At 71.7% G+C, this 56,594-nt stretch carries 47 protein-coding genes and 1 pseudogene (2 of these 48 running past the window's edge); 28 read left to right on the forward strand and 20 right to left on the reverse strand.

Translation table 11 applies throughout. The annotated features are described in order from the left end of the window. On the forward strand, positions 1 to 919 hold the 3' portion of the coding sequence (locus tag ACZ7LU_RS25490) for an NADH-quinone oxidoreductase subunit D (protein ID WP_398302495.1). Its footprint begins 245 nt before the window's first position; only the last 919 of its 1,164 coding nucleotides appear in the window; its start codon lies off the left edge, out of view; its stop codon occupies positions 917 to 919. Here the strand turns inward: ACZ7LU_RS25490 and ACZ7LU_RS25495 are convergent. Continuing rightward, complete coding sequence (locus ACZ7LU_RS25495) at positions 884 to 1,894, reverse strand: SAM-dependent methyltransferase (protein ID WP_471918147.1); 1,011 nt, start codon at positions 1,892 to 1,894, stop codon at positions 884 to 886. The two genes, ACZ7LU_RS25490 and ACZ7LU_RS25495, sit on opposite strands and share 36 nt — an antisense overlap. Positions 1,895 to 2,057: 163 nt before the next feature. On the opposite strand from ACZ7LU_RS25495, the gene ACZ7LU_RS25500 reads away from it, so the two are divergent. Both ACZ7LU_RS25500 and ACZ7LU_RS25505 read left to right on the forward strand, forming a co-directional pair. Then, complete coding sequence (locus ACZ7LU_RS25500) at positions 2,058 to 3,260, forward strand: sensor histidine kinase (protein ID WP_468090966.1); 1,203 nt, start codon at positions 2,058 to 2,060, stop codon at positions 3,258 to 3,260. Positions 3,261 to 3,352: 92 nt separating this feature from the next. Further along, a complete protein-coding gene (locus tag ACZ7LU_RS25505; RefSeq protein WP_398302499.1) occupies positions 3,353 to 4,024 on the forward strand; it encodes a response regulator transcription factor in 672 nt (223 codons plus the stop codon). 34 nt (positions 4,025 to 4,058) lie between these two features. Here ACZ7LU_RS25505 and ACZ7LU_RS25510 read toward each other — a convergent pair whose 3' ends face one another. Further along, a complete protein-coding gene (locus tag ACZ7LU_RS25510) occupies positions 4,059 to 5,165 on the reverse strand; it encodes a DUF5937 family protein (RefSeq protein ID WP_468090969.1) in 1,107 nt (368 codons plus the stop codon). Positions 5,166 to 5,382: 217 nt separating this feature from the next. On the opposite strand from ACZ7LU_RS25510, the gene ACZ7LU_RS25515 reads away from it, so the two are divergent. Beyond that, a complete protein-coding gene (locus ACZ7LU_RS25515; protein WP_468090971.1) occupies positions 5,383 to 5,628 on the forward strand; it encodes a hypothetical protein in 246 nt (81 codons plus the stop codon). Here ACZ7LU_RS25515 and ACZ7LU_RS25520 read toward each other — a convergent pair. Further along, positions 5,585 to 6,733 carry a threonine aldolase family protein gene (locus tag ACZ7LU_RS25520; RefSeq protein WP_471918105.1) on the reverse strand — a complete coding sequence of 383 codons (1,149 nt, stop codon included), beginning with the start codon at positions 6,731 to 6,733 and terminating at the stop codon, positions 5,585 to 5,587. The genes ACZ7LU_RS25515 and ACZ7LU_RS25520 overlap by 44 nt on opposite strands. Before the next feature lie 146 nt (positions 6,734 to 6,879). Here ACZ7LU_RS25520 and ACZ7LU_RS25525 point away from each other — a divergent pair, with 146 nt between their 5' ends. From ACZ7LU_RS25525 to ACZ7LU_RS25575, 11 genes are all read left to right on the forward strand, one after another. After that, entirely contained in the window at positions 6,880 to 7,818 is a 939-nt protein-coding gene (locus tag ACZ7LU_RS25525; protein ID WP_398302506.1) for a Rossmann-like and DUF2520 domain-containing protein, read from the forward strand. Beyond that, entirely contained in the window at positions 7,815 to 8,840 is a 1,026-nt protein-coding gene (gene panC, locus ACZ7LU_RS25530; RefSeq protein WP_471918106.1) for a pantoate--beta-alanine ligase, read from the forward strand. The genes ACZ7LU_RS25525 and panC overlap by 4 nt, the downstream gene beginning before the upstream one ends. Beyond that, positions 8,837 to 10,552 carry an L-aspartate oxidase gene (locus ACZ7LU_RS25535; protein WP_471918107.1) on the forward strand — a complete coding sequence of 572 codons (1,716 nt, stop codon included), beginning with the start codon at positions 8,837 to 8,839 and terminating at the stop codon, positions 10,550 to 10,552. The genes panC and ACZ7LU_RS25535 overlap by 4 nt, the downstream gene beginning before the upstream one ends. 2 nt (positions 10,553 to 10,554) lie before the next feature. Then, entirely contained in the window at positions 10,555 to 11,550 is a 996-nt protein-coding gene (gene nadC / locus ACZ7LU_RS25540; RefSeq protein WP_398302512.1) for a carboxylating nicotinate-nucleotide diphosphorylase, read from the forward strand. After that, on the forward strand, positions 11,550 to 12,356 hold the full coding sequence (locus ACZ7LU_RS25545; protein ID WP_471918108.1) for a type III pantothenate kinase: 807 nt from the start codon (positions 11,550 to 11,552) through the stop codon (positions 12,354 to 12,356). Before nadC ends, ACZ7LU_RS25545 begins: the two co-directional genes overlap by 1 nt. Before the next feature lie 94 nt (positions 12,357 to 12,450). Beyond that, the gene (locus tag ACZ7LU_RS25550; RefSeq protein ID WP_468301030.1) at positions 12,451 to 12,663 is read left to right on the forward strand and encodes a hypothetical protein; all 213 of its coding nucleotides are present in this window, start codon (positions 12,451 to 12,453) and stop codon (positions 12,661 to 12,663) included. 732 nt (positions 12,664 to 13,395) lie between these two features. Next, positions 13,396 to 14,049 (forward strand): hypothetical protein, encoded by a 654-nt coding sequence (locus ACZ7LU_RS25555; protein ID WP_471149201.1) that lies wholly within the window; start codon positions 13,396 to 13,398, stop codon positions 14,047 to 14,049. A gap of 14 nt (positions 14,050 to 14,063) precedes the next feature. Then, on the forward strand, positions 14,064 to 14,243 hold the full coding sequence (locus ACZ7LU_RS25560; RefSeq protein WP_471918109.1) for a hypothetical protein: 180 nt from the start codon (positions 14,064 to 14,066) through the stop codon (positions 14,241 to 14,243). A gap of 214 nt (positions 14,244 to 14,457) precedes the next feature. Next, positions 14,458 to 14,871 (forward strand): BlaI/MecI/CopY family transcriptional regulator, encoded by a 414-nt coding sequence (locus tag ACZ7LU_RS25565; RefSeq protein ID WP_468563322.1) that lies wholly within the window; start codon positions 14,458 to 14,460, stop codon positions 14,869 to 14,871. A gap of 9 nt (positions 14,872 to 14,880) precedes the next feature. Then, positions 14,881 to 15,477, forward strand: coding sequence for an amino-acid N-acetyltransferase (locus tag ACZ7LU_RS25570; RefSeq protein ID WP_468090984.1), 597 nt, complete (start codon positions 14,881 to 14,883; stop codon positions 15,475 to 15,477). 231 nt (positions 15,478 to 15,708) lie between these two features. Continuing rightward, positions 15,709 to 16,044 (forward strand): Lsr2 family protein, encoded by a 336-nt coding sequence (locus ACZ7LU_RS25575; protein WP_398302523.1) that lies wholly within the window; start codon positions 15,709 to 15,711, stop codon positions 16,042 to 16,044. On the opposite strand, the gene ACZ7LU_RS25580 is transcribed toward ACZ7LU_RS25575, so the two are convergent. After that, complete coding sequence (locus tag ACZ7LU_RS25580) at positions 16,023 to 16,652, reverse strand: SCO3374 family protein (protein WP_471918110.1); 630 nt, start codon at positions 16,650 to 16,652, stop codon at positions 16,023 to 16,025. The two genes, ACZ7LU_RS25575 and ACZ7LU_RS25580, sit on opposite strands and share 22 nt — an antisense overlap. 441 nt (positions 16,653 to 17,093) lie before the next feature. Here ACZ7LU_RS25580 and ACZ7LU_RS25585 point away from each other — a divergent pair, with 441 nt between their 5' ends. After that, entirely contained in the window at positions 17,094 to 19,622 is a 2,529-nt protein-coding gene (locus ACZ7LU_RS25585; protein ID WP_363248329.1) for an ATP-dependent Clp protease ATP-binding subunit, read from the forward strand. Positions 19,623 to 19,718: 96 nt separating this feature from the next. Here ACZ7LU_RS25585 and ACZ7LU_RS25590 read toward each other — a convergent pair whose 3' ends face one another. After that, on the reverse strand, positions 19,719 to 22,280 hold the full coding sequence (locus tag ACZ7LU_RS25590) for an NACHT domain-containing protein (RefSeq protein WP_471918111.1): 2,562 nt from the start codon (positions 22,278 to 22,280) through the stop codon (positions 19,719 to 19,721). A 49-nt stretch (positions 22,281 to 22,329) separates the two neighbouring features. Beyond that, on the reverse strand, positions 22,330 to 24,876 hold the full coding sequence (locus tag ACZ7LU_RS25595) for an NACHT domain-containing protein (RefSeq protein WP_471918112.1): 2,547 nt from the start codon (positions 24,874 to 24,876) through the stop codon (positions 22,330 to 22,332). Positions 24,877 to 24,967: 91 nt separating this feature from the next. Here ACZ7LU_RS25595 and ACZ7LU_RS25600 point away from each other — a divergent pair, with 91 nt between their 5' ends. Then, positions 24,968 to 25,843 (forward strand): alpha/beta fold hydrolase, encoded by an 876-nt coding sequence (locus tag ACZ7LU_RS25600; protein WP_471918113.1) that lies wholly within the window; start codon positions 24,968 to 24,970, stop codon positions 25,841 to 25,843. Positions 25,844 to 25,845: 2 nt separating this feature from the next. On the opposite strand, the gene ACZ7LU_RS25605 is transcribed toward ACZ7LU_RS25600, so the two are convergent. Together ACZ7LU_RS25605 and ACZ7LU_RS25610 are read right to left on the reverse strand one after the other, a co-directional pair. After that, positions 25,846 to 26,025 carry a DUF397 domain-containing protein gene (locus tag ACZ7LU_RS25605; protein WP_471918114.1) on the reverse strand — a complete coding sequence of 60 codons (180 nt, stop codon included), beginning with the start codon at positions 26,023 to 26,025 and terminating at the stop codon, positions 25,846 to 25,848. Further along, positions 26,022 to 26,924 carry a helix-turn-helix domain-containing protein gene (locus ACZ7LU_RS25610; protein ID WP_471918115.1) on the reverse strand — a complete coding sequence of 301 codons (903 nt, stop codon included), beginning with the start codon at positions 26,922 to 26,924 and terminating at the stop codon, positions 26,022 to 26,024. Before ACZ7LU_RS25610 ends, ACZ7LU_RS25605 begins: the two co-directional genes overlap by 4 nt. A gap of 315 nt (positions 26,925 to 27,239) precedes the next feature. On the opposite strand from ACZ7LU_RS25610, the gene ACZ7LU_RS25615 reads away from it, so the two are divergent. Continuing rightward, a complete protein-coding gene (locus tag ACZ7LU_RS25615) occupies positions 27,240 to 27,635 on the forward strand; it encodes an ATP-binding protein (protein ID WP_471918116.1) in 396 nt (131 codons plus the stop codon). Here ACZ7LU_RS25615 and ACZ7LU_RS25620 read toward each other — a convergent pair. Beyond that, entirely contained in the window at positions 27,625 to 30,717 is a 3,093-nt protein-coding gene (locus tag ACZ7LU_RS25620; RefSeq protein WP_471918117.1) for an NACHT domain-containing protein, read from the reverse strand. The genes ACZ7LU_RS25615 and ACZ7LU_RS25620 overlap by 11 nt on opposite strands. 17 nt (positions 30,718 to 30,734) lie before the next feature. Continuing rightward, the gene (locus tag ACZ7LU_RS25625) at positions 30,735 to 33,920 is read right to left on the reverse strand and encodes an NACHT domain-containing protein (protein WP_471918118.1); all 3,186 of its coding nucleotides are present in this window, start codon (positions 33,918 to 33,920) and stop codon (positions 30,735 to 30,737) included. Between the two features lie 486 nt (positions 33,921 to 34,406). On the opposite strand from ACZ7LU_RS25625, the gene ACZ7LU_RS25630 reads away from it, so the two are divergent. Beyond that, the gene (locus ACZ7LU_RS25630; RefSeq protein ID WP_398302541.1) at positions 34,407 to 35,096 is read left to right on the forward strand and encodes a M23 family metallopeptidase; all 690 of its coding nucleotides are present in this window, start codon (positions 34,407 to 34,409) and stop codon (positions 35,094 to 35,096) included. Positions 35,097 to 35,141: 45 nt separating this feature from the next. Here the strand turns inward: ACZ7LU_RS25630 and ACZ7LU_RS25635 are convergent, their stop codons facing one another. Next, positions 35,142 to 35,756 (reverse strand): TetR/AcrR family transcriptional regulator, encoded by a 615-nt coding sequence (locus ACZ7LU_RS25635; protein ID WP_398302542.1) that lies wholly within the window; start codon positions 35,754 to 35,756, stop codon positions 35,142 to 35,144. 145 nt (positions 35,757 to 35,901) lie between these two features. Here ACZ7LU_RS25635 and ACZ7LU_RS25640 point away from each other — a divergent pair, with 145 nt between their 5' ends. After that, positions 35,902 to 37,527 carry an MDR family MFS transporter gene (locus ACZ7LU_RS25640; protein WP_471918119.1) on the forward strand — a complete coding sequence of 542 codons (1,626 nt, stop codon included), beginning with the start codon at positions 35,902 to 35,904 and terminating at the stop codon, positions 37,525 to 37,527. A gap of 105 nt (positions 37,528 to 37,632) precedes the next feature. Here the strand turns inward: ACZ7LU_RS25640 and cseC are convergent, their stop codons facing one another. The 5 genes from cseC to ACZ7LU_RS25665 form a co-directional block, all read right to left on the reverse strand. Beyond that, positions 37,633 to 39,006 (reverse strand): two-component system sensor histidine kinase CseC, encoded by a 1,374-nt coding sequence (cseC, locus tag ACZ7LU_RS25645; RefSeq protein ID WP_398302550.1) that lies wholly within the window; start codon positions 39,004 to 39,006, stop codon positions 37,633 to 37,635. 121 nt (positions 39,007 to 39,127) lie between these two features. Continuing rightward, positions 39,128 to 39,841 carry a two-component system response regulator CseB gene (gene cseB / locus ACZ7LU_RS25650; RefSeq protein WP_362997150.1) on the reverse strand — a complete coding sequence of 238 codons (714 nt, stop codon included), beginning with the start codon at positions 39,839 to 39,841 and terminating at the stop codon, positions 39,128 to 39,130. 64 nt (positions 39,842 to 39,905) lie between these two features. Next, positions 39,906 to 40,511: a hypothetical protein gene (locus ACZ7LU_RS25655; protein WP_398302552.1), complete on the reverse strand. Its 606-nt coding sequence runs from the start codon at positions 40,509 to 40,511 to the stop codon at positions 39,906 to 39,908. 29 nt (positions 40,512 to 40,540) lie between these two features. Continuing rightward, a complete protein-coding gene (locus ACZ7LU_RS25660; RefSeq protein ID WP_362997146.1) occupies positions 40,541 to 41,089 on the reverse strand; it encodes a SigE family RNA polymerase sigma factor in 549 nt (182 codons plus the stop codon). Between the two features lie 194 nt (positions 41,090 to 41,283). Then, positions 41,284 to 42,261 (reverse strand): HhH-GPD family protein, encoded by a 978-nt coding sequence (locus ACZ7LU_RS25665; protein ID WP_468091005.1) that lies wholly within the window; start codon positions 42,259 to 42,261, stop codon positions 41,284 to 41,286. 229 nt (positions 42,262 to 42,490) lie between these two features. Here ACZ7LU_RS25665 and ACZ7LU_RS25670 point away from each other — a divergent pair, with 229 nt between their 5' ends. Both ACZ7LU_RS25670 and ACZ7LU_RS25675 read left to right on the forward strand, forming a co-directional pair. Further along, a complete protein-coding gene (locus tag ACZ7LU_RS25670; RefSeq protein ID WP_471918120.1) occupies positions 42,491 to 44,164 on the forward strand; it encodes a sensor histidine kinase in 1,674 nt (557 codons plus the stop codon). 77 nt (positions 44,165 to 44,241) lie between these two features. Beyond that, complete coding sequence (locus ACZ7LU_RS25675) at positions 44,242 to 44,874, forward strand: response regulator (protein ID WP_398302654.1); 633 nt, start codon at positions 44,242 to 44,244, stop codon at positions 44,872 to 44,874. A 237-nt stretch (positions 44,875 to 45,111) separates the two neighbouring features. Here ACZ7LU_RS25675 and ACZ7LU_RS25680 read toward each other — a convergent pair. Continuing rightward, a pseudogene (locus tag ACZ7LU_RS25680) lies at positions 45,112 to 45,729 on the reverse strand (phosphatase PAP2 family protein); the annotation flags it as partial. A 172-nt stretch (positions 45,730 to 45,901) separates the two neighbouring features. Here ACZ7LU_RS25680 and ACZ7LU_RS25685 point away from each other — a divergent pair. Continuing rightward, on the forward strand, positions 45,902 to 46,735 hold the full coding sequence (locus ACZ7LU_RS25685; RefSeq protein ID WP_398302558.1) for a hypothetical protein: 834 nt from the start codon (positions 45,902 to 45,904) through the stop codon (positions 46,733 to 46,735). A 35-nt stretch (positions 46,736 to 46,770) separates the two neighbouring features. Here ACZ7LU_RS25685 and disA read toward each other — a convergent pair whose 3' ends face one another. Further along, complete coding sequence (gene disA / locus ACZ7LU_RS25690) at positions 46,771 to 47,895, reverse strand: DNA integrity scanning diadenylate cyclase DisA (RefSeq protein ID WP_362997138.1); 1,125 nt, start codon at positions 47,893 to 47,895, stop codon at positions 46,771 to 46,773. Between the two features lie 124 nt (positions 47,896 to 48,019). After that, positions 48,020 to 49,429, reverse strand: a complete 1,410-nt coding sequence (radA, locus tag ACZ7LU_RS25695; RefSeq protein WP_398302560.1) for a DNA repair protein RadA — start codon at positions 49,427 to 49,429, stop codon at positions 48,020 to 48,022. 198 nt (positions 49,430 to 49,627) lie between these two features. Between radA and ACZ7LU_RS25700 the strand changes: the two genes are divergently transcribed. Continuing rightward, positions 49,628 to 51,406: a BACON domain-containing protein gene (locus ACZ7LU_RS25700; RefSeq protein WP_471918121.1), complete on the forward strand. Its 1,779-nt coding sequence runs from the start codon at positions 49,628 to 49,630 to the stop codon at positions 51,404 to 51,406. 2 nt (positions 51,407 to 51,408) lie between these two features. On the opposite strand, the gene ACZ7LU_RS25705 is transcribed toward ACZ7LU_RS25700, so the two are convergent. After that, positions 51,409 to 52,287: a DUF3109 family protein gene (locus tag ACZ7LU_RS25705; protein ID WP_398302564.1), complete on the reverse strand. Its 879-nt coding sequence runs from the start codon at positions 52,285 to 52,287 to the stop codon at positions 51,409 to 51,411. Between the two features lie 71 nt (positions 52,288 to 52,358). On the opposite strand from ACZ7LU_RS25705, the gene ACZ7LU_RS25710 reads away from it, so the two are divergent. The 4 genes from ACZ7LU_RS25710 to ilvD form a co-directional block, all read left to right on the forward strand. Continuing rightward, entirely contained in the window at positions 52,359 to 53,291 is a 933-nt protein-coding gene (locus ACZ7LU_RS25710; protein WP_398302566.1) for a Ppx/GppA family phosphatase, read from the forward strand. A 78-nt stretch (positions 53,292 to 53,369) separates the two neighbouring features. Continuing rightward, positions 53,370 to 54,194, forward strand: coding sequence for a sugar phosphate isomerase/epimerase family protein (locus tag ACZ7LU_RS25715; RefSeq protein ID WP_398302568.1), 825 nt, complete (start codon positions 53,370 to 53,372; stop codon positions 54,192 to 54,194). Next, complete coding sequence (locus ACZ7LU_RS25720) at positions 54,191 to 54,823, forward strand: TetR/AcrR family transcriptional regulator (protein WP_468300988.1); 633 nt, start codon at positions 54,191 to 54,193, stop codon at positions 54,821 to 54,823. Before ACZ7LU_RS25715 ends, ACZ7LU_RS25720 begins: the two co-directional genes overlap by 4 nt. 178 nt (positions 54,824 to 55,001) lie before the next feature. Next, positions 55,002 to 56,594, forward strand: partial view of a dihydroxy-acid dehydratase gene (gene ilvD, locus ACZ7LU_RS25725; protein WP_398302572.1) — the 5' portion only. It continues 261 nt past the right edge of the window; only the first 1,593 of its 1,854 coding nucleotides appear in the window; the start codon lies at positions 55,002 to 55,004; its stop codon lies off the right edge, out of view.

A 56,594-nucleotide genomic window follows, 5' to 3' on the forward strand; every position in this document is an offset into this window, starting at 1 on the left:
GCACGACTGGCTCTCGGCGTTCTCGAACGAGCTGGGCGTCGTCCTCGGCGTGGAGCGGATGCTCGGCATGGAGGTCCCGGAGCGCGCCGTGTGGATGCGCACGCTGCTCGCCGAGCTGAACCGCGTCCTCAACCACCTGATGTTCCTCGGGTCGTACCCCCTCGAACTGGGCGGCATCACCCCGGTGTTCTACGCGTTCCGTGAGCGCGAGGAGCTCCAGAACGTGATGGAGGAGATCTCCGGCGGCCGTATGCACTACATGTTCAACCGTGTCGGCGGCCTCAAGGAGGACCTGCCCGCCGGTTGGCCCACACGCGCGCGTGCGGCGGTCGCTTCGGTGCGTTCGCGGATGGACGTGTACGACAACCTGGTGCTCGGCAACGAAATCTTCCGGGGCCGTACGCGCGGCGTCGGCGTCCTCACGCCGGAGGCGGTGCATGCCTACGGAGTGAGCGGTCCCATCGCCCGCGCCTCCGGAGTCGACTTCGACCTGCGCAGGGACGAGCCGTACCTCGCGTACGCCGAACTGCAGGACACCCTGAAGGTCGTCACGCGCGAGGAGGGCGACTGCCTGGCCCGCTTCGAGTGCCTCCTGGAGCAGACCCACAACGCCCTCGACCTCGCGGACGCCTGCCTGGACCGGCTCGCCGACCTCCCGCAGGGGCCGATCAACCAGCGCCTCCCGAAGGTCCTCAAGGCCCCGGAAGGCCACACGTACGCCTGGACCGAGAACCCTCTCGGCATCAACGGCTACTACCTCGTCAGCAAGGGCGAGAAGACCCCGTACCGCCTGAAGCTGCGCTCGGCCTCGTACAACAACATCCAGGCGCTGACCGAGCTGCTTCCGGGGCAGCTGGTCGCGGACATGGTGGCGATCCTGGGATCACTGTTCTTCGTGGTGGGCGACATCGACAAGTAGGGCGTCCGGAGCGGCGAGCAGGGCGTCCAGAGCAGCGCCGGTGAGGCCGGCGCCGACGGGCTGCAGCAGCCATCCGAAGTCGCCGAGGCCGCCGGGCGCGGTGAGCTCGGCGGCCTCTCCCGCGCGCGTGAGGGCGCGTACGTACGCCGCCGGATCCTCCGAGGCGAGCGTGAGCGGCGGGCGGGCGCCGCTCACCCCGAGCCCGCCGAGGGCCACCCGCTGGGTGAGCAGGGCGGCTCCCTCCGACGCGCAGGCGTCGAGCGCCACGTGGGCCGTGATGTCGCAGCTGCCGTCGGGGACGGGAGCCGTCTCGCGGCCCTCTCTGAAGCCCGTCAGCGTCCCGAAGGGCGGGCGGGCGTCCCGGGTGTGGGCGTAGTCCACGGCGACCGCCAGGCCGCGCGTCAGCGTCGCCACGGCCGCCGCCCACGCCTCGTCCCGGGGGCGCCCGATCTCCGCCCGCAGGCCCGGCTCGGCGTCCAGCGGCCACCAGCGCGCCAGCCAGTCGGCGTCGGGGCCCTCGACGGGGCCGCCCAGGGACTCGGTGCCGTCGTCGCTCACGAGGACGCGGCGCGGGGTTCCCTCGGCGGCGACCTCGGCGAGGTCCAGGGGGACGTTGTCCAGCCACTCGTTGGCGAAGAGCAGGCCCGTGACGCCGGCCGGGGGAGCGGTCCGCCACTCGACGCGCCCGTCGAGGTCCGCGGGACGCTCCGCGAGCTCCACCGCGTACGCGCGCACGCGTGCCGCCACATCGGGGGGCAGCGCGGCCAGGACGGCGACGGTCAGTTCGCCGCGGCCCGCGCCCATGTCCACGAAGGCCACCTCGTCCGGGTGACCGAGCGCGGCGTCCAGGCGGGTCAGCAGGCGTGCCACGGCACCCGCGTAGAGGGGCGAGGCGTGCACGGAGGTGCGGAAGTGCCCGGCCGGTCCTTCAGGGCGGCGGTAGAAGCCGCCGGGGCCGTACAGGGCGGCCTCCATGGCCTGGCGCCAGGCGCGCGGGGCCGGTGCGCGCGCCGCGCCGTTGTCGTTCGTCACAGACCGCAGGCTAAGGGGGCCTCCACCTTGGGGAGTACATGTAGTCGGTACGGATCGGACCTCCGGTTGACCCGGGGGCACCGCCGGGCTGCCTACGCTGGGTTACGTGCAGCGTCTCTATGACTTCCTCCGCAGACACCCGACATGGGTCGACGGCTTCTGGGCCTTCGTCCTGCTCGGGATCTCCGGGATCGGTCTGATCTCGATGTCGGAGGCGGAGGGCCGCGACCCGGGAGCGGCGGCGATCCCCTGCGCCCTCGGTCTTTTCCTGGTGGTCATGCTGCGCCGACGGGCCACCGAGAAGATGCTGGTGCTCGCCGCGGTCGTCGGTTTCCTCCAGCTCGTCCTCGACGTGGAACCAATGCCCGCGAACTTCGCGATGCTGGTGATCGTCTACACCGCCGCGGCCGACGGGGAGAGGTGGGCCTCCCGCTTCGCGCTGGTCGCCGGTCTGTGCGCGGCGCCGCTTTCGATGATGCGCTGGCCCGAGGAGAACACCGGCGTCTTCGGACTCATCCTCTTCACGATGTTCCAGATCGTGCCCTTCGCGCTCGCCTGGGTCCTCGGCGACTCCATCCGCACCCGCCGGGCCTACCTCGCCCAGCTGGAGGAGCGCGCCGCCCGCCTGGAGCGGGAGCGCGAGGCGCAGTCGAAGGTCGCGGTGGCGGCCGAGCGGGCCCGCATCGCACGCGAACTGCACGACGTCGTCGCGCACAACGTGTCCGTGATGGTGGTCCAGGCCGACGGTGCCGCCTACGTCCTGGACGCCGCGCCCGACCAGGCCAGGAAGGCCCTGGAGACCATCTCCGGCACCGGCAGGCAGGCGCTGGCCGAGATGCGCAGGCTGCTCGGCGTGCTGCGCACCGGCGAGCCCGAGGAGAGCGGCGAGTACGTCCCGCAGCCCGACGTCGAACAGCTCGACGAGCTCATCGAGCAGGTGCGCACGGCCGGCCTGCCCGTCGACTACAAGGTGGAGGGCACGCCGCGCCCGCTGCCCAGCGGCGTGGAGCTCACCGCGTACCGCATCGTGCAGGAGGCGCTCACCAACACCCGCAAGCACGGCGGCGAGAACGCCGGGGCGAGTGTGCGGCTCGTCTACTTCGACGACGGCCTCGGGCTGCTGGTCGAGGACGACGGCAAGGGCGCCCCGCACGAGCTGTACGAGGACGGCGGGGCCGACGGTTGCGGGCACGGGCTGATCGGCATGCGGGAGCGCGTCGGCATGGTCGGCGGCACGCTGGACGCGGGACCGCGCCCCGGCGGCGGGTTCCGGATCAGCGCACTTCTGCCCCTCAAGCCCGCACACTGACGGCTGCGCCTCGAGCCCGCACACTGACGGCTGCCCCCCCCGAGCCCGCACACTGAGACCTGCCAACGAACCTTCCGAAGGGATCCCCCTTGATGTCCATCCGCGTGATGCTCGTCGACGACCAGGTGCTGCTGCGCACCGGGTTCCGGATGGTGCTCGCCGCCCAGCCGGACATGGAGGTCGTCGCGGAGGCGGGCGACGGCGTCGAGGCCTTGGAGGTGCTGCGCGCCACCAAGGTCGACGTGGTCCTGATGGACGTCCGCATGCCGAAGCTGGACGGCGTGGAGACGACCCGCCGCGTCTGCCAGGGGGCGAACCCTCCGAAGGTGCTGATCCTGACCACCTTCGACCTCGACGAGTACGCCTTCTCGGGGCTGAAGGCGGGCGCGTCCGGCTTCATGCTCAAGGACGTGCCCCCGGGGGAGCTGCTCGCCGCCATCCGCTCCGTGCACAGCGGCGACGCCGTCGTCGCGCCGTCCACCACGCGGCGGCTCCTCGACCGCTTCGCGCCGATGCTGCCGACCACCGGCGGCCAGCCGCAGCTCAAGCAGCTGGAGCGGCTCACGGACCGGGAGCGCGAGGTGATGATCCTGGTTGCGCAGGGCCTGTCGAACGGCGAGATCGCGGCGCGGCTCGTCCTCTCCGAGGCGACGGTGAAGACGCACGTCGGCCGCATCCTGACGAAGCTGGGCCTGCGGGACCGGGTGCAGGTGGTGGTCCTCGCGTACGAGACGGGGCTGGTGCGGGCCGGAGGCGCTTCGTAGCCCGGGGCGGGGGCGGAGGCGGCCGGGGCGTGCCCTAGCGCAGTACGCCCTCGATGAAGTCGCTGCCCAGGCGCGACACGACGCTGATGTCCAGCTGGTGCTGGACATAGCGGCCGCGGCGGCGCGTGGTGATCAGCTCCGCCTTCTTCAGGACGCTCAGGTGCCGGGATATCTCCGGTGCCGTCATGCCGTGCGCGTCGGCCAGCTCGCTCGTCGTGTACGCCCCGCGCGCGAGGTGGCGGCACAGGCGCATCCGCACCGGGTGGGCGAGCGCGGACATGCGGCGGGTCAGCTGCTCCACGGTGGGCGGGTGGGTCAGGCCGGGGGCGCTGATCGGATACGTGATCGACGCCTGCCAGCCCCTGCGGTGCAGCACCCACAGATGCGGCCAGCCGAGGCTGGTCGGGACGATCACCAGGCCTCCCGAGCCGGTGGTGGTGCGGCCCACGGTGATCTTGTCGACGGTGATGAGCTGCGCCTCCTCGTCCAGGGACACCGCTCTGGAGATGGCCTTCAAGGCCTCCGCCAGCCCCTTGTGGCGCAGCAGTTCGGTCTTGTGCCGGGCGTCCGCGGCCAGTTGATGGGACACCCGGGCCCAGGTGTCGGCGAAGAACGCCTCGTCGCAGTCCTCCAGGAGCGTGCGGAACCACGCGCGGACGACCGGCGGGTCGTCGAGCAGCCGCTTGGTGAAGCGGACCTGGTGCGGGCCGCGGGCGGCGGCGAGGTCGAGGGCGCGCCGCTGCACGGCGGGGTCGGAGAGGAGCTTGCGGTCCGGCTCCGCGTACGTCGACTGGCAGGTGAACTCCAGGGCCGCGTCCACGAACTGCTCATCGGTCAGCTTGTCCAGCTGGTCGAGCTCCTCGGCGAGCGTGGCCCCCGGGAGGGCGCTCTGCCCGGGGAGACCGGCGAACGGCGCGAAGACGTCGGAGAACGTCGTGCGCCACAGGAAGTCGGCCTCGCACATGCGGTCGGCGAGGCGCGGGTCCAGGCGCGTGGAGACGGCCGTCGCCCAGCCCTGGAGGCCCGGGTGGTGGCCCGGCTCGGACAGTGCGTGCAACGCCATGCCGAGCTCGGACAGGGGCGAGGGCGCGACATGGATCCGCTCCTGGGACAGCCCGCTGATGTCGATGCTCACGCTCATGGCCCCATGGTGCACCTCGCCACTGACAGCGCGGCCGTCGATTGACGAGCGCTGTCAATCGACGCGACGCGGGCGGGGTGGCGGGAGCAGGCTGTAGTCATCGCCGAAGCCGCTGAAGCCTTCGGCCCTTCCCTCACCCCTCGCTCCCACCCCCTGCTCCATTCCCGCGACCATGCGCTGTCCGATAAGTACTATTCATCCAGAAAGGTGAACCGTCATGAGCGTCACCCAGCAGTATCTCCTCGACGCCTACCGCGCCGCCCAGCACGGCCGTCCGACGCCGCCCGCGCCCGGCGCGCACGACTGGCAGGCCGTCCGTGAGGTCCGCGACTACGGCAGGTTCCGCGCCGTCGTGGCGGGACGCCCCGCACGCGGCAGGGTCCGCGCCGCCCTGGCCCGGCTCGCCCGCGGCGGCCGGCTCAGCGGGGGATCCGTCGCACGAACTCCGCGACCGCTGCCCTGACGTCGTCGGCCGTCCACTTCAGGCCCGCCTCGGTCACGGTGACCTCCGTGACCGAGAGGCCCGGAGGCCCGCCCGGGAACCAGCGCCCGAAGAGCAGGGTGCCGGTTTCCTCGGCCTGCTCGAGACCGGCCTGGCTCAGGACGTCCGGCGCGTACGGCAGCCACACCTGGAACTGATGGGTGTGCGGGCGCTCGGGGTGCACGCGCGACCAGGGCACCCCGGCGGCCGTGAGCCCGTCCCGCAGCGCCTCGGCGACCACGCGCGCGTGGGCGACGTATTCGGGCAGCCGGGGCAGCGTGTTCCGCAGGCCGAGAAGGGCCGACACCGCGGTCGGGAACTGCTGGAACAGCTGGCCTCCGTAGCGGTGGCGCCACACCCTCGCCTCCTCGACGAGCGTGCGCGGACCGGCCAGCGCGGCGCCGCTCAGCCCTTCGAGCGACTTGTAGAACGACACGTACACGGAGTCGGCGAGCCCGGCGATCTCCGCGAGACCGCGGCCGAAGTGCGGCGTGCACTCCCACAGGCGGGCGCCGTCGAAGTGCACGACGGCGTCCCTCTCGCGTGCCGCCGCCACGACCTCCGCCAGCTCCTCCCACTCCGGCAGGACGAAACCCGCGTCCCGGAGCGGCAGTTCGAGCATCAGCGTCCCGAAGGGCTCCTCGAAGTCCCGCACCTCGTCCGCGGTCGGCAGTCGCGGCTCGCCCGTCGGATGTACGGTGCGCAGCCCGCTGACCGCCGAGAAGGCGCCCCCTTCGTGAAGCTCGGGGTGCGCCTTCGGATGGAGCGCCACCGTCGCGTTGCCCGTACGGCCCGCCCAGCAGCGCAGTGCGACCTGTTGCGCCATGGTCCCGGTCGGGAAGAACGCGGCGTCCTCCTTGCCGAGCAGGCGCGCGACCTCGCTCTCCAGAGTGGCGACGACACCGTCGCCGTAGATATCGGTGGGATCGTCGGGGCCGACCACCTCGGGAGCGGCGGCCGCCAGGGCCGACAGCCGCTCGGTGAGCGGGATGTGCAGGACGGGACGGTGCAGGGTGCGGGTCGCGCCCCGCGACGCGGCACGGCGGCGGGCCGCCTGCTGCTCTTCGGCTGTGTTGTGGGAGGGCATTCTCCGAGCATGGCCCGTCCGCCGCCACCGGTCATATGAATAACCACAGCCTGTGGACAGCGGAAGACGCGGCGCCGACCAATCGCGTTAGCATGACGAGAAATCGTCCGGTACCCCGAGCGGACTGGAACGGAAGGCGCCGCCGCGTGAACGCATCGCATCAGCCAGACCCGCGGGACCGCCCCGCGAGGCTCACCGTGGGAGTCGTGGGAGCGGGCCGTGTCGGCCCCGCGCTCGCCGCGTCGCTGGAGCTCGCCGGGCACCGCCCGGTGGCCGCGTCCGGCGTCTCCGACTCGTCGGTGCGACGAGCCGCCGCGCTGCTGCCCGACGTCCCCCTCGTCCCGCCCGCCGAGGTCCTCGAGCGGGCCGACCTGGTGCTCCTGACCGTCCCCGACGACGCCCTGCCCGGCCTCGTCGAGGGCCTCGCGGAGACCGGGGCCGTGCGCCCGGGCCAGCTGCTCGTCCACACCTCCGGGCGGTACGGCACCAAGGTCCTCGAGCCCGCCCTGCGCGCCGGCGCCCTGCCGCTGGCACTGCACCCCGCCATGACGTTCACCGGCACCCCCGTCGACGTACAGCGCCTGGCCGGCTGCTCCTTCGGCGTGACCGCCCCCGAGGAGCTGCGGCTCGCCGCCGAGGCCCTGGTCATCGAGATGGGCGGCGAGCCCGAATGGATCGCCGAGGAGAACCGCCCGCTGTACCACGCGGCCCTCGCCCTGGGCGCGAACCACCTGGTCACCCTGGTCGCCGAGTCCATGGACCTGCTGCGGGACGCGGGCGTCGAGCAGCCCGACCGGATGCTAGGCCCGCTGCTCGGCGCCGCCCTGGACAACGCGCTGCGTTCGGGCGACGCGGCGCTCACCGGCCCCGTCGCGCGCGGGGACGCGGGCACCGTCGCCGCCCATGTCGCCGAGCTCCGCAAGCACGCCCCGCAGACCGTCGCCGGCTATCTCGCGATGGCCCGCGCCACCGCCGACCGCGCCCTCGCCCACGGTCTGCTCAAGCCGGAGCTCGCCGAAGACCTCCTCGGCGTCCTCGCCAACGGCGCGGACGGCGGCACCACGCCCGAAGGAGGGCCCCGATGACCGGCCCGGCCAGCACCAACCCCACCCTCCTGCACACCGCCGAGGCTCTGCGCGCGCGCACGCGTGCGGGCCGCCGCGCCGTCGTCATGACCATGGGCGCCCTGCACGACGGGCACGCCTCGCTGATCCGCGCCGCCCGCCGCGTCGCGGGCCCCGAGGGCGAGGTCGTCGTCACGGTCTTCGTGAACCCGCTGCAGTTCGGTGCGGGCGAGGACCTGGACCGCTATCCCCGCACCCTCGACGCCGACGTCAAGATCGCCGCACAGGCGGGCGCGGACATCGTGTTCGCCCCCGGCGTGGACGAGGTCTATCCCGGAGGCGAGCCGCAGGTCCGGGTCAGCGCGGGCCCCATGGGCACCGTCCTCGAAGGAGCCACGCGCCCCGGCCACTTCGACGGCATGCTCACCGTCGTCGCCAAGCTGCTGCACCTCACCGGGCCCGACGTGGCGCTGTTCGGGCAGAAGGACGCCCAGCAGCTCGCCCTGATCCGCCGCATGGTGCGCGACCTCAACTTCCCCGTGGAGATCGTCGGCGTCCCCACCGTCCGCGAGGACGACGGCCTGGCCCTCTCCAGCCGCAACCGCTACCTCGCACCGGCGGAGCGGCGCACCGCCCTCGCCCTCTCCCAGGCCCTCTTCGCGGGCCGCGACCGGCACGCCGCGCAGGAGGCCCTCCGCGCGCGGGCCGCCAGCGCACCGGCCTCACGCGCGCGTGCCGACGCGCTGAACGCCATGGGCGAGTCCCGCGCGGCCGCCGACGCCCACGCCGTGGCGGAGTCCACGGACCCCGCCGCGCCCGGGGGCGGCCCCGCCGCCGTCGTCGCGGCGGCCCGGCTCGTCCTCGACGACGCGGCGCGCCTGAACCCCCCGCTGGAGCTGGACTACGTCGCGCTGGTGGACCCGGCCGACTTCACCCCGGTCCGCCCCGGACACACCGGCGAGGCCGTCCTGGCCGTCGCCGCCAAGGTCGGCTCGACGCGGCTGATCGACAACATCCCGCTGACCTTCGGAGCCGACGTATGAGTGCCACCGGAATACGGCTGCATGCCCCCGCCCCCGGCTGGTCCCTCGACGCCGACGTCGTGGTCGTCGGCTCCGGAGTGGCCGGACTGACCGCCGCCCTGCGCTGCGCGGCCGCCGGAGTGAAGACCGTCGTGGTGACCAAGGCCCGTCTTGACGACGGCTCCACCCGCTGGGCCCAGGGCGGCGTCGCCGCGGCGCTCGGCGAGGGCGACACACCCGAACAGCACCTGGACGACACGCTCGTGGCCGGCGTCGGCCTGTGCGACGAGGAGGCCGTCCGCATCCTCGTCACCGAGGGCCCCGACGCCGTGCGCCGCCTCATCGAGACCGGCGCCCACTTCGACACCGGCCCCGAAGGCGCCATCGAGCTGACCCGAGAGGGCGGCCACCACCGCCGCCGCATCGTGCACGCGGGCGGCGACGCCACCGGCGCGGAGATCTCCCGCGCGCTCGTCGAGGCCGTCCGCGCCCGCGGCATACCGACGGTGGAGAACGCGCTGGTGCTCGACCTCCTGACGGACGCCGACGGCCGCACCGCCGGTGTCTCCCTGCACGTCATGGGAGAGGGCCAGCACGACGGCGTGGGAGCCGTCCACGCCCCCGCGGTGGTCCTCGCGACCGGCGGCATGGGCCAGGTCTTCTCCGCCACCACCAACCCGTCCGTCTCCACGGGCGACGGCGTCGCGCTCGCCCTGCGCGCGGGCACCGAGGTCTCCGACCTCGAATTCGTGCAGTTCCACCCCACGGTGCTCTTCCTCGGGGCGGACGCGGAGGGCCAGCAGCCGCTGGTCTCCGAAGCCGTCCGGGGCGAAGGCGCGCACCTCGTGGACGCCGACGGCGTGCGCTTCATGGCCGGACAGCACGAACTCGCCGAGCTGGCGCCCCGCGACGTCGTCGCCAAGGGCATCACGCGCCGCATGCAGGAACAGGGCGCCGAGCACATGTACCTCGACGCCAGGCACTTCGGCGCCGACATGTGGGAGAACCGCTTCCCGACGATCCTCGCCGCCTGCCGCGCCCACGGCATCGACCCGGTCACCGAGCCCATCCCGGTCGCCCCCGCCGCGCACTACGCCTCCGGAGGCGTCCGCACCGACCGGCACGGCCGCACCACCGTCCCGGGGCTTTACGCCTGCGGGGAGGTCGCCTGCACCGGCGTCCACGGCGCCAACCGCCTGGCCTCCAACTCCCTCCTCGAAGGCCTCGTCTACGCAGAGCGCATCGCCGCCGACATCACGGCCCGACACGCGGAGAACGCCCTCCACGCGCGCGTGCCCGTCCCCGTCACCCCGCCCGAGACGCCGACGCACCCCCTGCTGCCGGCCGAGGCCCGCTTCGCCATCCAGCGCGTCATGACCGAGGGCGCCGGAGTCCTGCGCTCCGCAGCGTCCCTCACCGAGGCCGCGGCGCGCCTCGCCCGCATCCACGCCGACGCCGCGGGGGCGCTCGCCGAGCACGGCAAGACGGCCGAGCCCGGCGTCGACACCTGGGAGACCACCAACCTCCTGTGCGTCGCCCGCGTCCTGGTGGCCGCCGCCCAGCGCCGCGAGGAGACCCGCGGCTGCCACTGGCGCGAGGACCACGCCGACCGCGACGACGCGGCCTGGCGCCGCCACATCGTCGTACGCCTGAATCCCGACAGGACCCTGGCGGCGCACACCACAGAGACCCCCGACTTCCCTCCGACCCGTCCCAGTCCCCAGGAGAAGTGACCGTGAGCACCCCCGACGACCTCCCCCTCGCCGCCCCCACAGCCGCCGGTGGCTGCGGCGATGCCTGCGGCTGCGGCGGGGACGACGCGTTCGACCCCCTGGAGTGCGGCCTCGACCCCGCTCTCGCACGGCTCCTCGCCGAGGCGGGCCTCGACCCCCTCCAGATCGAGGACATCGCGCACATGGCCATCGAGGAGGACCTGGCCGGCGGCGTGGACGTCACCACGGCCGCCACCATCCCCGAGGACGCCGTCGCCACCGCCGACTTCGCCGCGCGCGAGGCGGGCACCGTCGCGGGCCTGCGTGTCGCCGAAGCGGTCATGTCGGTGGTGTGCGAAGAGGAGTTCGAGGTCGAGCGGCACGTCGAGGACGGCGACCGCGTGGCGGCGGGCGACGTCCTGCTGAGCGTCACCACCCGCACCCGCGACCTGCTCACCGCCGAGCGCAGCGCGCTGAACATCTTGTGCCGCCTCTCCGGCATCGCGACCGCCACGCGCGCGTGGGCGGACGCGCTCGACGGCACCAAGGCGAAGGTCCGCGACACCCGCAAGACGACGCCCGGCTACCGCGCCCTGGAGAAGTACGCCGTGCGCATGGGCGGCGGCGTCAACCACCGCATGTCGCTCTCCGACGCGGCCCTGGTCAAGGACAACCACGTGGTCGCCGCGGGCGGCGTCGCACAGGCCTTCAAGGCCGTGCGCGAGCAGTTCCCCGACGTGCCCATCGAGGTCGAGGTCGACACGCTCCACCAGCTGCGCGAGGTCGTCGACGCGGGCGCCGACCTGATCCTCCTGGACAACTTCACGCCGGGCGAGACGGCGGAGGCCGTCGCGATCGTGGCCGGCCGCGCCTTCCTCGAGTCCTCGGGCCGCCTCACCCTGGAGAACGCCCGCGCGTACGCCGAGACGGGAGTCGACTACCTCGCGGTGGGCGCCCTCACGCACTCGTCGCCGATCCTCGACATCGGCCTCGACCTGCGGGAAGCGGTGCGGGACTGATGCTCCTCACGATCGACGTGGGCAACACCCACACCGTCCTCGGCCTCTTCGACGGCGAGGACATCGTCGAGCACTGGCGCATCTCCACCGACGCGCGGCGCACCGCCGACGAGCTGGCCGTCCTGCTCCACGGCCTGATGGGCATGCACCCCCTGCTCGGCGACGAGCTCGGCGACGGCATCGACGGCATCGCGATCTGCTCCACGGTCCCCTCGGTCCTGCACGAACTGCGCGAGGTCACCCGCCGCTACTACGGAGACGTCCCCGCCGTCCTCGTCGAACCCGGCATCAAGACCGGCGTCCCGATCCTCATGGACAACCCCAAGGAGGTCGGCGCCGACCGCATCATCAACGCGGTGGCGGCGGTGGAGCTCTACGGAGGCCCCGCCATCGTCGTCGACTTCGGCACCGCCACGACCTTCGACGCGGTCTCCGCGCGCGGGGAGTACGCCGGTGGCGTCATCGCCCCCGGCATCGAGATCTCCGTGGAAGCCCTCGGGGTACGCGGCGCACAGCTCCGCAAGATCGAGCTGGCCCGCCCGCGCAGCGTCATCGGCAAGAACACCGTGGAGGCCATGCAGGCGGGCATCCTGTACGGCTTCGCGGGTCAGGTCGACGGCGTGGTGAACCGCATGGCACGCGAGCTCGCGGGGGCGGGGGGCGACCCCGACGGCGTCACGGTGATCGCCACGGGTGGCCTGGCTCCGATGGTGCTCGGTGAGGCCTCGGTCATCGACGAGCACGAACCGTGGCTGACGCTGATCGGACTTCGGCTCGTCTACGAGCGGAACATCTCCCGGGCCTGACCGATAGCCGACGCTTCGTGTGCACAACCCGTCCCCTTCTGCGAGAGTCTGCGCTGGGACGGGGGCTTGGGCGGTGTGGGGCGGACTGGGGCGGATGAGGCGCAGGAGACGGCTGAGGGCTGCGGTGGTTGCGGCGGCGCTGGTGGTGGTGGCCGGTGGGCCGGCGACGGCGGCCCGGGCGGTTCCGCCTTCGCCGGCGATGGCCGGGGCGGGGGCGGGGGTTCTGCCCTGGCTCGCGGTGGCGGCGGTGGCAGGCCTTGGCATAGGCGCGGTCGCCTACGCCCTGGCCCGCCGCCGCCCGGACTGACCCCCGGGGCGGGTCTGTGCCTCTCCCGGGGTGGGTTCTGCCCTGCGCCGTCCCGCTGAGGTAGGGGGCTCTGCCTGCGCCGTCCCACCGGGGTAGGGACCCCAAGCCCGCCGCTCCGCGGCGGATACCTCCCACCCACCCACCCGTTTGCCCCGCGACGTCCAGCGGGGGTAGGGGCGGGTGGGTGGGTATTCCCCTGCGACGTCGTGTGGAGTAGGGGCGGGTGGGCGGGTGTTCCCTGCGACGCCCTGGGGGTGTGGAGGCGGGCGGGTGGGGGCTGCCCTGCACCGTCCAGCGGGAGTAAGGGCGGGTGGGGATTGCCCCACGACGGCCCGCAGGGGAAGGCGCAAGGCCCCCACCGGGCCGCTGCCGCACGCGCTCGCGAGGGGACGTGGGGGTATGTGCGAACGGAGCACCGAGCACACTCTGGCGCCTTTGGACTTGAGGCGCGGCGCAGGGATGGCGAGTACGCACATACCCCCGCGGCCCCGCCCCACAGACGAGCAGAAGGCGAACCCCGCACAAGGCGCCCCCGCCAGAACCCGCCCCGCCCCCAGACGAAGCAAAGGCGCCCCCCACAAGGCGAACGACGCCAGAACCCGCCCGGCCCACAGACGAAGCAAAGGCGCCCCCCGCCCAAGGCGCCCCCGCCAGCGAGTGGCGTTAAGCCGATTTTGTCCGGTTGGCGCGTATCGTCAGTCCATGCCCACGCCATACGGAACCCGGGGCGGCATGGCCTTCGGTGCGGAGGAGCTGCGTGTGCTCCGTCGCGCCCTGGCGCTCGCCCTGCACCCCAGCCCCGTCCGCGACCGCGACCCCGCCCGCGACGAGGACGTCCAGGACTGTCTCCGGCTCGCCGAATCGGTTGACGAAGCGATGCGCGAGGGCGCCAGGCTGCGCGCCTTCCTGGTGGCCGACCTCGCCCGCTACCGGGCCGCCCTGCCCGGCACCGCCTCCGGCTACCTCGCCCTGCTGGACGACGTCCTCGCCGCCGGCTACCAGCCGGGCGCCGACGACCTCGCCGCACTGCGCGCCCTGCGCGGCAACCCCACAGCGGCCGCCCTCCTCGACCGCTGCCGCGCCCTCGCCGAACGCGCCGTCCGCGCCCGTCTCGCGCGCCGCGCCGTCCCAGACCCCGTCGCCACCATCTCCATTCCCGCGCCCGCCTCCCGCGCCCGCCTCCACGCCCTCCCCGGAGGGCTGAGCGACAGGGACGGAGCGCAGTCGCCCTCCGAACGGCCCGCCACCCCGGAGCCGCCCCGCCCGGTGCCCACCCCGGCCGAGGTCTTCCCGCCGAAGCGCCGCCCCGAGGCCCCCGCGCAGACGCCCCCGCGGACTCCCGCGCCGACACCCGCGGACCCGCCGCACCAGCTCGTCGCGGGCTAGCTACTCTGGGAGGCATGGACTACGTTTCCGCGCTCGTGCCCCCCGTAGTGATGGCCGTGTTCTTCACCGGGCTCATCGTGACGATCGTGAAGACCCAGGGCGGCGCCAACAAGGCCAAGGAGGACGCGGCCGTGGACGCCGCGATCTCCCGCGCCGAGGCCGGCCAGACCCCGAAGGCCACCGGCAGCGCCTGAGCGGCGCCAAGCACCGCTACACCGCTTCGGCACCGCACGCCCCCGCCCGGCCCCGGGCCCCCGGCGTACGACTCGACGTGTCATTCGAGTCGTACGCCCTTTTTGTTGCGGAAATTAGTGGTACGCCACGTCCCTCACGCATCACGCCAATAGTGACGTCTCCCACTATTGTTCTGCTGTGCCTCGCCCATTGGGAGAACTCGAAGACTCAGTCATGACGCGGGTGTGGAAGTGGAACCGCCCCGTGACCGTTCGAGAAGTCCTGGAAGACCTTCAGCAGGAACGGTCCATCGCGTACACCACCGTGATGACCGTTTTGGACAATCTCCATCAGAAGGGCTGGGTGCGCCGCGAAGCGGAAGGCCGCGCCTATCGATATGAGGCGGTCTCCACTCGCGCCGCCTACGCAGCCGCACTGATGAACGAAGCCTGGTCGCAGAGCGACAACCCGGCCGCCGCACTGGTCGCCTTCTTCGGCATGATGTCGGAGGAACAGCGGGAAGCGCTGAGCGACGCGATGCGTATCGTCCAAGGCCCGGAGAACCCCGTGAACCCGGGGAACAACCCCGCGAACCCGGGGAACAACCCCGCGAACCCCGGCGGCGCCGAGCGCGAAGCAGAGCGATAGCGTCCGCTCATGCCAGCAGAGGTCCCCGAACGACCCGAACGAACCGAACGACCTGAACGATCCGAACGACCTGAGCGATCCGAACGCAGCGAACTCAGCACAAAAGCGGTCTCCGTCCGCAGGGCGCGAACCTCCGATGTGCCGGCCGTGCGCCGCCTCCTCGACTCCTACGTCCGCGAGCGCATCCTCCTGGACAAAGCGACGGTGACGCTTTACGAGGACATCCAGGAGTTCTGGGTCGCGGAACGCGACGACAACGCCGAGTTGGTCGGCTGCGGCGCTCTGCACGTGATGTGGGAAGACCTCGCGGAAGTGCGTACCCTCGCGGTGAACCCCGAGGTCAAGGGTGCCGGAGTGGGGCATCAGCTGTTGGGCAAGTTGCTGCAGACCGCCCGCTGGCTCGGCGTCCGCAAGGTTTTCTGTCTCACCTTCGAAGTCGACTTCTTCGCGAAGCACGGCTTCGTGGAGATCGGCGAGACTCCGGTCGACGGAGATGTCTACAGCGAGCTCCTGCGTTCCTATGACGAGGGCGTCGCGGAGTTCCTTGGCCTCGAACGAGTGAAACCGAACACCTTGGGCAACAGCCGGATGCTTCTGCATCTGTGATCGGGTGATCACCCCGGCGGTATTCCGGACCGCCCCTGCCCTGGTGGGCTATGTCCGAAACGCGCATGTTTCCAGGCTTCCAGGGGTCCCCTGTCTCTCCCAGGGGTTTGTGTTTTTCCGGCAAAAGCGGTTTGCTTTCCGACGTACTGCAGTACTGCATATAACAGGGGCCGGTGAATCGGCGGCGTGCGTCGCGGTCCGGCCTCACAGTTATCGATGAAAGGAAATCCGGTGGCACAGAAGGTTCAGGTCCTTCTTGTCGATGACCTCGACGGTGGCGAGGCGGACGAGACCGTGACGTTTGCGCTGGACGGCAAGTCCTACGAGATCGACCTCACCACGGCCAACGCGGACAAGCTCCGTGGCGCCCTTGAGGACTTCGTCAAGGCAGGTCGGCGCACCGGTGGCCGTTCGAGCGGCCGCGGCAAGACGCGCACCGCCGCGGCGAGCGGTGGCCAGGACACGGCCGCGATCCGCGCCTGGGCGAAGGAGAACGGTTTCGAGGTCAATGACCGCGGCCGCGTTCCCGCGTCCATTCGTGAGGCCTACGAGAAGGCCAACGGCTGACGGCTGCCACGCCGCAGCCGGACCCGGTGGCAGTGCGTCGCCGCCGTGTCCACCAGTCGTACGAGACCGGAGCCCACGGCGGGGTCGCTGTGGAGCGCTGTCCCGCCTCCCCCCACCTCGGACAGGGACCCCACCCCTGGCAGGGACGGCAGCGCAGGCAGTGTCGGCTCCACCTCACAGCCGGGCTCCGGGGGTCGCAGCCAGACGGCGGCCCCCCGTGAGCCGGACCAGCCCGGGGGAGTGGGCGCGTCGATACGCCCGCCCGCCCCGACCGCGGTGAGGCCGAGGGGGATGTGTCCCCACTCCAGCCAGTCGAGCAGCCCCGGCAGCTCCTCCGCGCTGCCCGCGCTCACCAGGAGGCGCATCGTTTCCCCGCGCAGCGCCACCGGGGCCTTCGGCCCGAGGTGGCGCAGCGCCGCGAAGCCCGCCTCCGCCGGCAGTTCCAGGACGTCGAAGCGCAGGCCGGTCAGGAGCCGCACCGGGCCGGGCCCGGGGGCGGTCGCCCAGCCGAGCTCGTTCTCGTACCACTGCCGCACCGGGCCGCTCTGCTCGAAGGGCGCTCGGCTCTGCTCGAAAGGCGCTCGGGGCTGAGGAACTGTGGGGGCCATGTCCGGGCAACAGCCGGAAGGGCGCCAGGGTTACGCGGTGTGGCGACGTAGATGCGCTGCGTATCCGGCAGGGGGGCGTGAGGGCGTGCTCGGCGGCGCAAGAGTGTTCGCCCGTAGCGGAGGGATCCGGGGCACGCCGCATGGACTGTCAGTCGTTACGGGTAAGACATCCCTAGTGGGAGGGGGCGACACGCGGTCCTGGACATGTCACGTTCGCCATCGGCGTAGTGATGGTGGGGGTAACTGCCTGGCCTGCGGGAACATCGTCTCGCACCATCGGGTTGGAGCAGTTGTCGGCGTTCGGGGTCAGGAGATCCTCCGAGTTGGGGTCCGGGTGTCGGCAGTTGGAATGAGCGGTCCCCGCTTGCGGGACTAAGCTGCGGAAGGACAGGGAGGGGACCGACCCCTTTACTGCCTGACCGCTCTGAGGAGCGATTAACGATGTTCGAGAGGTTCACCGACCGCGCGCGGCGGGTTGTCGTCCTGGCTCAGGAAGAAGCCCGGATGCTCAACCACAACTACATCGGCACCGAGCACATCCTCCTGGGCTTGATCCACGAGGGCGAGGGTGTCGCCGCTAAGGCCCTGGAGAGCCTCGGGATTTCGCTCGAGGCGGTCCGCCAGCAGGTGGAGGAGATCATCGGGCAGGGCCAGCAGGCTCCGTCCGGGCACATTCCCTTCACCCCCCGTGCCAAGAAGGTCCTGGAGCTTTCGCTCCGCGAGGCCCTTCAGCTGGGCCACAACTACATCGGCACGGAGCACATCCTGCTCGGCCTGATCCGTGAGGGCGAGGGCGTCGCCGCCCAGGTCCTGGTCAAGCTGGGCGCCGATCTCAACCGGGTGCGGCAGCAGGTCATCCAGCTGCTCTCCGGTTACCAGGGCAAGGAGACCGCCACCGCCGGCGGTCCTGCGGAGGGCACGCCCTCCACGTCCCTGGTGCTCGACCAGTTCGGCCGGAACCTCACCCAGGCCGCTCGTGAGTCCAAGCTCGACCCGGTCATCGGGCGCGAGAAGGAGATCGAGCGGGTCATGCAGGTGCTGTCCCGCCGCACGAAGAACAACCCGGTCCTGATCGGTGAGCCCGGTGTCGGCAAGACCGCCGTCGTCGAGGGCCTCGCCCAGGCCATCGTCAAGGGCGAGGTGCCCGAGACCCTCAAGGACAAGCACCTCTACACCCTGGACCTCGGCGCCCTGGTCGCAGGATCGCGCTACCGCGGTGACTTCGAGGAGCGCCTGAAGAAGGTCCTCAAGGAGATCCGCACCCGCGGCGACATCATCCTGTTCATCGACGAGCTCCACACCCTGGTGGGTGCGGGCGCCGCCGAGGGCGCGATCGACGCCGCGAGCATCCTCAAGCCGATGCTGGCCCGCGGTGAGCTGCAGACCATCGGTGCGACCACGCTCGACGAGTACCGCAAGCACCTGGAGAAGGACGCCGCGCTTGAGCGCCGCTTCCAGCCCATCCAGGTCGCGGAGCCGTCGCTGCCGCACACCATCGAGATCCTCAAGGGCCTCCGCGACCGTTACGAGGCGCACCACCGCGTCTCCATCACGGACGAGGCGCTGGTGCAGGCCGCCACCCTGGCCGACCGGTACATCTCGGACCGCTTCCTGCCCGACAAGGCGATCGACCTGATCGACGAGGCCGGCTCCCGGATGCGCATCCGCCGGATGACCGCGCCGCCGGACCTCCGCGAGTTCGACGAGAAGATCGCGGGCGTCCGCCGCGACAAGGAGTCGGCCATCGACTCCCAGGACTTCGAGAAGGCGGCCTCTCTCCGCGACAAGGAGAAGCAGCTGCTCGCCGCGAAGGCCAAGCGCGAGAAGGAGTGGAAGGCCGGCGACATGGACGTCGTCGCCGAGGTCGACGGCGAGCTGATCGCCGAGGTCCTGGCCACGGCGACCGGCATTCCGGTCTTCAAGCTCACGGAGGAGGAGTCCTCCCGCCTGCTGCGCATGGAGGACGAGCTCCACAAGCGCGTCATCGGCCAGAAGGACGCCGTCAAGGCGCTCTCGAAGGCGATCCGGCGTACGCGTGCGGGTCTGAAGGACCCGAAGCGTCCCGGTGGCTCGTTCATCTTCGCGGGCCCGTCCGGTGTCGGTAAGACCGAGCTGTCCAAGGCGCTCGCCGAATTCCTCTTCGGTGACGAGGACGCGCTGATCTCCCTCGACATGTCGGAGTTCAGCGAGAAGCACACGGTCTCGCGTCTCTTCGGTTCGCCCCCCGGTTACGTGGGTTACGAAGAGGGCGGCCAGCTGACGGAGAAGGTCCGCCGCAAGCCGTTCTCGGTCGTCCTTTTCGACGAGGTCGAGAAGGCCCACCCGGACATCTTCAACTCGCTCCTGCAGATCCTGGAGGACGGTCGCCTGACCGACTCCCAGGGCCGGGTCGTCGACTTCAAGAACACGGTCATCATCATGACGACCAACCTCGGCACCCGTGACATCTCGAAGGGCTTCAACCTCGGCTTCGCGGCCCAGGGCGACACGAAGTCCAACTACGAGCGGATGAAGAACAAGGTCAGCGACGAGCTGAAGCAGCACTTCCGCCCGGAGTTCCTGAACCGCGTGGACGACGTCGTCGTCTTCCCGCAGCTCAGCCAGGACGACATCCTCCAGATCGTCGACCTGATGATCACCAAGGTGGACGAGCGCCTCAAGGACCGGGACATGGGCATCGAGCTCTCCCAGTCCGCGAAGGAGCTGCTCGCGAAGAAGGGTTACGACCCGGTGCTCGGCGCGCGTCCGCTGCGGCGCACGATCCAGCGCGAGGTCGAGGACACCCTCTCCGAGAAGATCCTCTTCGGTGAGCTCCGTCCCGGCCACATCGTGGTCGTCGACACGGAGGGCGAGGGCGAGACCGCCACGTTCACCTTCCGTGGCGAGGAGAAGGCGGCACTGCCCGACGTGCCGCCGATCGAGTCGGCCGCCGGTGGCGGCGCCGGCCCGAACCTGAGCAAGGAGGCGTAGCCCGCACAGGGCGCGCCACAGGGGCTGCCCCGGAACCGTTTCGTACGGTTCCGGGGCAGCCCCTTTTTCGTACGCCTGTACGGGACTGGGTCGCCGTCAGGCGGTGATCGTGACGCCCTCCGGTACGTTCCGCACGCGTGGCAGGCGCGGGTTGACGCGCAGGACGCGCAGGGCAGGGAAGCGGGTCAGCCACGACATGTCCGGGTCGGGCAGCTCCGCGTTGAGCCACAGGTGGGTGAGCCGGTCGGGGACCAGGCCCGCGATGAGCTCGTCGGTGTGCATGACGCCGGCCACCTGGATGCGGGGCCGCCCGCCGAGGCCGCGCAGGGCCGTGAGCTCGGCGGCGTCGGAGACGGGGAAGTACAGGCCCTCGGGGGAGAGGTGCGCGATGATCTCGCGCGCGTACCGCTCGGTGTCGAAGTGCCGCCAGGGGCGGGCCAGCTCGGTGCGGATGGCGAGCGAGGTGCGGGTGCGCAGCCGGGCGAGGTAGTCGATGGCCGCGTCGTCCTGGACGCGGGTCGCGGTGATGGCGAGGAGCAGCGCCTGCTGGTCGCCGGGGACCTGCTCGGGGTCCGGCAGCTGCTCCAGGACGATGGGGCCGACCCAGCCGAGGCTGCGGGCGCCCTGTTCGGTGGTGGGGCGCAGGAGGTTCTTCGTGCGCCGGTGGACGAGCTCCTGGATGGCCGGGTCAAGCTCGCTGACGTGTTCGAGGCAGGCGGCGGCCATCAGGCGCCGGTGGTTGACGTGCGGCCTGCGCAGGCCGGGGGCGGCGGCGAGCAGGCGCTCCAGGAAGCGGGCGCACTCGTCAGGGCGGGCGTGGGCGGCGGCCATGCGGATGACCTCCTCCCACTCCGGCTGGTGGGCGTGTTCGACGAGGGTGTCGAGGTCGCCGCGGGCCACGATCTCCTTGGCCGCCAGGTAGTCCTGGAAGGTGCGGTGGATGAAGTCGACCGAGACGCCCGCCTGTTCGCGCAGCAGCCCGGTGCGGTGCAGCAGGTGGCGGAAGATCTTCTCGCCGTCGCCCGCGGCCCGGGCGGAGGGGATGGCGGGCAGCGCGTGGTTCAGGACGTCGACGACGCGGCGGCGCGGCAGCTCCGAGAGGCCCTCGTCGAGCATGGCGTGGGCGAGCTTGCGCAGGAGCAGTTCGCGGGCGCCCTGCTGGAGCCGCACGTCGTCGGCGTACAGCACGTCCCGTTCGGGGTCGCGGCGCTGCAGGAGCATCTCCAGGGCGGCGTCGTAGAGCTCCTTGCGCCCTTTGGGCAGGGAGCCCGAGCGGTCCCGGTTGAGGGCGCATATGAGGCCGCACATCAGCGGGTTGGTGGCGAGCTGGCGCAGCTCGCGGTAGATCCGTACGGAGTGGAGCAGGCGCTGCTCGTACTCCTTGAGGGATTCGGTGTCCTGGCCCGCGTCGCTCATCGCCGCGGTGTGCCAGTCGCGGATGAAGCGGGTGACTTGGTCGCGGGACATCGGGGCGAGGGACAGTTCGGTGAAGCCCTCTTCGGCGAGGCGTTCCTGGGCGAGCCAGCCGTCCTCCACGGCGGAGGGCCGTGAGGTGACCAGGCAGGCGGTGCCGGAGAAGATGCGCAGGAGGCGGCGGAGCTGGTCGCGCAGGGCGCCGCGGGTCTCCTCCGGGGCCTCGTCGATGCCGTCGACCAGGAGCAGGGCGCGGCCCGCGAGGAGGGTGCGGACGACCCAGCCCTCGGGAGCGCGGCCGGCGAGCGGGTGGCGTACGGCGCGCAGGAAGTCGTCCGGGGCGGGGAAGCCCTCGCGGGCGAAGCGGCGTACGGGAAGGACGAACGGCACGCGGGCGCCCTCGCGGGCGGCGGCGACGGCGAGCCACTGCACGAGCGTCGTCTTGCCGGAGCCCGCGACGCCGCGCAGCAGGACCCGCTCGTGGCCCTCCAGGGCCCGGTCGGCGAGGAGGACGGTGCGCTGCTGCCCACCCGCGCCCGCCACCGGGCCGCCGCTGTTCTCCTCCGCCTGGAGGCTCAGATAGGTGTCCTCCAGGGGCCAGCGGTCGGGCGCGTGCGCGAAGTCGACGCCGACGATGGTCAGCCAGCCGTGCTGGCGCACCACCTCCTGGGCGTACGCGGCCTCGAAGTCGGCGTCTTCCCGGGAGGGTTCGGGGCGGCGGGCGACGGCCGCCTCGGCGTCGTTGAGGTCGACGAGCTGGCGGATGCGGCTGGCGCGCTCGGGCATGTGCCGCTGGATGTACGGGGAGCGGCGCACGAGGTGGTGCAGGACGTGCAGGCAGACGGCGACGAGCAGTTCGTCGTGGAACCAGGCGGCGTCGGGGGTGAGGCGGCGGTCGGCGCCCTGGACGGCGCCGCGCAGCCGCCGGGCGTAGTCCTGCGGGCCGAGGCGCACGGCGTCGGCGTCGGTGAGGTCGAGTTCGCCGATGGCGAGCAGGGTGCGGGTCAGGACGTCGGCGACCGCGGGGAGCTCGGCGGTGGGCGTGGAGTGCGTCTCCGCGGCGAGCTGGATGAAGTCGGCGGCGGTGCGGTGGACGTCGTCGGGGTCGGCGGGGGCGTCGGGGCCGCGCCAGGTGGTGAGGGCGGCGATCAGGTCGGGGGTGGTGGGCGCCCGGGGCGGGATGCGGAAGAACCGTTGCACGAGGGGCATGGCGAGGGCCGAGGGGGTGCGTACTACGGGCTCCATGGGCATCGGGGTCCCTGGGGTCGGGTCTTGCCGTAAGGCCAAGGATAGGTCAAGTGGCCTGCGCCCCAGGGGTGTTGAGTCGTACGCCGGACGGAATCTGCTCGGCTGTGCCCGCGCCGACCGCCACGTCCAGATCCACGTCGGTGAGGCGCGGGAAGGCCGAGAGCCAGGCGAGGCCCTCGACCGGGTGGGGTGCGTCCAGGGAGAGCCGGGTGAGCTGCTCCGGCACGATGAGTTCCGTCAGGTCCTCGACGCGGTAGGCGCCGACGACCTTGATGGCCGGCCAGCCGCCGATGGCGCGGAGGGCTCGGAGATCGTCGGGGCCGTGCACGGGGATCATGGGCCGCTGGGACAGGTGCGTGAGGATTTCCCGTACGTAGAGTTCGCGGTCGAAGGCCCCCCACTGCTGTGCCAGGGTCAGCTGGACCAGACGGGAGGGGTGGTCGCGGAAGCGGGTCAGGAAGTGCAGCGCCTGGGGGCTGCCGACCCTGGCGGCAGTGACGACCACCAGCCGGGCGAGCTCGTGGTCGACCTCGTCGGGGCCGGGCAGCAGGCCGAGGACCAGATCGCGGCCCGCCTCCGCGAGGGTGGCGGCCTGGAGGTCCGTCAGCGGCGGAATGAGCGTCCGTACTCCCCGCTCCACCAGCTGCCGCACGGCCGGCGCCACCTCCGCCGCGTACGGCAGCGCGGCGGCCGCGAGCAGTTTGCCCCGCGCCGTACCGCCGGCCACCAGCCGCCGCAGCATCTGCTCCGCCTCCTTCGGCCGCGCGTGCGCGACGGCCAGCAGGATGACGTCCTCCCACTCGGACCGGTCCGCGTGGTTCACGAGCAGGTCGAAGTCCAGTTCCTGCACGGCGAGGCGGGCGCCGAGGTAGTCCTGGAAGGTGCGGTGCAGGAAGTGCACGCGTCCCTCGGCGGGCTCCCGCAGCAGCCCCGACCGCAGGAGCAGCCAGCGGTAGACGTCCTCGCCGCCACCGTCGAGGTTCATCGCGGGGGCGGCCTCCCCGAGGATGTGCACGGCGTCGGAACGGTCCATCTCCGAGCGGCTGTTGCGGATCAGCCACCAGGCGAGCTTCTGGAGCAGCTGGACCTGGATGGCGAACGGCAGCTGTACGGCCGTGACGTCCCGCTCGACGTCCCTGCGCTCGAGGAGCATCGTCAGCGCCGCCTCGTACAAGGACTTCCTGTCCTGCGGCAGGAAGCCGCGCCGCTCGCGGTGGAGCGCGCAGAGCATCCCGCACATCAGCGGGTTCGTGGCGAGCCGGTTCAGCTCGGACGCGGCCCGCACGGACTGCAGGAGGGCGGCCCCGACGGATTCGTCGGCGCCGGCCGCACGGTGCCACCGGCGTACGAACGTGTCGACGTCGTCGCGCGCCATCGGCGACAGCGTGAGCTCGTCGAAGCCCGTGGGGTCCAGCCACTTGTCGGGGACGGCGGAGGGGCGGGTCGTGACGAGCCACAGATTGCCCGGGAAGAAGCGGATCAGATCGCGCAGCCACCGCTTCGCCGACTCGCGCCGGTCCTCGGAGATCTCGTCCATCCCGTCGACCAGCAGCACGCCGCGCCGGCCCTCCAGGACGCGCTCCACCCAGCCCGGGGGCTGCTCCCCTGCGACGAGACACCCGACGGCGGTCAAGAACTGGTGCGGGGCGGGGAGTTCGGCTCCCGGCCGGACGATCCGCCGCATCGGCAGCACGAAGGGCACCCGCCCGATGAGGTGGGTGAGTCCGTGCTCGTACGTCCGGTCGGCCGCCGTCACCGCGAGCCACTGCACCAGGGTGGTCTTGCCGGACCCGGCGACGCCGCGCAGCAGCACGTGGTCGTGCTGGGCGAGCACCCGCTCGGCCGCCACCGGGGCCCCGCCTTCCCCGGGCCGCTCCCGAGTCGCCTCCAGGCTCAGATACGCCGTGTCGAGGGGCCACTCACTGGCCCCGGCGTAGACGTCCAGGCCGTAGATGGTGAGCGTGCCGTGCCGCGCGGTGATGTACGAGGCGTACCGCTCCTCGAACGCGGCGTCCTCGCTCGACTGCGACGGCAGTCGCTCCAGGAGTACGTCGACGGCGGCGACGAGCCGCGCGAGCTGCTGACTCTGCGAGGTCTGCTGCCGGGCGATGTAGGTGGAGCGCTGCGTGAAGAAGTTCAGGATGTGGAGGGAGGCGGTGTGGAGCAGCTGGTTGTAGAAGGCCTCGCCGTCGGCGCTGAGCCCGTAGACGGAGACCGTCGTACGTTCCCGTAGCTTGCGTGCGAACTGCTCGGGGCCGAGAGCCACCGCTTCGTAGTCCTCGATGGTGAGGACGCCCAGTGCCGTGAGCGACTGGGCGAGGGCGTGCTTCACGGCGACGGCCTCGGCGGCGTCCACCGGCCGCTCGCCGGGCCCCGCGGCCTTCAACGCCCTCCGGACGAGCTCGTCCGCGATCTTCTCGACGTCCTTCGGTGTGACGTTCCGCTTCTCGCCCCCGAAGGACACGAGCCCGGAGATCCGCACCGGCTTGGCGACGAGCGCCGCGCCCGGCTGATCCTTCACGAAGAGCTTCTTCACGAGGGGGGCGACTGCGCCGGACGCGAGGCGAGCACCTAGGGCTGCGGGGTCGACCATGACCTCAGATTAGGTCAACGGCCGTCGGCACAACTGCAGTTCGCCGGTCCCGAGTCCATGCCCGGGAGGCAGGCGCGGAACAATGAGGATCATGGACTACGGCGTACGGGAACCAGCGCGGCTCGGACAGTTCCGGCTGCCGGACGGACGACTCCTGGGCTGGGCGGAGTGGGGGCCGGCCGACGGCACCCCGGTGCTGTTGTGCCCTGGGGCGGCCACCAGCAGGCGGCTCGCTTTCGGCGGTGACGTCGTCGACGCGGCGGGGGTCCGGCTCATCAGCGTGGACCGGCCCGGCCTCGGCGTCTCCGGCCCGGCACCCGGCCGGACCCTGACCAGTTGGGCCACCGACATCCGGCACCTCTTCCGGGAACGGGCCCTACGAGCACCGGCGGCGGTGGGCTTCTCGCAGGGGGCACCGTTCGCCCTCGCCCTGGCGGCAGACGGTCTGGTGAACGCGGTGGCCGTGGTCTCCGGCAGCGACGACCTCGCACATCCTCGCTTCGCCCACTCGCTGATCCCGCAGGTGAGGGACATGGTGGACGCCGTCGCGGCCGACCCCGTCGCCGCCGAGGCGCGCTTCGCCGACTTCGGCAGCGCCGACGCACTGTGGGAGCTGACCGTCACGACGGCCTCCGGGGCCGACCGGGCGGTCTACACCGACCCGGTCTTCCAGGACGCCTTCCGGCACGCACTGGACGAGGCGTTCAGCCAGGGCCCGGCGGGCTACGCCCGCGACACTGTCCTGGCGATGGGCCGCTGGCCGTTCGACCCCACCGGCATCGCCGTCCCCGTCGACCTCTGGTACGGGCAGCAGGACACCAGCCCGGTCCACTCACCGGACCTGGGCGAATCGCTCGCCCAGCTGATCCCGACAGCTACCCGGCACGTGCTTCCCGATGCCGGGGGATCCTTGCTCTGGACACACGCTGAGGCCGTCCTGCGCACGCTGCTGGCCCACGTCCGCTGAGCTCATGACTCCGGTGTGAGGGCGCGTATCAGGGCGGCGAAGGCGGTGGGGTGGGTGGTGAGGGTGGTGTCGGGGGCGTCGCTCTCTTGGAGGTGGATCCGGCCGGTGGGGGTTGCGGCTACGTAGACGCAGTTGGCCTGGTCGCCGCTGAAGGAGGACTTCTGCCAGTCGAGAGTGCTCATGCTTGTGCTCCCAGAAGGGTGTACAGGATGTGTTGGACGAGGCCCAGCGAGTCCCGTGCCCCGTGCTTGACGGGGATCACCGTCGCGTCGATGGCCGGGAGTGCTGCTGCGCTGAGCCGTTCAAACTGGTGACGGTACTTGGTAACGGTGTCTTCGCCGTGGAGGAACATCGATTGCGCGGGATGCTCCATCAGCACAGTCTCCAGCGCGCCGCCATGCGAGGCGATGTGACAGAACGGCGTGGTCAGCGCTGACACGGCGACGGCCGTGAAGGGCACGATCTGGATGGTTACGTGGGGGAGTTCGGCCAGATCCACCAGCTTGAGCAGCTGCTGGTGCATGACCTGCGCACCGCCGAAACGCATGTGGAGAGCCGCTTCATGGATGACGGCATGGACATGCGGCGGTCGGTCGGTGACGAGTGCACGTTGGCGTGCCAGACGGAAGCGGACAGCGGTATCGACCTCCGCCGTCGAGCTCACGGTGTCGCTCGCCTCGAAGATGGCGCGCGTGTATCCCTCGACCTGGAAGAGCCCCGGCAGGAACAGCGACTCGTACGAGCGCAGCTGCACGGCTTCGGATTCCAGCTCGGCCAGATCCAGTGCGGATGCGGGCAGTTGGGGCTTGTAGCCGGTCCACCAGCCCTTGCCGGTCGACTCGCTGAGCCTCACCAAGGCGTCTACGTAGGATGAACTAGTAACCCCGTATGCCTGGCACAGGGTGCGAATGCGCTCAGCGGAGATCGGGGTGCGGCCGTTCTCGGCGTGTGTCAGGTGCACCCGCCCCATCCCGATCACTTCTCCGGCTGCCTGCACTGTGAAACCGTTGTGTTCGCGCAGCCTTCTGAGTTCGAACCCGAGTCTGAGTTGCCGTTCGGTGGGTGCTGTACGCAGTGCCAACGCTGTCTCTCTTCGTGAAGGTGCGGTCAGTTTGCCCGGGCGGGGGCGGTCGGTCCACCGAAGTCGGCGATTAGGTTGAACAAGTAACCCCTGAGTCGCTACCGTAAGTGCAGCGATGCTCACACAGTGACGTTGGAAGCCTCGCTGTCGACGCATTCTCCCGCCATGCCCGCCCGCAGAAGCGCACCGCCCGATCCAACTCCCCCGTGCCGGACGGGGGGTTGCCCGCGAGGGGCGGTAAGCCACTGTGGTCGGGCCACGTGGGGCCGGTCATCCATCAGTCGAAGCAGCGACCCAACGCCATGGAGGCGTCTCATGGGCGTACCCGCGCATGACCTCACGTCGGACACCTACACCCTCTTCACCCCGGGCAACGCCCACTCCGCCAAGATCTGCCGCGACTTCGTCCAACGCACCCTGGAGACCCTCGGCCTCGGCCACCTAGGGGACACCGCCGCTCTCTGTACCTCCGAGCTGGTGACCAACGTGCACCAGCACACGAAGAGCGACGTCCACCTGAGAGCCGCCGTCGCCGCCACCCACGTACGCATCGCCGTGTACGACGGCGGCGACCAACTGCCCGCGCCCCGCAGGCCCGACGCGGAGGAGGAGGGCGGGCGTGGACTGTTCCTCGTGACCGCGCTGTCGGACGTGTGCGGGGTGACGCCCGCGAGCGCGGGCAAAGGAGTGTGGTTTCAGCTCAATCGGTGAGGGGGTCGTAGGCGGAAACCTCGACACGGGCGGGCAGGGCTTCCAGGCCTTCCGTGGTGGGGGTGGGTACCCGCAGGCGGCTGAGGGACGGAAGACCCGCCAGAGGGGCGACGTCTAGCGTCTCGTGTCCCGGTGGCGTGAGGACGTTCACTTCGACCAGCCCGGGCAGGAGCGTCGCGAGGCGAGTCATCGCGGCATCCCACCCTCCCTTGGGGAACACCTGGAGCTCCTTGATGCCGGGCAGGGCCAGTCCGGGCGGGGCGGCCGCGAGGCTGTCGGACGACATGGTCAGCTTCGAGAGACGAGGGAGGCAGGTGAGGGCGCCCCACTGCGCGGCGGCGCTCAGGCGTTTCGCGGCACCGAAGATGACCCAGTCCAGCCCCCGCCAGGTTCGCATGTGGTGGATGTCGGTCAGGCTGTCGACGGAGTCGAAGAACCCCAGGGTGCGCAGGGGCGCGTCCGAGGGGAACAGGGACAGATCCCACGGTTCGCCGACGTCGAAGACGCGCAGCGCTGTGAGTCTGCGCAGGGAGGCCAGCGCTTCCGGGGCAAGACGGGCCGGAGGAATCTGGAGCATCAGGAACGTGGGCTCGCAGGCCACGAGCAGCCGGGAGGCGGTCTGCGGGGAGACTTCCGCGCGTACGTCCAGTTTTTCCGGGCGCAGCCCAAGCCGCTCCAGTTCCGCCGCCTGGTCGTCGTTGAGGATCGTGAAGTTCGTCTCCCCGTCGTCGAGATGGGCGATGACCTGTTCGGCGTACGCACGACAGTCGTACCGCTGCCACCCCCACATCAGCTGGCTGCGTACGGCGAGACTCGGGTGCCGCACGAAGCGCGCCAGGAAAGGGATCGCCGCGTCCGACCGGACACGGGTCGCCGTGATCGTCACGTGCCGGGCCTCGTCGTCGGTCAGTGTGTCCGGACCCGGGAGCAGGTCGAGCACCACGGGGCCGGCCTCCGCGAGCGCGCGCGCCTCGGCAGCGCTGCGCGGCGGAATCAGTTCCGCCGTCCGCCGCTCCACCTCCTCCCGGACGGCCGGCGCCAGCTCCGCCGCGTGTTCCAGGCAGGCCGCCGCCAGGAGGTGGACACGCTTACGGGTCCCCTCATCCGGGTGGCCGTCGCCGAACGAGAGCAGGTCGCCCAGCAGTTCCGCCCGTTCTCGCGGCCGCGCCTGGGCCACCGCCATGCGGATGACGTCCTCCCACTGGTCGTCCGCGGCGTGCCGGGCGAGGACGCCGAAGTCGCCCTCGTCGACCGCGGCCCGCGCGCCGAGGAAGTCCTGGAACGTGCGGTGGACGAAGTCGACGGTGCCGGGACCCGGCTCACGGAGGAGGCCGCTGCGGTGCAGGAAGTGGGTGTAGACCGCTCCGGCGTCGCCGAGCGGGGCCAGCTCAGGCACCGCGGGCAGCGCATCCGCGATGATGGCCTCCGCGCGCGAACGGTCCATCACCGTACGGCCGTTGCGGATCAGCCAGTACGCGAGCCGCTGGAGCAGTTGCAGCTGCGGCTCCTCCCGCAGCTCCGGGACCGCCATGTGGCGCTCACGGTCCCGGCGTACAAGCAGCATGGAGAGAGCCGCCGTGTAGAGGTCCTTGCGGCCCAGCGGCAGGAAGCCCCGCCGGTCCCTGTGCAGCGCGCAGATCAGCCCGCACATGAGGGGGTTGGTGGCCAGGCGGCCCAGGTCCGGCTTCGACCGGACCGCCGCCAGGAGCTGGCTCTCATACGCGGCGAGCGCGGCGTCCTCCTCGGGCGCACCCGTGGTCGCGGCCGCGTGCCAGCGCTCGATGAACGCCGCCACCTCCGCCTTCCGCATCGCGGAGAGCGTCAGCTCGGCGAAGCCCTCCTCGGTGAGCCAGTCCTCTCGTACGGCCGAGGGGCGCGACGTCACCAGCCAGCGGTTGCCGGGGAACGCGTCGATGAGGTCGCTCAGCCACTCCCGCGTCCGGGCCCGCTCCGCCTCCGGGACCTCGTCGATCCCGTCGATCAGGACCAGGGCGCGGCCGGCCGTCAGGACGCGCGCTTCCCAGCCCTTCGGCTGGGTCCCCGCGAGCGGGCAGTCCACGGCGGCGAGGAAGTCGGCGGGCGTGGGCAGGCGCTCGCCGTGGCGGGTGAGGGTGCGCAGGGGGAGGACGTACGGAATGCGGTCGTCCAGGTACGCCATGGTGTCCGAGGAGACAGCCACGTCCCCACGCGCCGCGCTCACCGCAAGCCACTGCACCAGCGTCGTCTTGCCCGAGCCCGCCTCGCCCCGGAGGAGGACCCGGTCATGGGTGGCGAGCGCCTGGTCGGCGGGGAGCGGGGGCGTACGGTCGACGACCTCCACCTCTTCCGCGTGGTACTCCGCTCCCGCCTGGTAGTGGGCCGTGGCCACGCGCCCGGGCGGCGCCGCCTCCAGCGACATGTAGGTCGCGTCCAGCGGCCATTTGCCCGGCGAGCCGGCCAGATCGATGCCGTAGATCGTCAGCTTGCCGTGCTTCTTCACGACGTACGCGAGATAGCGCCGCTCGAAGGCGACGTCCTCCGCCCCGCCGGCGATCGGGCTGCGGGAGATCAGTTCGTCGACCTTCGCGATGAGCTCGTCCTGCGCCCGGCTCTGCGCGACCAGCGTCGCGGCCACGAACGTGGAGCGCTGCGTGAAGAACTGCAGGATGTGCAGGCAGGCCCACTCGGTGACCGAGTCGAGGTAGAGGGAGGCGTCCGCGGAGAGGCCGGAGGCCGACACCTCGTACACGAGCTTGCGGGCCAGCTTCTCGTGGCCGAGGCGGACCGCCTGCACGTCGTCCATGTCGAGTTCGCCGAGGGAGAGGAGCCTCCGGGCCAGGGCGTCGACGACCGCTTCGGCCTCGTCCTGCGGGAAGGGGCGCTCGCCCGGCGAGTCCAGGGACGCCGCCACGAGCCGCTCCGCGAGCCGCCGCACGTCCCGCTCGCCCAGCGTGCGCTTCTCACCCTTGAACGACACCAGCGAGGACAGCCGTACGGGCTTGTCGACCAGTCCCGCGCCCGGACCCTCCCGCACGAACAGCTTCTTGATCAGGGGGGCTACGGCGCTCGATGCCAGGCGGGTGCCTATGACCGCGGGATCCATGGCATGAGCGTAGTAGGTCAGGGACGCGCGAGTCGGCGTCCGTTGACGATCAGCTCCACGGCATCGGGGAGTTGGGCGGGGTCGGGGACCTCGTTGGTCTGGGACACGCTGACGTGCAGCAGTCGGGAGTGTGCTCGCAAGGGGGTCAGGTCGACCGCGGCCGGCGCGACCACGCTGAGAGCTGTCATCGAAGGGAACGCCTCGACGGCCTGCCGCAGATCGCACTCGGAGCCGTGAGCCATGACGGTGAGGCGGTCCACCGCGTCCAGTCGGACGCCGCTCGCCGCCAGGTTGGACAGCTCCTCCGGGTTCAGGTTCAGGAACTCCAGACGCGCCAGGCCCGCTATCACCCGCCAGTCCTCGTCGTCGAGCGGAACCTCCAGGTCCAGGCCGATTTGAGTGAGCGAGGTGAACTTGCCGAGGGCCGAAAGGTCAGCCGTGTTTCTGGGCGGAAAGACGCATCGCAGCGGTGCGGCGTCCGGAATGAGCTCAAGGACCGGCCACTCGGTCACCTCGCGTGCGCTGAGGAGGGTGAGCTGGTCGAGCGCCCGTAGCGGGCTCAGGTCGAGTCGCGGGACGTCGGCGATGATCAGTTCCCTGAGAGGGAGGCCGGTCACCGGCGCGAGTGAGGAGACGGCGAGACACCGCAACAAGCCGAGGCGTTTCAGGTTCCGGTACCGGCCGACGAACTCCAGCTCGTCGATCACACCGTTGCCGGAGAGGGTGAGCCGCTCCAACTCCACGTCTCCCAGGGCGTCGACTATCTGGCCGGCCGTGAAGTCGCCCACGAGGTCCATGAGCGGATGCCCACTCAGGCGGCTCAACGCGGTGAGCTCGGTCTGCGAGCGGACCAGGATCGTCGTATCGGGCTTGTTCCGCAGGTGGCGGATGATCTCGCGCGCGTACGTCTCCGTGTCGAACCGGTCCCAGTGGGAGCCGAGTTGATGGCGGACGACGGAGTCCGCGTGATCCCGGTACTTCACCAGGCACGGCAGCGCGGCATCACCTCCGACGAGAGCCGCCGTATTCGCGACGTAGGCCGCTTCCATAACGCTCGTCGCGGCCTCGGGTCCTGGCAGCAACTCCAGCACGATCGGCCCCAGTTCAGCCAGCCTCTCCGCCTCCGGATAACTCTGCGGAGGAATCAGCTCCGCAGCCCGCCGCTCCACCTCCCCCCGCACCTCGGGATCCAGCTTCGCCGCATGCTCCAGGCAGGCCATGGCCAGCAGGTGCAGCCGCACCCGGTGCTCCGGCTGCTTGTCACCCCGCTTCATCAGGCCCCGCAGCAACCGCACCCGCTCGTCGGGGCGGGCGTGTGCGACGGCCATGCGGACGACGTCCTCCCACTGGTCCAGGTGCGCGTGCCGGACCAGCAGGTCGAAGTCGCGCTCCTCCACCGCCGCCCGTGCCCCCAGGTAGTCCTGGAAGGTGCGGTGGACGAAGTCCACGGCCCCCGCGCCGGGTTCGCGCAGCAGTCCGGACCGGACGAGGAGGTGGCGCAGGATGTCCTCGGCCGGGCCCTGCGCGGCGACGTACGGCATGGACGGCAGCAGCCGCTCCAGCTGGCTCACGGCGTCCGCGCGGTCCATCTCGGAGCGGCCGTTGCGGATGAGCCAGTAGGCGAGCCGCTGCAACAGCTCGATCTGGGACTCCTCGTCCAGGTCGGCCGCCATGTCGCGCTCGCGGTCCCGGCGCTCAAGGAGCATCGACAGCGCGGCGTCGTAGAGCGCCTTCCTGCCCCGCGGCAGGAAGCCACGGCGCTCCCGGTGGAGCGCGCAGATCAGGGCGCACATCAAGGGGTTGGTGGCGAGCCTGCCGAGGTCCTGCTTGGTGCGTATGGCGTCCAGGAGGGCGTCGCCGAGAGCCGCGTCCGCTCCGGCCGCCTCGTGCCAGCGGTGGATGAAGACCTGAATGTTCTCGTGGCTCATCTCGCAGAGGGTGAGGTCGGTGAAGTCGTCGCCGCCGAGCCAGTCCTCGCGTACGGCCGAAGGGCGTGAGGTGACGAGCCAGAGGTTGCCCGGGTAGGCGCAGAGCAGGTCGCGGAGCCAGCGCCGGGTGCGTTCGCGTTCCTCCTCGGGGACCTCGTCGATGCCGTCGATCAACATGAGAGCCCGGCCCGCCGACAGCACGCGGTCGGCCCAGCCGGCGGGCTGGGCGGAGGCGATCATGGCGTCGGCCGCGCCCAGGAAGTCGCCCGGGGCGGGTAAGGACGCGCCGCCGCGCGTGAGCGTGCGCAGAGGAAGGACGAAGGGGACCCGACCGATGAGGTGGGCCAGTTCGCCGGTGAGCCGGTCCTGGCGAGCGGTGGTGACCGCCAGCCACTGCACCAGCGTGGTCTTGCCGGAACCGGCGGCGCCGCGCAGCAGGACCCGCTCGTTGCCCGCGAACACTCCCTCGACGGGCCGGGACAGTGGCGGGATCCAGCGCTCGGCCGGGGGGAGCCCGTCGCGGCTCTCCGCCGCGAAGGTGCCGTCGGCGACAGGCTGGTGGTCGGCGTTCCGGGACGCCTGAAGGCTCAGATAGGCGGTGTCCAGGGGCCAGTCGCGGGACTCGTCGAGGTCGATGCCGTAGATCGTGAGACGGCTGTGCTTCTTCGCGACGTACGCCTCGTAGCGCTCCTCGAATCCGGCGTCCTCCGCGGACCGGTCGCAGAGGCGCTGGATGAGGATGTCCGTGCGGGTGATCAGCTCGTCGAGCTGCCGGCTCTGCTCGACCAGGGAGCGGGCTACGAAGGTGGAGCGCTGCGTGAGGAAGTGCAGGATGTGCAGGCAGGCGCTCTCCAGGATCCGGGAGTACAGGGAGACCGTGTCCTGGCTGAGGAAGCGCACGAGCTGACGGCCGCCGGCCCGCTCGTACAGCTTGTCGGCGAGCCTCTCGTGGCCGAGGCGCACCGCCGCGACGTCGTCGAGGCCCAGGTCGGGCAGCGTGTACAGCGTCAGCTCCAGCGCGTCCGTGAGGGCGTCCAGCTCGATGTCGTCCGCCTCACGGGTCTCCCGGGCGGCGCGACCGGCCAGTTCCCGGACGAGCTTGCGCAGGTCCTGCTGGGACAGCGTGCGCTTCTCGCCCCGGAACGACACCAGTGAGGACAGTCGTACGGGTCTCTCCACCAGGCCCGCGCCCGGGCCGTCCCGCACGAAGAGTTTCTTGATCAGGGGGGCTACGGCGCTCGATGCCAGGCGGGTGCCGACGACCGCGGGTTCCATGGGCGTGAGCGTAGTGCGGGTCACATTCGGGGTGGGGCGGATCCCGGGGGCCGGTGACATGACGCACAGGGGTTTTGGCCGGTACTAGGCGCCATAGTGGGCCCGGCCCGATCCGGGCCCGGGACCTTCGGCCCGCAACCCCCGGGACCTTTGCCGCGTCGGGGGGTGGCGGGTCGTGGACCGCCGTGGGTATGCGGCGTCTGCCCGTCCGACGTCGGCTTAAACCCGTCCGGGAGGAGAAAGCTCCGCCGTGTGAGCTCGGGGTAAATGTCCGGATTTGAGGGTGTCAAGAGGTCTAAATGCTGGCGCCCAGCTACGGCTTTACGTAGTAGATGGGCCCTTTGTGCCCCGGCCGGGGTGGGGGTTACCAAGGGATGGCCGACCCGGCGAAGCGCGGTCTGCGGGTGACTCGCCCGCTTCCCGCCTGCCGGGTCCACTCATGCCCCCCTCAGTCGGCTCAGCCGTCACACTCCGGAGGACATCCTCATGCTCAAGCGCACCAAGTCCCACCGTCCCGGCCCGTCGATGTTCCGTACGCGTGCGGCCGTCATCGCCGTCGGCCTCGGAGCCTCGGCGGCCCTCGGGGCCGGGGTCTCGGTCGCCGCCGCTGGGGACGCCAAGAGCGGCGCGCTGCCCGGCGTCGCCGTGAACTCCGTCCAGGCGCAGGCCGCCGCCCAGGCCAAGGCCGCCGAGAAGGCGCAGCAGGCGCAGGCGAAGAAGGCCGCCGACGCGAAGAAGGCCGCGGCCGCGAAGGCCGCCGCCTGGGTCGACCCGGTGAACAATTACACGCTCTCCGCCAGCTTCGGCCTCGGCGGCAGCATGTGGTCCCACAAGCACTCGGGCCAGGACTTCGCCGTGCCGGTCGGCACCGCGGTCGAGTCCGTGCACGGCGGCACCGTCGTCAAGGCCGGACCGAACGGCGCCGGTGACGGCCCCGCGTACGGCAACGCCGTCGTGATCAAGCACAGCAACGGCACGTACTCCCAGTACGCGCACCTCTCGCAGATCGACGTCCGGGTGGGCCAGAACGTCGGCACCGGCCAGCGCATCGCCCTCTCCGGCAACACCGGCAACTCCAGCGGTCCGCACCTGCACTTCGAGATCCGTACGACCCCGAACTACGGCTCGGCCGTCGACCCGGTCGCCTTCCTCGGCTCGGTGGGCGTGAAGGTCTGACGAAGACCTGACGATGGACTGACCCGCCCCAGCCGCTGGGCGTGACTACGCGCCCGTGTGCGCCCGCGTCACCAGATCGATGGCGACCTCCAGGATGGCCTTGCGCTTCTCCTCGGGGTCGCCTTCGACGTCCTTGAGCACGAACATCCCGCCGTGCATGGTGAACAGCGCGCTGAAGCAGCGCACCTGGTCGGCCATCGGCGCGTCCGGGTCCTTGAGGATCTCGTAGAGCCCCAGCATGCGGTCCTTGAAGCTCTCGCCCGTCTTCAGGTCGCGCATCGTCGCCTGGTTCTCCTGCATGAAGCGGAAGAGCGGCGCCGCGTCGACGAGGATTTCGTTGTACCGGCGCAGGGTCGTCTTCTTGGTTTCCAGGGAGACCGGCCGCGGCTGCTCGTGACCCCATGCGATCAGCTCGTCGATGGGTCGCGTGACGTCATCGAAGATGCTGGTCAGGATGTCTTCCTTGGTCTTGAAGTGGTAGTACAGCGCCGCCTTCGTGACCTCCAGACGCTCCGAGATCTCGCGGAGTGACGTCTTCTCGTAGCCCTGCTCGGCGAAGAGTTCGAGGGCCACGTCCTGGATGCGCTGACGGGTGTTCCCGCGGCGCTGCTGCTTGCCCGTGCCTGTGCCCGTGCCCATCGGGGTGCTCCTCGGCTTCATGCCAATAACTTACTTGACGCCCGGCTAGTAGGGGGTCTACCTTCCCTCAGTGTAGTCAACTAGCCGGGCGGCAAGTAAGGGCCCGGTGCGATTCCGGGAAGTCCGGGATGTGCGGCGAGCACGGGACGTGCGGGGAGTGGGGAACATGGCGGAGAAGACCATCGAGAAAGCCGGGCGGGCGGCCGGCCCGGGGACACAGGAGACGGCCCCGCCACCCACCGGCACCGGTACGGCGGGGGCCGGGACCGGCAAGGCCGAACCGCAGCCGCGCAGCGTGCGCGTCGTGCTGTTCGCCCTGATGATCACCATGCTGCTCGCGATGCTCGACAACATGATCGTGGGCCCCGCGATGCCGACGATCGTCGGCGACCTCGGCGGCATGGAACACCTGTCGTGGGTCGTCACCGCCTACACCCTGGCCACCGCCGCCTCGACCCCCATCTGGGGCAAGCTCGGCGACATGTACGGGCGCAAGGGCTCCTTCCTCACCGCCATAGTCATCTTCCTCGCCGGGTCCGTGCTGAGCGGCATGGCGCAGGACATGGGCCAGCTCATCGGCTTCCGGGCCGTCCAGGGGCTCGGCGCGGGCGGTCTGATGGTCGGCGTCATGGCGATCATCGGTGACCTCGTGCCGCCGCGGGACCGCGGCAAGTACATGGGCATGATGACCGGTGTCATGGCGGTCGCGATGATCGGCGGTCCGCTGGTCGGCGGCTCCATCACCGACCACCTCGGCTGGCGCTGGGCGTTCTACATCAACCTGCCGCTCGGCGCCGTCGCCCTCGCCATGGTCACCAGCGTCCTGCACCTGCCGAAGAAAAAAGCGGAGGGGCGCATCGACTATCTCGGCGCGGCCCTGCTCACCGTGGGCATCAGCGCGCTCGTGCTCGTCACCACCTGGGGCGGTACGGAGTACGCCTGGGACTCGGCCGTGATCATGGAGCTCATCGGCATCGGCGTCGCCTCGCTGATCGGCTTCCTCTTCGTACAGAAGAAGGCCGCCGAACCGATCCTGCCGCTCCACATCTTCGCCAACCGCAACTTCTCGCTGATGGCCGTCATCGGCTTCATCACCGGCTTCGTGATGTTCGGCGCGATGCTGTTCCTGCCGCTCTTCCAGCAGTCGGTGCAGGGCGCGTCGGCGACCAACTCCGGTCTGCTGCTCCTGCCGATGCTGCTCTCGATGATGGCCGTCTCGATGGTCGCGGGCCGCGTCACCACCGCCACCGGCAAGTACCGCCTCTTCCCGATCGTCGGCACCGTCCTGATGGTCGCCGGCTTCTACCTGCTCGCGCAGATGGACACCGGCACCTCGCGCCTCACCTCCGGCCTCTACATGGCCGTGCTCGGCGCCGGCATGGGCTTCCTGATGCAGATCACCATGCTGGTCGCGCAGAACAGCGTCGAGATGAAGGACATGGGCGTCGCCTCGTCCTCGGCCACGCTGTTCCGTACGCTCGGCTCCTCCTTCGGCGTCGCGATCATGGGCGCGCTCTTCAACAACCGCGTCCAGGACGTCATGGACGACCGCGCGGGAGCCCTCGGCGGCAAGGTCACCGAGACGTCGGCGCAGCTGGACGCGGCGAGCCTCGCCAAGCTGCCGGAGGCCGTCCAGGACGCCTACCAGCACGCGGTGTCGTCCGGCACGCACTCGGCCTTCCTGCTGGGCGCCGCCATCAGCGTCGTGGCGCTGCTCGCGTCGTTCTTCGTGAAGGAGATCCCGCTGCGGGGTTCCGGCCCCGAGGACAAGCCGGCCGTGATCGCCGAATAGTCGTCGCCGAATGGCCACCGTCACTGAGGCATCGCCGAATGGCCACCGGCACTTAGAAATCGCCGAATAGTCACCGTCACTCCGCCGGGCAGCCTCTGCGTGATGTCAGAGGTTGTCCGGCAGCTTGAGCACCGGATAGCTCCCCGTGTTCGTCGGCGCGTGCTCCGGCAGCCACAGCACGGCGACCGCGCCCTCGGCCGGCACGTCGGGCGCCGCACCCGCGGGCCGTACGTTGCGGAAGGTGAGCCGCGCGCCGAGCACCCGCGCCTGGCCCGCCGCGATCGTCAGACCGAGGCCGTGCCCGTGGCCCGCCCGGTCGGCGCTGCCCGTGCGGAAGCGGCTCGGCCCCTCGTCCAGGAGCGCCTCGGGGAAGCCGGGCCCGTGGTCGCGCACCCGGACCACGCGGCCCTCGACGCTGACCTCGATGGGCGGCTTACCGTGCTTGGTGGCGTTGGCGACGAGGTTGCCGAGGATGCGCTCCAGGCGGCGCGGGTCGGTGGTGACCTCCGACTCGTGCACGACGGTCACCGTCACGTCCGTGGTCAGGATCGACATGCGCCGCGTCACGAACTCGCCGAGGGTGATGTCCTGCAGCTCGGCCCGCTCGGCGGCGGAGTCCAGGCGCGCCACTTCGAGGACGTCCTCGACGAGCGTGCGCATCGCCTGCGCGCGGTCCTTGACCAGCTCGCTCGGCCGGCCCGGCGGCAGCAGCTCGGCGGCCGTGAGCAGCCCGGTCACCGGCGTGCGCAGCTCGTGCGCGATGTCGGCGGTCACCCGGCGCTCGGCCTCAAGGCGCTGCTTGAGCGCGTCGGCCATGGCGTCGACGGCGCTCGCCACGTCGTCGGTCTCGTCCCTCACGACACCGCCGATCGCCTCGCGGACGCTCACGTCCGAGTGCCCCTGGGCGACCTCGCTCGCCGCCGTCGCGGCCTTGCGCAGCCGCCGCGACAGCTGCCCGCCGATCAGCACGCCCAGCGCGCAGCCGCCGAAGACGACCGCGATGGAACCGATGACCAGGGCCTGGTCGAGGTCCTTCATGACGGTGGCGCTGCGGTCGGTGAAGCGGGAGTGCAGCGAGAGGACGTGCCCGTCGGCGAGCGGCACGGCGGCCCAGATGTCGGGCACGCCGTCGGTCTTCTCCTCGACGAAGGTGGCACGGCGGCCCTTCAGGACCTTCTGCCGCAGCTCCTCGGGCAGCTCGGGGTCGTCGACCTTCGTGCCGAACTGGAGGGTCTGCCGCTGGGACGCGGAGGAGTAGAGCCGCAGGGCGAACTGGATGCGCTCGTCCTGCACGTCGCGCGCGTTGTCGAGCATCGAGACCCGCGCGGCGTTGTGCACGACCAGGCTCAGGGCGATCGCGACCAGCGCGCCGACCAGCGCGATCGCCGCGGCGATCTTCCAGCGCACGCCGGTGCGCAGGTGCACGCCGGAGCGGAACCTCTCGCGCACGCGCTCGACGGCCCTGCGCCCCCCGTTCATATACGTCGTCCTCTGAGTGCTGTGAGTGCTGTGAGTGCTGTGAGTGCTGTGGGTTCTGTGAGTGCCGTGAGAGCGGTGACTTCTGTGAGAGCTGAGGCTCCCGGAGATGTCCTGATCGTGTTCACGCCTTGAGCTTGTAACCGAAGCCGCGGACCGTCTCGATGCGGTCCTGTCCCACCTTCGTGCGCAGCCGCTGCACGTGGACGTCGACGACGCGGGTGTCGCCGCCCCAGCCGTAGTCCCACACCCGCTCCAGGAGCTTGTCGCGGGAGAGGACCGTGCCGGGCGCGGACGAGAACTCCAGGAGCAGCCGCATCTCGGTCGGCGTCAGTGCCACGGGCGCACCGCCCCTGCGCACCTCCATGCCGACCGTGTCGATCTCAAGATCGCCGAAGTTCAGCACCCCGCCGTCCGCCGCTGAGCTCTCCTCCTGGCCGGACGACGCCGAGCCGTGCCCGCCGGCGTGCCCGAAGCGGCGCAGGACGGCGCGGATGCGGGCGACCAGGACGGCGCCGTCGAACGGCTTGGTCACGTAGTCGTCGGCGCCCGCCTCCAGGCCGAGCACGACGTCGATGGAGTCGGCGCGCGCCGACAGCATGATCACCGGGACCGTCGACTCGTCCCGGATGCGGCGGCACAGCGAGACGCCGTCCAGGCCCGGCACCATCACGTCGAGCAGCGCGATGTCCGGCTGGTCGGCGCGGAACGCCTCCAGGCCCGCGAGGCCGTCCGGCATGGCGGTGACCGCGAAACCGTCGCGCTCCAGGGCCAGCTGGGTGGCCTCGCGGATGACGTCGTCGTCCTCGACGAACAGGACGTGGGTCTGCTCTGCCATCGGGTGCTCTCAGTCCTTTTCGCTGCGTCTTTGCGTCTTCGCTACGTCTGTGCGTCGGTCGGGGTCAGCCCGCGGTCGCCGGCTCGGACGGCTCCCCGTCCACCGCGTTGCCGAAGTCGTTGCGGGTACGCCCCGACTCCGTGAAGCGGTTCGCGGACCAGCGGTACGTGATCACTTCCTCGCCGGAGGGGTAGGCCACCGAATCGCCCGACTCGTACAGCTGCTTCGTCACGACCAGGTCGCCCCGGTCGATCTCGGCGTAGACGGAGGCCGGCTCCTCGGCCTTGAAGACATTCTCGTACCGACCGCCTTCGGCGCGATACACGTAACTGCCGATGCCCACCGCGTCGCCGCACGTCAGCACGTTCACGACCACGTCGGAGGCGGTTCCTCCGGTCAGGTTCCCGTACGACACGTCGACCGGGTACGCCTTCCCGACGCACGGCTTCAGGTCCCGCTTGATCGCCGGGCTGACCTTCGGGTCCTCCTTGACGAGCCGGACCGCGTCGATCTTCTTCGTCGGTACGGAGGCCGAGGCCGAAGGGGACGGTGCCGTGGACACCACGGGCTCGCTGCGGGCCGGGCCCTCGTCGCGCGCGCCGGATCCGCCCGTCGAACAGGCGGAGAGCAAAAGGCCGACGGCGGCGACCGCGGCCGTCGCCGCGCTCACCGCCTTCACGCTTCTCGTGACCCGAGGGCCTAGGCCGCGCAACTCTCCCGCTCCTCACGTTCGAGCGCGCTGGCGACCAGCTCTTCGCGGTCCCGGCTCTCCAGCTCCTGCCGGAGCCGGGCGAGCGCCCGGTGCAGCGTGCTCTTGACCGTTCCGGCCGACATACCGAGGGCGGCGGCCGTCTCCTCTGTGGACATCTGCTCCCAGTGTCGCAGCACGACCACGCTGCGCTGCTTGGGTGCCAGCACCTTCATGATGTCCATCAGCAGCGCGCGGTCCGCGTGCTGCTCGGTGGAGTCTTCCACGCTCGCGTCGGGCAGCTGCTCGGTGGGCACTTCCTCCAGCTTGCGGGCGCGCCACCACTCCGTACGCGTATTGATCATGACGCGGCGCAGATAGGCGTCCGCCAGCCGCTTGTCGGCTATGCCGTCCCAGCGGCCGTACGTCCGTACGAGCGCGGTCTGCAGCAGGTCCTGGGCGTCCACGGGGTCCGGAACCAGGCGCCGGGCACTGCGCAGCAGGGCGTCCTGCCGAGTGCGGACGTACTCTTCGAACTCGAGCACCTCGCCGTGCGCCATACCAAACCGCCTCCGTTCCATCCCCATTGCCGACCGCCGTCCCTGCTGTGCGGTACGGGTATGAAGTTACGGAGGCGTTGTCACGGGGTTGTGCGGAGCAGCCAGCGGCGGACGCACGGCTGTACGTCGGTTGTGTAACAGACGAAAGACTTGGGCGAATACCTACGATTTGCAGGGCACCCGGCGCCCGCACCTCAGGTCAGCGGGAGCCGGTACCTGCCGCCGGGCAGCGGCTCGACGAGGCCGTCCGCGACGAGCCCGTCCAGCGCACGGGCCCGCTGCACGGGCTCGTCCCACACCCGGTCCAGCGCCGCCTGCGGCACAGGTGTCACAGCCTCGCGGAGCACGGCGAGCAGCTTGCCCCGCACCTGCCGGTCCGTCCCCGCGTACGTCTGACCGCGACGGGCGGGCCCCTCGTGCGCGGGCTTCCCCGCGAGACGCCAGGCGCACTGCGCGGCGATCGGGCACGCCCCGCAGTTCTCGTTCTTCGCCGTGCAGACCAGGGCGCCCAGCTCCATGGAGGCCGCCGCCCAGCGGGACGCGGTGCGCTCGTCCTCGGGCAGCAGGGCGCGGGCGAGCTTGCGCTCGGCGGCGGTCGTCGCGTTCGGCGGGTACTGCACGCCGGTCACGGCCCGCGCGAAGACCCGGCGCACGTTCGTGTCGAGCACCGCGTGCCGCTGCCCGTACGCGAACGAGGCGACCGCGGCCGCGGTGTACTCCCCGATGCCGGGCAGCGCGAGCAGCTGCGCGTGCTGCGTGGGTACGTCGCCGTTGTGCCGCTCCGTTATGGCGAGGGCCGCGCCGTGCAACCGCAGGGCGCGGCGCGGATAGCCGAGCCGCCCCCAGGCGCGCACGGCCTCACCGGGCGGCTCCTTGGCGAGGTCGGCGGGGCGGGGCCAGCGGGCCAGCCACTGCTCGTACACGGGCAGGACACGGCTGACCGGCGTCTGCTGGAGCATGAACTCGCTGACCATCACGCCCCACGGGCCGGCGTCCGCACGACGCCACGGCAGGTCGCGGGCGTGCGTGTCGAACCACGCGATGACGGGGCTGTGCAGGGTCTCACCCGCGGGCTCGGCAGCGCCCGCGGGGGCGTTGGCGAGGCCCGCGGGGGTGTGCCCGCTGAGGGGACTGTCGGAACTGTTCGGCATGGGCTTCGTGGGCGCAGTCATGGCACACCCGATCCTGCCACGGGCACGCCGGGGCGCGGGCCAACCGCGCGGTTCGCCTCGACGGTTTCCCGGGGGCGGGGGTATCGGGTGGGGCCGGATGGGCTCCCGGGCGCCGGAGGGCGGCGGGCTGACGACCGCCCCCGGCCGCGGGAGTTCGGCCGGTGGGAGGAGCGCGCACCTGACGATCGGCAGGGGTGCCGTGGTGTGGGGGGACAGTAGCGTCGGGGGAGTGGAGAGACGTACACGGAGCGCGCTGTTGTGGGTGGCGCTGGCCGCTCCCGTCGTGTCGGTCGACCGGCTGGGCCTCAACGAACCCCGTTCCGCCGCGGAGCAGCTGACCGGCCTCGCGGTCCTCGCCGGCGCCGTCGCCGTCTCCCGGACGCGTCCCCTCCTCGCCTTCCTCCTCGCGGCCGCCCTCGGCCTGGTCACCGCCCCGTCCCTCTTCACCCTCTCCTTCGGCCCGGCCCTCGCCGTCTTCGTCCTGCTCCTCGGCCGTCGCGCGGACCGTGCCCGCCCGGCCCTGCTCGCCTTCGCCGGCATCGCCGTCGTCGGCACCGTGAAAATCGCCGCACGCGACGTCGACCCGGTCGTCGAGTGGCTCGTGCTCATGGGGACGCTGCTGTTCGGCGCCGTCTTCCCTTGGCTCGCGGGCCGCTACTGGCGGCAGGGCCGCGAGCTGGCCGCCGCGGGATGGGCCCGCGCCGACCAGCTGGAGCGCGAGCAGCGGATCGTCGCGGACCGCGCCCGGCTGCGCGAACGGGCCCGTATCGCCCAGGACATGCACGACTCGCTGGGCCACGAGCTGAGCCTGATCGCCGTACGGGCCGGCGCCCTCCAGGTCGCCCCCGACCTGCCCGCACCGCACCGCGCGGCCGCCGCCGACCTCCGCGCGGCCGCCTCGCAGGCCACGGACCGGCTGCACGCCATCATCGGCCTGCTCCGTGACGAGGACGACGAGCAGGCGCCGCTGGCCCCGGCGGGCGAGAGCGTCGCGGCACTCGTCGCGCGCGCCGCCGAGTCGGGGCTGGACATCACGTACGAGGACGGGGAGGACGAGGGCGGGGCGCCGGGTGCCCCGGCCCGGGACGAGGTGACCGACGACACGGTCGAGCGCACGGTCCACCGTGTCGTCCAGGAGGCGCTCACCAACGCGGCGAAGCACGCGCCGGGCGCGCCTGTCACTGTCGTGGTGGCGCGCGGCAACACCGCTGAGAGGGCTACCGCTGAGACGGCCACCGCGAAGACGGCCGCCGTGACGACGGTCACCGTCACCAATGGGCGCCCTGGTACGGGAAGTTCACGCGCCCCCGGCAAGCTCTCCGGCGGCGGCTCCGGCCTGCGCGCCCTGCGCACCCGCGTCACGGACCTGGGCGGCACGCTCGACGCGGGCCCCCACGGCGACGGCTTCCGGGTCGTCGCCCGTCTCCCGGCCGGGGGAAGCGCCCCCGTACCCCCGCCCCCGCCGGGCGGCCGCCTCGCGCACGCCCGGCACCGCACCGCCCTGGCCTTCGGCATCGCCGTCACCACGGGCGTGCTGCTCATCGGCGGAACCTTCGCCTGGTACGCGTACTCGCGCACGCACTCCGTCCTCGACCCCGCCGACTACGCACGCCTGCGCATCGGCGAGACCCGCGCCGATGCCGACCGTGTCCTGCCGGACCGGACCGTCGCCGACCCGCCGCTGGAGCGCGCGCCCACCCCGCCGCCCGCCGGCGCCGACTGCGCGTACTACCGGGCGAGCGGTGAACTCTTCACCTCCGTGACGCACTTCAGGCTCTGCTTCACCGAGAGCGGCCGCCTCGTGGACAAGGCCGTCATCCCCACGGCGAGCGAGGCAGACGCAGTCACAGACCGAGATACAGACCCAGACCCAGGCATAGAGGAAAAGGAGCAGGTGCGGTGAATGAGGAGCGAGCGTCGGACGGGGCCCCCGGGACCGTGGCCGGCCCCATCCGCGTCCTGCTGGCCGACGACGAGGCCATGATCCGCGCGGGCGTGGCCGCCATCCTCGCCGCGGGCCGGGGCATCGAGGTCGTCGCGGAGGCCGGCGACGGGCGCGAGGCCGTGTCCCTCGCGCAGGCCCACCGCCCCGACGTGGCGCTGCTCGACATCCGCATGCCGCGCCTGGACGGCCTCGCCGCGGGGGAGGAGATCGTCCGGACGGTGCCCGGCACGGCGGTCGCGATGCTGACGACGTTCTCCGAGGACGCGTACATCGCGCGCGCCCTGAGCGGCGGCGCCACCGGCTTCCTGCTGAAGTCCGGCGATCCGCACGAACTCATCGCGGGCGTACGGGCGGTGGCGGGCGGCGCCGCCTTCCTCTCGCCCAAGGTCGCCCGGCACGTCATCGACGGCTTCGGCGCCCGGCGCATGGGCCGCGGCGCCACCGCCCGCGCAAGGACCGAGGCCCTCACCCCGCGCGAGCGCGAAGTGCTCGGCCTGGTCGGCGCGGGCCTGTCCAACCCGGAGATCGCGGCCCGGCTGCACCTCGTCGAGGGCACGGTCAAGGCGTACGTGAGCGCGGTCCTCGACCGGCTCGGGGTCAAGAACCGCGTCCAGGCGGCGATCGTCGCGTACGAAGCGGGGCTCGCCCCCGAGACAGGGGTGAGCTGAGCGTCAGCGGGGCTGGGTGTCGTCCCGGCGGAACGTCATGGTCGGCGAGTCGTACGCGGCCGGGTCGTAAGGAGCGGGCTCGTGCGGGGCGGGCTCGTGCGCGGCCGGGTCATACGGGGCCGGGTCGTACGGGGCCGTGTTCTGGTGGTGAGCCGGGTACGCCGCCGGGTCATAGGCCCTCGGGTTCGGAACCGGAGCGTGTGCGCCGGCGGGGGCCGGGACGGAAGCGGCACGGGCGTGGGCGGGGCGCGCGGGGCCCGGCCCTGCGAACCACTGCACGATCCCCGTGGACGACCCGCGCATCGCGAGCGTGACCCGCGCCACCGGCCGCGTGGTGATCCGTACGAGGACGAACACGATCACCGCGCCGAAGACGAGCCCCACCGCCACGTCGTGCGGATAGTGCACACCCACGAACACCCGCGAGAACGCCATGAGCACGGCCATCGGCACGGTCAGCGCGGCGATGCGCGGCCAGGCGAGCGCGAGGCCGATGGCGGCGGCGCCCGCGATCGCCGAGTGGTTGCTGGGGAAGGACCAGTCGCCGTGCGGCGGGCACTCGACGAGCGGTTTCAGCGCCCCTGACACCGCCCGGCAGGGACGCTCCTCCTCTATCCCGGACTTGAGCAACTCGCTGCACACGTACGCCACCGCCGTGGCGAGCGGAGCGAGCACCGCGACCGCGAGCGCGCGGGGATCACCGTGCCTGGCCCGCCACCAGGCGACGATGAAGAGCACCCCGAAGAGCAGCAGGCCGAGCTCCGTCCACACCTCCGCGAGGTGCTGGAACCACGACGGCGTGTCGTGGGCGAAGTCGGTGATGTCGCGGTAGAGATCGTCCGTCATGGTGTCCATGATTACGGACGGTACGGGTGACGCCGAATCGTCACATCCGGCGATCGTCCCGTCACGCCCCTGACGATGGTCAGGGGGCCGGCGACGGTCCCGGGATGATGATCCGCAAACTTTGTCGTTCAAGGCGGCGGGTGGGGCGGGAGAAGCAGCGGATCTCTCGTAAGGTTTGGGCGTGGGATCTCTGCGCAATCCGGTCGGGCCGCTTCCCTCCACCATCTACTGGCGTCGGAGGGCCGTTCTGCTGTCCGTACTCGGCCTTCTGCTGCTCCTTGTCGTATGGGTCATCACCTCTGGTGGTGGCGGCGGCAAGAACAACGCCGACGGGCCTGGCGGCAACGGACCCGCCACGTCCATCACGCCGGGGCCCACCGGGTCCGGGCCCGCGATCAGTGAACACCCGGGCGGGCGGGACGAGTCGGGCGACGGCTCCGGCTCCGGCTCGGGCGGTTCCGGCGGCGGTTCCGGCGGCTCGGGCTCCGGCTCGGGTGGTTCGGGCGGCTCCGGCGGCTCGGGCGGCTCGGAGGACTCCGGTGGCGGCGGTTCCGACGACGGCGCCAAGGGCGGCGGCGGTTCGGGCGACCGCCTCCCGGCCGGTACGCGGCTGCCCAACTGCACCAGCGGCGCCGTGAAGTTGAAGCTGCGCAGCGTCCAGAACACGTACGCCATCGACGAGAAGCCGAAGTTCGAGCTGATCGCCGAGAACAGCGGCGGCAAGGCCTGCAAGGTCGATCTGGGCGGCAAGGGAACGGTCCTGACGATCACTCAGGCCGAGGATGACGACGAGTTCTGGTCGTCGGCGGACTGCCCCGGCGGCAGCGGCAGCCTGCTGCTGCGCGTGCCGGCGGACGGGCGGATCACGCACGCGGTCCAGTGGGACCGGCGGCCCAGCGCCCCGCGCTGCGCGACGCCTCCGGCGGGCTCGGCGAAGCCGGGCACGTACCTGGTCGAGGCGAAGACCCCGGGCCTGGGCACGGCACGCGCCTCGTTCGTCCTGGAGAAGGACTGACCGTCGGCGTATAGCGCCTGTCCATCGGACAGGCGCTATACGTAGCGCTCCAGGATCGACGACTCGGCCAGGCGCGACAGCCCCTCGCGCACGCTGCGCGCCCGCGCCTCGCCGACGCCGTCCACCGTCTGGAGGTCGTCCACACTCGCGGCGAGCAGCTTCTGCAGGCCGCCGAAGTGCTCCACGAGCCGGTCGATGATCGCCCCGGGGAGCCGGGGGACCTTGGCGAGGAGGCGGAAGCCGCGCGGCGACACCGCGGAGTCCAGGGCCTCGGGGGAGCCGGTGTAGCCCAGGGCGCGGGCCACGGTGGGCAGTTCGAGGAGCTCCGCGTGCGTGAGGGAGTCCAGCTCCGCGAGCGCCTCGTCCACCGTGCGGGAGCGCTTGGCGGTGGGCTCGGGGACGTAATCCCGGACGACCAGCTCGCGCTCGGGCTCGACGCCCGCGATCAACTCGTCAAGCTGGAGGGCGAGAAGGCGCCCGTCCGTGCCGAGCTCCACCACGTACTCGGCGATCTCCGTGGCGATGCGGCGCACCATTTCGAGGCGCTGGGCGACGGCGGTGACGTCCCGGACCGTCACCAGGTCCTCGATCTCCAGGGCGGAGAGCGTGCCCGCGACCTCGTCGAGGCGGAGCTTGTACCGCTCCAGGGTGGCGAGCGCCTGGTTCGCGCGGGAGAGGATCGCGGCCGAGTCCTCCAGGACGCGGCGCTGCCCGTCCACATAGAGCGCGATCAGCCGCATCGACTGGGAGACCGACACGACGGGGAAGCCGACCTGCTTGCTCACCCGGTCCGCGGTGCGGTGCCGCGTGCCCGTCTCCTCCGTGGGGATCGTCGGGTCCGGCACCAGCTGCACGCCCGCGCGCAGGATTTTGGTGATGTCCTTGTCGAGGACGATGCCGCCGTCGAGCTTGCACAGCTCGCGCAGCCGCGTCGCGGTGAACTCGACGTCCAGGATGAAGCCGCCGGTGCACATCGACTCGACGGTCTTGTCCCAGCCGAGGACGATCAGACCGCCGGTGTTGCCCCGGAGGATGCGCTCCAGGCCGTCGCGGAGCGCCTGGCCGGGTGCGACGGCGCTCAGGGAGGCGCGCATCAGCCCATCGGCAGCGGAGCTGCCGCCGGACTTGCCGGGGTTCGCTGCCCGGTCGTTGGCTGCCACTGCACTCCCTCGGTCGCAGGTTGTCCAAGCCTCTGCCGCGAGCTTGCTCCGTGCGGAGCGCACGCCTTGCCCCGCACGGAGCGGACACCTTGCTTCGTACGGATGGGCGAGACCAGGGCAAAGTCTACCGGCGCTCTTCCTCCTCCCGTGGGGCCTCTCGGCGACGGGATCTCGGAAGGACACGGAGGGCGTCCCCCATGTCGGCGACTTCGATGACCTTCATACCGGCGGGAACCCTGCCGGGGTCGGACGGCACGAGGGCGTGGGTGAAGCCCAGGCGGTGGGCCTCGGCCAGTCTGCGCTGGACGCCCGTGACCCGTCTGACCTCGCCCGCCAGGCCGACCTCGCCGATCGCGACGAGGTTCTTCGGCAGCGGGGTGTCGCTGGCCGCGCTGGCCAGGGCGAGGGCGACGGCGAGGTCCGCGGCGGGCTCGGAGAGCTTCACGCCGCCGACCGTCGCGCTGTAGATGTCGCGCTTGCCGAGGGCCGTGATGCGGCCGCGCTGCTCAAGGACGGCCAGCATCATCGAGACGCGGGACGTCTCCAGGCCGGAGGTGGTGCGCCGGGGGCTGGGGATCTGCGAGTCGACCGTGAGCGCCTGGACCTCGGCGACCAGGGGGCGGCGGCCTTCGAGGGTGACGGTCAGGCAGGTGCCGGGGACGGGCTCGGCGCGGCGGGTGAGGAAGAGGCCGCTGGGGTCGGCGAGGCCGGTGATGCCCTCGTCGTGCAGCTCGAAGCAGCCGACCTCGTCCGTCGTCCCGTACCGGTTCTTGACGCCGCGGACGAGGCGCAGGCGGGCGTGCCGGTCGCCCTCGAACTGCAGGACCACGTCGACGAGATGCTCCAGGAGGCGGGGGCCCGCGATCGCGCCGTCCTTGGTGACGTGACCGACCAGGAGCGTGGACATGCCGCGCTCCTTGGAGGCGCGGATCAGCGCGCCCGCGACCTCGCGGACCTGCGCCATGCCGCCGGGCGCCCCGTCGATCTCGGGCGAGGCGACCGTCTGGACCGAGTCGAGGACCAGGAGCGAGGGCTTGACCGCGTCCAAGTGGCCGAGGACGGCGGACAGGTCGGTCTCCGCCGCCAGATACAGATGGTCGTCGATCGCGCCGATGCGGTCGGCGCGCAGCCGGACCTGGCTCGCGGACTCCTCGCCGGTCACATAGAGCGTGCGGTGCGCCTCGCTCGCCGCCTTCGCCGAGACGTCGAGGAGCAGCGTGGACTTGCCGACGCCCGGCTCGCCCGCGAGCAGCACCACGGCGCCGGGGACCAGGCCGCCGCCGAGCACGCGGTCCAGCTCGGGCACGCCGGTGGAGCGGGCGGTGGCCTGGCGGCCGTCGACCTCGCCGATCGGGACGGCGGAGGAGGTGACCCGGCCGGGGGCGGTGGTGCGGACCGCGGGCGCGCCGTACTCCTCGACCGTCCCCCAGGCCTGGCACTCCGGGCAGCGGCCGAGCCACTTGGCCGTCTGCCAGCCGCACTCGGTGCAGCGGTAGGACGGCCGGTCCTTGGTGGATTTCGTACGGGCAGCCATGGTCGGAACCGTAGCCGAGCCCACTGACATCGCCGCCCCGGCAGCGGACTCCGGCCACTCCGGCCGTGGGTCGAGGCGGCCCCGTCCACGGAATCCGGGGTTCCTGTCCCCTTTTGAGGGATCTGTTCACCCGTAAGGGTTAAATGTGCCGGAGAGGGCAGAAGGGACCTGCATCATCCGCCTAACTTCGCTCGGGTGATGAGCAGCAGGCCGGAAACTCCCACGAACGCAACCGGCGCACACCGGGCGCACCGTGTCGCGCGCAAGCGCGTGGTGCCACGCCCGGCGCCCCGGGCCACCCCGTCCGCGCGCTACGAACCGTGTCTGGACGGCCTGTTCACGTACTGCCTGTCCGTGCTCTGCGACCACGACGCGGCGACCGCGGCGCTGGGGGACGTGCTCCACCACGCCGAGCGCCGCGGCGCCCGCGGCCCCGAGGCCGAGGGCGACCTCAGGGCCTGGCTCTACGCCCTCGCGCGCTGGGTCTGCCTGCGCCGGCTGGCCGAGGCCAAGCGCAGCCGCGAGGGACGGCACGCACACGGCGCGGACCAGCCCCCGAAAAAGCCGACGCAAGCCCCGAAAGAGCCGACGCGACCGGCGGAGCAGCCGGCGCCAGCGCAGGAGACCGAGCCGTCGCGGGAAACCGAGCCGTCGCAGGAGACCGCGCGGCAGCGGCGCGGGGAACTGGCCAAGCTGGCCTGGCCGGAGGCCGCGGGCACCACCCCCGAGCAGCGCGAGGCCCTGGAGCTGGCCGTGCGCCACCGGCTCACCCCCGCCGAGGTCGCCGCCGTCCTCGGCATGGACCTCACCAAGGCCCGCGGCCTGCTCGCCTCCGCCGCCTGCGAGGTGGAGCGCACCCGCGCCGCCCTCGCCGTCGTGGAGACCGGCAGCTGCCCCATCGTGGCCCGCATCACCGGCGACAACCAGCTGCTGCTCGGCACCGCCCTGCGCCGGGAGCTCGTCCGGCACGTCGACGACTGCCCGCGCTGCCGCCGCACCGCCGAGCGCGCCGGCGCGAGCGCCTGGCCGGGCACGGCCGTCAGCCCGGCCGCGCTCCCGATCGTCGAGGCGCCCCGAGCCGCCCTCCACATGGCGATGGCGCACGTCCCACGCGCGCGTGGCGGCGGCCCCCGTTACGACAGGCGCGGCTTTCCGATGGACCCCAAGGACCACGCCGCCCGCCGCGACCGCCTCCGCGCGCGTGCCGTCACGACGACCGTCGTCGCCACCGTGGTGGCCGCCCCGGTGCTCGCGCTCTGGGCCGCCTACCGAGGAGCGCCGCTCACCGGCGAGGGCCACGACGGCCGTTCGGTCAGCGCGAGCGAGGGCGGCCCCGGCAGCGGCCACGCCCGCGACGACTACGAGAACGCGGGCAACGCCCGCAAGGGCCCCCAGCCCCGCTTCTCCGCGGACAGCCGTTCGTCCGACGTCTCCGTAGAGGTCATCGGCGGTGGATCCGGGTCCCGCTCGTCGACCGGCCCCGGCCGCCTCACCGTCGAGGCCAGGCCGAGCGGCGACACCACCCTCATCACGTTGACGGCGTCCGGCGGTTCACCGGTCCACTGGTCGGCGAGCGAGAGCGCGTCCTGGCTCTATCTGAGCCGCTCGTCGGGGACGCTCGCGCCGGGGGAGTCGGTCACGGTCCAGGTGTACGTCGATCACACCCGCGAGCCGTCGGGGCACTGGAGCGCGCGGGTCGCCATCGCGCCCTCGGGCGCGATCATCTCGATCGACGGCCATGGAGACGGGCGTCCGCCGGGCCGTCCCGGTCCGGGCCCGCGGCCCACGCACCCCGGCCCCTCCGTGCCGGGACCGTCCTACCCGGGCCCGTCGGATCCGGGCCCCTCCGACCCGGGCCCGTCCGACCCCGACCCCACACCGACCCCCACAGACCCGACACCCACACCGTCCGAGCCCGGCCCGGGCGACTCGTCACCGCCGCCCGGCGACGGCAGCGGTGAGCCGGGCACGAGCTGATCTCAAGAGGACTCGGGGTCCGCCGGATGCGGTGCCAGGAGCGGCAGTTGCGAGGCCAGCCGCTCCTCGCACAGCTCCACGAGCCGGTCGTACCCCGCCTTGCCCATCAGCTCGATCAGCTCCGGGCGGTAGGAGACGTACACCGGGTCGCCCGCGCCGTGCGCCGACGTCGCCGACGTGCACCACCAGTGCAGATCGTGGCCGCCGGGGCCCCAGCCCCGCCGGTCGTACTCACCGATCGACACCTGGAGGACGCGGGTGTCGTCGGGCCGGTCGATCCACTCGTACGTCCTGCGCACCGGCAGCTGCCAGCAGACGTCCGGCTTCGTCTCCAGCGGCTCGCGGCCCTCCCGCAGCGCCAGGATGTGCAGCGAGCAGCCGGCGCCGCCCGCGAAGCCGGGGCGGTTCTGGAAGATGCACGAGCCGTTGTACGGACGGGTCTGGCGGTCGCCGTCCTCGTCCGTGGCGACCCAGCCGGTCTCCCGGCCCACGTCGTGGTGCTGCCAGATGTCGGGCGTGAGCCGGTCGACGTACTCCGCCACCCGCTTCTCGTCGTCATCGTCCGAGAAGTGGGCACCCAGCGTGCAGCAGCCGTCGTCCGCGCGGCCCGCCTGAATGCCCTGACAGCCGCTGCCGAAGATGCAGTTCCAGCGAGAGGTCAGCCATGTCAGATCGCAACGGAAAAGCTGCTCGTCGTCCGCGGGATCAGGGAACTCCACCCAGGCGCGGGCGAAGTCAAGACCCTTCTCGTCCGGAGCGGCCTTCTTGGTCTTCGCCGGCTTCCCGGACTTTCCCACCTTCTCGTTCTTCTCCGGCCTGCCCACCTTCTCGGCCTTCGCCGACTTCGATTTGTCGGCCTTCGTCTTTTTCGTCTTTGGCACGTCTCCAGGGTATGCGGGCAGTGGACCGCCCGAGGCCAGACGATCGGCCCGCGCGGCGTAGCGTTCCTTATATGAGACTCGGTGTCCTCGACGTGGGGTCGAACACGGTGCATCTGCTCGTGGTCGACGCCCACCCCGGTGCGTGCCCGCTGCCCGCACACTCGCACAAGGCCGATCTGCGCCTCGCCCAACTCCTCGACCCCGCCGGGGCCATCGGGGCGGACGGCGTCGACCGGCTGGTCGCCGTCGTCCGCGAGGCGATGGAGGCCGCGGAGGACAAGGGCGTCGAGGAAGTGCTGCCGTTCGCCACCTCCGCGGTGCGCGACGCGACCAACGCCGACGCGGTCCTCGCCCGGGTCACGGAGGAGACCGGGGTCGACCTCCAGGTCCTGTCCGGCGAGGAGGAGGCCCGGCTGACCTTCCTGGCCGCCCGGCGCTGGTTCGGCTGGTCCGCGGGCAAGCTGCTCGTCCTCGACATCGGCGGCGGCTCCCTGGAGATCGCGTACGGCATGGACGAGGAGCCGGACGCCGCGACGAGCCTGCCGCTCGGCGCGGGCCGCCTCACCGCCGCCTGGCTGCCCGCGGACCCGCCGGACCCCTCCGACGTGAAGGCGCTGCGGCGGCACGTGCGCGCGCAGATCGCCCGCACGGTGGGGGAGTTCGCCCGCTTCGGCACCCCCGACCACATCGTGGCGACGTCGAAGACGTTCAAGCAGCTCGCCCGGCTGACGGGGGCCGCCCGCTCGGCGGAGGGCCCCTACGTACAGCGCGAGCTGAAGCGGAAGTCCCTGGAGGAGTGGGTGCCGCAGCTCGCCGCGATGACCACGCGCGAGCGCGCGGAACTGCCCGGCGTCTCCGAAGGGCGGGCCGGCCAGCTGCTCGCGGGGGCGCTCGTCGCGGAGGGCGCGATGGACCTCTTCGGGGTCGAGGCGCTGGAGATCTGCCCGTGGGCCCTGCGCGAGGGCGTGATTTTGCGCAGGCTCGATCACCTGCCGCCGTCGTGAGCGGGCGCGATGCGCTCTGACCAGGGCGACGGGAGGCCACCTCCCCCGCGCCAGGACGGGGCCCGTACGCTGTTCCTCGTGGCAGAACCAGTGGTGCGCATCCCGGATGCGAAGGTCGCCCTGTCGACGGCCTCGGTCTATCCGGAGTCGACGGCGACGGCCTTCGAGATCGCCGCGCGCCTGGGCTACGACGGCGTCGAGGTCATGGTCTGGACCGACCCGGTCAGCCAGGACATAGAGGCGCTGCGCAGACTGAGCGACTACCACCAGATCCCGATCCTCGCCGTCCACGCGCCCTGCCTCCTCATCACCCAGCGCGTCTGGTCCACGGACCCGTGGGTCAAGCTGCAGCGCGCGAAGGCCGCCGCGGAGAAGCTCGACGCCTCGACCGTCGTCGTGCACCCGCCCTTCCGCTGGCAGCGGCAGTACGCCCGCGACTTCGTCGACGGAATCTGGCGGATGGCCGACGAGACGGACGTGCGGTTCGCCGTCGAGAACATGTACCCCTGGCGCTACCGCGACCGCGAGATGCTCGCGTACGCCCCCGACTGGGACGTCACCAAGGACGACTACCGCCACTTCACCGTCGACCTCTCGCACACCGCGACCGCCCGCACGGACGCGATGGAGATGATCGACCGCATGGGCGACCGGCTCGGCCACGTCCACCTCGCCGACGGCAAGGGCTCCGCCAAGGACGAGCACCTCGTCCCCGGCCGCGGCACGCAGCCCTGCGCCGAGCTCCTCGAGCGCCTGGCGGTCAGCGGCTTCGACGGGCACGTCGTCATCGAGGTCAACACGCGGCGCGCGATGTCCAGCGCCGAACGCGAGGCGGACCTCGCCGAGGCCCTCGCCTTCACCCGGCTGCACCTGGCCTCCGCCGTGCAGGTGCCCCGCTCATGACCCCCGGCGCGCCGTCGGAGGCGACCGCCCCGCGCCGCCGGGGACGCCCGTCCCGTACGCAGTCGGAGAACGGCCCCGCGACGCGCGACCAGATCCTGCGGGCTGCCCGCGAGGAGTTCTCCGCACGCGGGTACGAGAAGGCGTCCGTGCGCGGCATCGCCAAGGCCGCCGGGGTCGACCCGGCGCTCGTGCACCACTACTTCGGCACGAAGGAACAGGTCTTCGAGGCCGCCGTCACCGTCGCCTTCGCGCCCGCGCTGGAAGCGCCCGCCGCCATCGAGGAGGGCCCGCTCGACGGGGTCGGCGAGCGCCTGACCCGGTTCGTCCTCGGCATCTGGGAGAACCCCGCGACGCGCGCCCCGCTGCTCGCCATCGTGCGCTCCGCGGTGAACAACGAAACCGCCGCATCGATCTTCCGCCGCCTCGTCGCCACCCAGCTCCTCGAACGGATCGCGCGCCGCCTGGAGCTGCCCGACGCGGAGCTGCGGGCCGAGCTCGCCGCCGCGCAGCTGGTGGGCGTCGCCATGCTGCGGTACGTGATCCAGGTCGAGCCGCTGGCCTCGGCGGACGTGGAGCAGCTCGTGGCGCGGCTGGCTCCGGTGGTGCAGGGCCATCTGACGGAGGCGTGAGAGGGCGGCCGGGCGTGCGAGGGCCGAGCGTGAGACGGCCGTCCCGCCATCCGGACACTCTGTCCGGATCGTGGAGCCGCGGCGTACGCTCGACATCAGTCTTGTCCCTCCGTATATCGCCGGGATCCCTGCCGCACATCGCCGGAGTCCCCGCCATTCTTTGAAGGAGCGAGCGACCATGCCCGAGCTCAGGTCCCGCACAGTCACCCACGGCCGCAACATGGCGGGCGCCCGCGCCCTTATGCGCGCCTCCGGTGTACCCGGGGCCGACATCGGGCGGAAGCCGATCATCGCGGTGGCCAACTCCTTCACGGAGTTCGTGCCCGGCCACACCCACCTGCAGCCGGTCGGCCGCATCGTCTCCGACGCGATCCGCGAGGCCGGCGGCATCCCGCGCGAGTTCAACACCATCGCGGTGGACGACGGCATCGCGATGGGCCACGGCGGAATGCTGTACTCCCTGCCGTCCCGCGACCTCATCGCTGACTCCGTGGAGTACATGGTGGAGGCCCACTGCGCCGACGCCCTGATCTGCATCTCCAACTGCGACAAGATCACCCCCGGCATGCTGATGGCCGCCCTGCGCCTCGACATCCCGACGGTCTTCGTCTCCGGCGGCCCGATGGAGGCCGGCAAGGCCACCCTCGTCGACGGCACGGTCCGCAAGCTCGACCTGGTCAACGCGATCAGCGACGCCGTGGACGAGAGCATCTCGGACGAGGACATCCTCCGCATCGAGGAGAACGCCTGCCCGACCTGCGGCTCCTGTTCCGGCATGTTCACCGCCAACTCGATGAACTGCCTGACCGAGGCCATCGGCCTCTCCCTGCCGGGCAACGGCTCGGTCCTCGCCACGCACACCGCCCGCAAGGCGCTGTACGAGCGGGCCGGACAGACGGTCGTCGACATCACCAAGCGGTACTACGACGGCGACGACGCCTCCGTCCTGCCGCGCTCGATCGCCACGCACGCCGCCTTCGAGAACGCCATGGCCCTCGACATCGCCATGGGCGGCTCGACGAACACGATCCTGCACCTGCTGGCCGCCGCCCAGGAGGCCGGCGTCGACTACGACCTGACCGACATCGACGCCGTCTCGCGCCGCGTCCCGTGCCTGGCCAAGGTCGCTCCGAACGTCGCGGGCGACACGACGTACTACATGGAGGACGTGCACCGCGCCGGCGGCATCCCCGCGCTCCTCGGCGAGCTGTACCGCGGCGGCCTCCTCAACGAGGACGTCCACACCGTCCACTCGCCCTCCATCAAGGAGTGGCTGGACGCCTGGGACATCCGCTCCGGCTCCGCGTCCGCCGAGGCCGTCGAGCTGTGGCACGCGGCGCCCGGCTGCCGCCGCTCCGCCGAGGCGTTCTCGCAGTCCGAGCGCTGGGACACCCTCGACACGGACGCCGCGGGCGGCTGCATCCGCGACGTCGCCCACGCGTACTCGAAGGACGGCGGCCTCGGCGTCCTGAAGGGCAACATCGCCGTCGACGGCTGCGTCGTGAAGACCGCCGGTGTCGACGAGTCGATCTGGACCTTCGAAGGCCCCGCGGTCGTCTGCGACTCGCAGGAAGAGGCCGTCGAGAAGATCCTCAACAAGGCCGTGCAACCGGGCGACGTGGTCGTCATCCGCTACGAGGGCCCCAAGGGCGGCCCCGGCATGCAGGAGATGCTCTACCCCACCTCCTTCCTGAAGGGCCGCGGCCTCGGCAAGGTCTGCGCCCTGGTCACCGACGGCCGCTTCTCCGGCGGTACGTCGGGTCTGTCGATC

The sequence above is a fragment of the Streptomyces sp. NPDC039462 genome (assembly GCF_055639375.1).

Excerpts from the sequence above, each read along its gene's own strand:
- panC (WP_471918106.1), top strand. The coding sequence starts at position 7,815 with ATGACCGGCCCGGCCAGCACCAACCCCACCCTCCTGCACACCGCCGAG.
- ACZ7LU_RS25640 (WP_471918119.1), top strand. The coding sequence starts at position 35,902 with ATGGCGGAGAAGACCATCGAGAAAGCCGGGCGGGCGGCCGGCCCGGGG.
- ACZ7LU_RS25665 (WP_468091005.1), bottom strand. The coding sequence starts at position 42,261 with ATGACTGCGCCCACGAAGCCCATGCCGAACAGTTCCGACAGTCCCCTC.
- ACZ7LU_RS25570 (WP_468090984.1), top strand. The coding sequence starts at position 14,881 with ATGCCAGCAGAGGTCCCCGAACGACCCGAACGAACCGAACGACCTGAA.
- ACZ7LU_RS25605 (WP_471918114.1), bottom strand. The coding sequence starts at position 26,025 with ATGAGCACTCTCGACTGGCAGAAGTCCTCCTTCAGCGGCGACCAGGCC.
- ACZ7LU_RS25565 (WP_468563322.1), top strand. The coding sequence starts at position 14,458 with ATGACGCGGGTGTGGAAGTGGAACCGCCCCGTGACCGTTCGAGAAGTC.
- ACZ7LU_RS25560 (WP_471918109.1), top strand. The coding sequence starts at position 14,064 with ATGGACTACGTTTCCGCGCTCGTGCCCCCCGTAGTGATGGCCGTGTTC.
- radA (WP_398302560.1), bottom strand. The coding sequence starts at position 49,429 with ATGGCTGCCCGTACGAAATCCACCAAGGACCGGCCGTCCTACCGCTGC.
- ACZ7LU_RS25660 (WP_362997146.1), bottom strand. The coding sequence starts at position 41,089 with ATGGCGCACGGCGAGGTGCTCGAGTTCGAAGAGTACGTCCGCACTCGG.
- ACZ7LU_RS25700 (WP_471918121.1), top strand. The coding sequence starts at position 49,628 with ATGAGCAGCAGGCCGGAAACTCCCACGAACGCAACCGGCGCACACCGG.
- ACZ7LU_RS25625 (WP_471918118.1), bottom strand. The coding sequence starts at position 33,920 with ATGGAACCCGCGGTCGTCGGCACCCGCCTGGCATCGAGCGCCGTAGCC.
- ACZ7LU_RS25595 (WP_471918112.1), bottom strand. The coding sequence starts at position 24,876 with ATGGTCGACCCCGCAGCCCTAGGTGCTCGCCTCGCGTCCGGCGCAGTC.
- cseC (WP_398302550.1), bottom strand. The coding sequence starts at position 39,006 with ATGAACGGGGGGCGCAGGGCCGTCGAGCGCGTGCGCGAGAGGTTCCGC.
- ACZ7LU_RS25495 (WP_471918147.1), bottom strand. The coding sequence starts at position 1,894 with ATGGAGGCCGCCCTGTACGGCCCCGGCGGCTTCTACCGCCGCCCTGAA.
- ACZ7LU_RS25630 (WP_398302541.1), top strand. The coding sequence starts at position 34,407 with ATGCTCAAGCGCACCAAGTCCCACCGTCCCGGCCCGTCGATGTTCCGT.
- ACZ7LU_RS25720 (WP_468300988.1), top strand. The coding sequence starts at position 54,191 with ATGACCCCCGGCGCGCCGTCGGAGGCGACCGCCCCGCGCCGCCGGGGA.
- ACZ7LU_RS25545 (WP_471918108.1), top strand. The coding sequence starts at position 11,550 with ATGCTCCTCACGATCGACGTGGGCAACACCCACACCGTCCTCGGCCTC.
- ACZ7LU_RS25555 (WP_471149201.1), top strand. The coding sequence starts at position 13,396 with ATGGCCTTCGGTGCGGAGGAGCTGCGTGTGCTCCGTCGCGCCCTGGCG.
- ACZ7LU_RS25615 (WP_471918116.1), top strand. The coding sequence starts at position 27,240 with ATGGGCGTACCCGCGCATGACCTCACGTCGGACACCTACACCCTCTTC.
- ACZ7LU_RS25585 (WP_363248329.1), top strand. The coding sequence starts at position 17,094 with ATGTTCGAGAGGTTCACCGACCGCGCGCGGCGGGTTGTCGTCCTGGCT.
- cseB (WP_362997150.1), bottom strand. The coding sequence starts at position 39,841 with ATGGCAGAGCAGACCCACGTCCTGTTCGTCGAGGACGACGACGTCATC.
- ACZ7LU_RS25710 (WP_398302566.1), top strand. The coding sequence starts at position 52,359 with ATGAGACTCGGTGTCCTCGACGTGGGGTCGAACACGGTGCATCTGCTC.
- ACZ7LU_RS25620 (WP_471918117.1), bottom strand. The coding sequence starts at position 30,717 with ATGGATCCCGCGGTCATAGGCACCCGCCTGGCATCGAGCGCCGTAGCC.
- ACZ7LU_RS25590 (WP_471918111.1), bottom strand. The coding sequence starts at position 22,280 with ATGGAGCCCGTAGTACGCACCCCCTCGGCCCTCGCCATGCCCCTCGTG.
- ACZ7LU_RS25550 (WP_468301030.1), top strand. The coding sequence starts at position 12,451 with ATGAGGCGCAGGAGACGGCTGAGGGCTGCGGTGGTTGCGGCGGCGCTG.
- ACZ7LU_RS25580 (WP_471918110.1), bottom strand. The coding sequence starts at position 16,652 with ATGGCCCCCACAGTTCCTCAGCCCCGAGCGCCTTTCGAGCAGAGCCGA.
- ACZ7LU_RS25635 (WP_398302542.1), bottom strand. The coding sequence starts at position 35,756 with ATGAAGCCGAGGAGCACCCCGATGGGCACGGGCACAGGCACGGGCAAG.
- ACZ7LU_RS25510 (WP_468090969.1), bottom strand. The coding sequence starts at position 5,165 with ATGAGCGTGAGCATCGACATCAGCGGGCTGTCCCAGGAGCGGATCCAT.
- ACZ7LU_RS25600 (WP_471918113.1), top strand. The coding sequence starts at position 24,968 with ATGGACTACGGCGTACGGGAACCAGCGCGGCTCGGACAGTTCCGGCTG.
- ACZ7LU_RS25535 (WP_471918107.1), top strand. The coding sequence starts at position 8,837 with ATGAGTGCCACCGGAATACGGCTGCATGCCCCCGCCCCCGGCTGGTCC.
- ACZ7LU_RS25505 (WP_398302499.1), top strand. The coding sequence starts at position 3,353 with ATGTCCATCCGCGTGATGCTCGTCGACGACCAGGTGCTGCTGCGCACC.
- ACZ7LU_RS25515 (WP_468090971.1), top strand. The coding sequence starts at position 5,383 with ATGAGCGTCACCCAGCAGTATCTCCTCGACGCCTACCGCGCCGCCCAG.
- ACZ7LU_RS25520 (WP_471918105.1), bottom strand. The coding sequence starts at position 6,733 with ATGCCCTCCCACAACACAGCCGAAGAGCAGCAGGCGGCCCGCCGCCGT.
- ACZ7LU_RS25675 (WP_398302654.1), top strand. The coding sequence starts at position 44,242 with ATGATCCGCGCGGGCGTGGCCGCCATCCTCGCCGCGGGCCGGGGCATC.